Below are 55,718 nucleotides of genomic sequence, written 5' to 3' on the forward strand. Positions count from 1 at the left end.
TGCGCCCTGCTCGCCACCCTGGCGGCGGGGCTCGCCTTCCCGGCCGCGGCGAGCGCCGGCGAACCCACGGGCGGGGCCACGCCCAAGGTCGACCTCGTCCTCGACGTCAGTGGCTCCATGCGGACCCGGGACATCGACGGTGGGACCCGGATGGCGGCGGCGAAGCAGGCGTTCAACGAGGTGCTCGACGCGACACCGCAGGAGGTCCAGCTCGGCATCCGCACCCTCGGCGCCAACTACCCCGGCAACGACCGGAAGACGGGCTGCAAGGACACCGCGCAGCTCTACCCGGTCAGCACGCTCGACCGTACGGGGGCCAAGACGGCGGTGGCGACCCTCTCCCCCACCGGCTGGACGCCGATCGGCCCGGCGCTGCTGAAGGCGGCCGACGACCTCGCCGGCGGCGCGGGTTCCAAGCGGATCGTCCTGATCACCGACGGCGAGGACACCTGCGCCCCGCTCGACCCGTGCGAGGTGGCTCGCGCGATCGCCGCCAAGGGCATCGGCATGACCATCGACACGCTTGGCCTGGTCCCCGACACCAAGATGAACAAGCAGCTCAGCTGCATCGCCGAGGCGACCGGCGGGACGTACACCTCGGTCGAGCACACGGGCGAACTCACCAAGAAGGTCAACCAGTTGGTGGACCGCGCGGCCAACCCGGTGGTGACGCCGGTGGCCACCGAGGGCGCCTCGGGGTGCACGGACGCGCCGACGCTCAAGTCCGGCCTGTACAGCGACCGGGAGGAGTTCGGGCAGGAGCGCTGGTACCGGGTGGAGGTCCTGCCAGGCCAGGAACTGCGCGCCTCGGTGAGCGTGGCGGCCGACCGGGCCGTGACCCCCGCCTACGGCACGTTGCTGCGGGCCGTCACGGTGCACGGCCGCGAGATCGTGCGCGGGGAGGCCGCCGGCGACGGACGCACGGACGTCATCTCGACCGGGCTGCGTTACCCCGAGCCCCAACGGGACGGTGACGACAGCGACAAGCCGGCCGCCGAGACGGTGTGCCTGCAGGTCACCCACTCCTTCTCGGCCGCGCCGGGCGTCAAGACCACCCCCGGTCTCCCGCTGGAGCTGACGGTCGACGTCGTCGACGGCCCCTCGCCCGCGAGCGACGTGGCCTCCTTCGGGCTCGGACGCGGCTGGTGGCTGCTCGGGGTGCTGGTGCTGGTCGGGTTCCTGGCCGGTCTGATCTGGGGCTGGCTGTCGCGCTGGCGGGTCGCGGTCTGGAGGACCAACTGATGTGGATCACAAAAGCGTTGAGCGCAACACTGCTGGCCCTGGGCCTCGCGGCCGGCCCCGCGGCGGCCGACTCCTCACCGTCGCCCTCGCCCTCCTCGTCCTCGGACGGCGGCGCACCGACGACGGCGGGCACGTCCTTCCGTACGGCGACCGAGATCAAGCAGGGGCAGCGCGCCACGGCGAGCGCCTCCACCGGCGACTACCTGTACTGGTCCTTCCCCGCCGACGCCGGACAGCGCCCCACGGTCAGGACGACCGTGAAGCTGCCGCAGTCGCACGCGCCCCAGACCTGGCAGATCGATGTGTACGACGGCCTGCGCCGCCGCCAGTCCTGCCAGTACGGGGCGCAGACCCGTACGGTGGCGCAGGGCGACACGTCGGTCGATCTGGCCTGCGTCCTGCGCACGGTCCGCGCCTGGTCCGAGCCGTGGGCCAATGACCCGCTGCCCGGCACGTACTACGTCCGGCTGACGGTGCTGAACCTGACCACGGCCGACCTCGGCCAGCCGATCGGCGCCTTGCTCCAGGTCGACTCCAAGGACGTCGGCGGCGCTGCGGCGGTCGACGGCACCCTGGCGAAGCCACTGGTGCCGGGCATCTCCGTGTCCTCCAAGCCCGAGGAAAGTGCCGGGAGTTCGTCGAAGTCGGCGGTGCTGTCCAGCATCGAGCCCGAGGGCGGCTGGTCGTCCGGCTGGTGGTCCGACCGGTGGGTGTGGACCGGCGTGGGCGCGGTGCTCGCCGCCCTCGCGGGGATCGGCGGCTATGCGCTGACGCGGGGGTCGGGCCGGCCGTCGCGGGTGCCGCCGGGATCCTGACGGTACGCCAAGGGGCCCACCGGTTTCGCCTCGGTGGGCCCCTTCGTCACGCCTCCCTCAGCGCCTTCGCGAGCGTGCCGTCCCCGGTCACGGTGACCCGCCCGGCCCGTACCGCCTCGCCGAGCCCCAACTCCCCACGTGCCACGGCCGCGCAGGTCTCCGCGTCCAGTACGAGCCGTGCGTCCGGCTCGGCGGGGGCGGGCCCGTCACCGTACACCGGACCGTCCTCAGCGCCCACGTACAGGTGGAAGTCACCTTCCTCCAGGCGCACTTCGACCAGCCCCTCCCCCTCCAGCGCACGCAGCAGGGGCAGCGCGAACCAGTGGGCGCGCAGGGCGTCCGTGGGCCGCCGGTCGCCGAGCTCGGCCTGACCCCACCGGCTGAGCGCCTGCAGCACGGGCAGCAACTCCCGTCCACGGGGGGTCAGTTCATAGACGTAGGCCGCGCCGGGCGGTGGCAGCCGCCGCCTGCTGGTCAGGCCGTCACGCTCCATGTCCTTCAGCCGTGAGGCGAGTACGTCCGTGCTCACGCCCGGCAGGTCCGCGTGCAGGTCGGTGTAGCGGCGGGGACCGGCCAGCAGCTCCCGGACGATCAGCAGGGTCCAGCGGTCGCCCACCAGGTCCAGGGCGCGGGCTGCGGAACAGTACTGGTCGTAGCTTCGGCGAGGTGACATGCGACGCAGTCTAGACATGTTGTTGGACTTTCCAAGCTCGAACTTGGTAAAACCAAGCAACACACGAAACCGGAGGGGCGAGCGAGCATGGAGTTCCGGCAGTCGAACAAGCTCAGCGAGGTCTGTTACGAGATCCGCGGCCCGGTGATCGAGCACGCCAACGCGCTGGAGGAGGCGGGCCACAGCGTGCTGCGCCTGAACACCGGCAACCCCGCGGTGTTCGGCTTCGAGGCACCGGAGGAGATCCTCCAGGACATGATCCGGATGCTCCCGCAGGCCCACGGCTACACGGACTCCCGCGGCATCCTCTCCGCCCGCCGGGCCGTCGCCCAGCGCTACCAGACGCTCGGCCTCGAGGTCGGCGTCGACGACGTCTTCCTCGGCAACGGCGTCTCCGAACTGGTCTCCATGGCCGTACAGGCGCTGGTCGAGGACGGCGACGAGATCCTGATCCCCGCCCCCGACTTCCCCCTCTGGACGGCGGTGACAACGCTCGCCGGGGGCAAGGCGGTTCACTACCTCTGCGACGAACAGGCCGACTGGTACCCGGACCTGGCCGACATGGAGTCGAAGATCACGAGCCGCACCAAGGCCGTCGTGATCATCAACCCCAACAACCCGACCGGCGCGGTCTATCCGAAGGAGATCCTGGAGGGCATCCTCGACCTCGCCCGCCGCAACGGCCTGATGGTCTTCGCCGACGAGATCTACGACCAGATCCTGTACGACGACGCCGTGCACCACTCCGTCGCCGCCCTCGCCCCGGACCTGGTCGTCCTCACCTTCTGCGGTCTGTCGAAGACGTACCGGGTGGCCGGTTTCCGCTCGGGCTGGCTGGTGGTCACCGGCCCGAAGCAGCACGCGAGGGACTATCTGGAGGGCCTGACGATGCTGGCCTCCATGCGACTGTGCGCCAACGCGCCCGCCCAGTACGCCATCCAGGCCGCGCTCGGCGGCCGCCAGTCCATCCGCGAGCTGACCACCCCGGGCGGCAGGCTCTACGAACAGCGCAACGTCGCCTGGGAGAAACTCAACGAGATCCCCGGTGTGTCCTGCGTGAAGCCGAAGGGCGCGCTGTACGCCTTCCCGCGCATCGACCCCAAGGTCCACAAGATCCACGACGACGAGAAGTTCGTCCTCGACCTGCTGCTGCGGGAGAAGATCCAGGTGGTCCAGGGCACCGGCTTCAACTGGCCGGCCCCGGACCACTTCCGCATCCTCACGCTGCCCTACGCGGACGACCTGGAGGCGGCGATCGGACGGATCGGGCGGTTCCTCAGCGGGTACCGGCAGTAGCTTCTTCGGTCACCCGAGGGCGACTTCGCACCAGACCGTCTTGGTGTACGGGTCGTTGCCGGTCGTTCCCCAGTGGGTGGCCAGGGCCTCGACGAGGACGAGACCTCGGCCGGAGTCCGACTCCGGGGAGGGTGCCCGGAGGTCGCCGGGGGTCGGTGGACGGCGGTCGGGGCGGGGATCGGTGACCTCGATACGCAGGGCCGGGTCCGCCGGGTAGAGCGTGAGACGGAGGCGGAAGTCACGGCCGCGCACCCGGCCGTGCAGAGCGGCGTTCGCGGCGAGTTCGGCCACGAGGAGGGTCGCCGTGTGGTTGGCGTCGGTGTCGTAGGGCCAGCCCCAGCTGTCGAGTTGCTCGGCCGCGAGGCGGCGGGCGAGGCGGGCGCCTCTGGGCGTGGCCGAGAGGCGGATCGCGAAGTGGCGGACGGGGGCCGGGTGCGGGGCCGTCGTGGGGGCAATATCGGCGTTCATGTCACTCAGCGTGGTCACGCGACTCTACGCTGACCAGTAACGACAGCGGTACGTGGCGTCACTGTCCGGGTGCTGTCCGGCTCTGTCCGGGCGGTGTGGCGTCACGTCGTGCGTCGGCGGGGAGTTGGGTACGGGCGGCACGTGGAGGTGTCCGGGCGTGGGCGTGACGGGGCGAGAGCCGCAGGGCGGCGACGGGATGGAGCCGTACGGCGCCGATGACGAGGAGTCCGCGGCGGTCCTGCGGACGGTGGGGCGGGTCGTCAAGACGTGCCGCGAGCGGAAGGGACTGAGGCAGGCCGAGTTGGGGGCTGCCATCGGGTACAGCGAGGAGCAGGTTTCGTCGGTGGAGCGGGGGCGCAGGGCGCCGAGTCCGACGTTTCTGGAGGCGGCCGACGGGGTTCTGGACGCCGGTGGGTTGATCGCCGGGTTGAAGAAGGACGTGGAGGAGGCCCGGTATCCGAAGAAGGTGCGGGATCTGGCGAAGTTGGAGGGGGAGGCGGTCGAGATCTGCGCCTACACCAACACCGTTATTGACGGCCTGCTGCAGACCCCGGAGTACGCACGGGCTTTGTACGGGATGCGGCGGCCACTCTTCACCGAGGAGGAGATGGAACGCCTTGTCGCTGCGCGTATGGGGCGGCAAGAAGTCTTCGACAGGCAGCCGACGCCGATCTTCAGCTTCGTCCAGGAGGAGGTCACGTTGCGCCGCCCTGTCGGAGGCAGAATGGTGATGCGTAGGCAGCTCGAACGTCTGTTGGAGTTCGGCCAGCGCCGGAACGTAGAAATCCAGGTGATGCCGACGGACCGCGAGGACCATGCTGGTCTGGCAGGCTCGTTCCAACTGCTGCGGCTCAAGGAGGGAGACACGGTGGGACACAACGAAGTCCAGCTGATCAGCCGTCTGATCTCCCACCCCAAGGAGATCCAGGTCCTGGAGATCCGCTACGGCATCATCCGGGCCCAGGCGCTTACGCCCCGTGAGTCGCTGGCCTTCGTCGAGAAAGTGCTGGGAGAGACATGATGACCAACCCCTCGATGGGGAACGGTTCGGCGCTGGAGTGGTTCAAGAGCAGCTACAGCACGAACGACGGCCCGGCGTGTGTGGAGGTCGCCTTCGCCCCCGAGGCCATCCACGTACGGGACTCGAAGCGCGTGCCAGGCCCCCAGCTCGCCTTCGCTGCTCAGCAGTGGGCCGCTTTCCTCTCGTACGCCGCAGGTCACTGACGGCAGTTCTTCCGGGCGCTCGGCGCATCGGCTCGTAGCCTGGGGCTCATGGGTGACGTCTTCCTCGTCCGGCACGGTGAGACCGAGTGGTCGCGGTCCGGGCGGCACACCGGGGCGACCGATGTGCCGCTGACCGAGCGCGGGCGGGAGGAGGCGCGGCGCCTGGTGCCGCTGATCCGCTCGCACCGGATCGGCGCCGTGTTCGTCAGCCCGCTGCAGCGGGCACGCGAGACGGCGGAGCTGATCGGGCTGCACGACGTGCGGGTCGACGTGGATCTGCGGGAATGGGACTACGGCGGCTACGAGGGCGTCACGACGATCGAGATCCAGCGGGAGCGGCCCGGGTGGTTCCTGTTCAGGGACGGCGTGGCGCCGGGGCCGCCCGAGCACCCCGGGGAGACCCCGGAGCAGGTCGGTCAGCGGGCGGACCGGATGCTGGCCAAGGTGGACGCGGCGCTCGCGAACACGGAGGGGGCCGTGGTGCTGGTGGCGCACGGGCACTTCCTACGGGTGCTGACCGCCAGACGGCTCGGTCTGCCGCCGTCGGGCGGGGCGCTTTTCCAACTGGCGACCGGGACGCTGGGCCGGTTGGGGACGGAGCACGGGCGGCCGGTGATCGCGGGGTGGAACATCCGGCCGGCGGGATAGCGGCGCACCGCGCCCGGGGCGTTGTCAGACCCTCGTCGTAGTCTTCGAGTGGGCTGATCGCGCCAGGTGGGGACGGGCGCGGGGGCCTTTCGGAGACCTGCCCGCCGGGAGGGAGCACGCCGTGACACGACCGCCGACCGCCGCCCAGCGGCGTGTCATCGACGCCGCCGACCCCGTCACCGGGCGGCTGAAGGGGACGGAGGCGCAGCTTGCGGCCCTCGTGAAGCGTGGGCTCGCCTTCCGGCACCCGCGGCCGCCGCACGACCACTTCCTGACGCCGGCCGGGCATCGGATACGCGAGGCCGAGGAGCCCCGGGCACCGGTCGAGGCCGGGGCACCCGCCGGCGGGGTGTTCGCGGCGCGGGTCGGCGGTGAGGAGCCGGCGGCGGACGGGCCCGGTCGCACCCGGGAGGTGCACAGCGCTTGGCAGGGGCTGCTGGAGCTGCGCCGCATGACCAACCGGGACGGGGAGACGGACCGGCCGTGCGGCTGGGAGCGGTCGCATCTGGTGCAGGCCGCCGCGCTCGCCCTGGAGGCGGCCGGTCACCGACCCGCGCAGGGGGACGGCGGCCCGGGGTACCTGGTGCGGGCGACGCCGCAGCCGGAGGCGGTCGCCGTGCACGCGCCTGATCCGGGGTCGCTGCGAGCCTGCGCGGCGACGCTGGAGCGGGCCGGCTGGCAGGTGAGCGAGCACAACGACCCACGGGCCGGGGCGCGTTACTTGCTGGCGTCGCCTCGCCGGGCCTAGACAGGCATGCCAAGATCAGTCGGTCACATCGTCCAACTGTGCGAGCCGTACGAGGAGAGGAAGCTTGTGAGCGAACCGTTTTCCGTCCCGGTGACCGTGCGCGGGTACGAGACCGACGTACAGGGCCACCTCAACCAGGCCGTGTACCTCAACTACGCGGAGCACGCCCGCTGGTCGTTACTGCGGGCGGCCGGGATCAGCCAGGCGGAGCTGATCGGCAGGGGCGTCGGCCCGGTGGCCCTGGAGACGACGATCCGCTACCGGCGGGAGCTGATCGCCGGCGACGAGGTCCGGGTGACGTGCGCGTTCGCCTGGTCCGAGGGCAAGACGTTCCGCATCGAGCAGACCGTCCGCAAGGCGGACGGCACGGTGGCGGCCGAGATCACGGCCGTCGGCGGACTGCTGGACCTCGAGGAGCGCCGCCTGGTCGCCGAACCCCGGAAGCTGTTCGAGGAGCTGGCGACGGACCCGAGCCTGTTCGGTCTGTGACCGGGCTCAGCTCTTCCGCGTCCGTTCGTGCACATGCCCGTCGAGCGGGAAGGCGGGCGGTGCGGCGGGCAGCAGCCCGGCCAGGTCGTATCCGCACTTCTGGGCGACCCGGCAGGAGGCGGCGTTGTCGACCTGGTGCCGGAGTTCGAGGCGGACCAGTCCGTCCCCGGCGAAGGCGGTGAACGCCCAGTCGGTCAACGCCCCCAGGGCCCGGGGAGCGAGCCCGCGGCCCCGGGCATGCGCGACGGTCCAGTAGCCGACCTCGGCCGAGGGGGCGCCGGGGGCAGGGCGCTTGAGCACCATGTGTCCGAGGGGCCGCTCGCCCCGGGCGCCCGCGGTGGCCGCGGTGGCGGCTTCGACGACGGCGAAGGCGAAGCGGTCACCGGCCGCCCAGCCCTGCCGCTGGGCCTGGATCCAGCGGACGGCACCGGCCTCGTCCTCGACGTCCCACCTAGTCCAGCGCCGCAGCGCCTCGTCACCGATCAGTTCGACCAACGCCGGAACGTCGGCCGCCTGCCAAGGGCGCAGCACCAGAGCGGGGGCCGAGGACGTGGCGGGCACGGTGAGCCGGGTCGCGATCTCCTGCATACCGTGACTCTATGCGGCACACCCCGTCGGCCTGGCCTCAACCCAGCCGTACGAACGCCGACTTGTGGTCCCGTGCCCACTCGCGGTACGTCCGCGCGGGCCGGCCCAGCAGGTGGCGTACGTCGTCGGTGACGACCTCGTTGCCGCCGTTCCTGACGAACTGCCTGCTGATCTCGGAGGCGTCGACGAACGTGTCGGTGAAGCCCAGCCCCAGCAGATACGCGCGGGCCTCGGCGGCGGAGAGGTCGCGGACCTCGACGGGGTGTCCCAGCAGTTCCGCGAGGACGGCGGCCTGGTCCGGCACGCTGAGCACCTCGGGACCGGTCAGCGTGTACGTCCGCCCCGAGTGTCCCGCCTCCACCAGCGCCGCCGCCGCGACCTCGGCGACGTCCCGGGGGTCGACCACGCCCTGACCGCCCGTCCCGCTCGTGTTCGGCACCGGCGTGCCCGCGCGGACCGCCTCCGCCCAGCCCAGGGTGTTCGAGGCGAACGCCGAGGGGCGCAGGATCGTCCACTCCGCTCCGCTGTCCCGTACCGCCTGCTCACCGGCCACGTGCCAGGTGCCGACCGGGCCGACGGCCGGGTCGCCGGTGCCGATCCCGGAGAGCTTCACGATCCGGCCCACCCCTGCCGCCCGCGCCGCCTCGACGAGGCCGCGGTCGTGCTCGGCGTCGTCGGGGCCGAACACCCCGACCAGGAAGGCGGCGCTGGCACCCGCCATCGCCGCCTGAACCGAGGCTGGGTCGCGGTGGTGGCCGCGCACCGCCTCCACCTCCGAGGGCAGTCGCGCCCCCTCGGGGTCCCGGGTGAGGGCGCGCACCTTCTCCCCGCGCGCCACGAGTCGTCGTACGACCTCACTGCCGATGGTGCCGGTGGCACCCGTCACAAGAATCATGACCTCAACGGTGGGCCGGGAAGGGCCCGCACTCTAGGAAATTCCGGCACGGTCCACGGGCCTCGGCGCCCGCCCGCCGCGCTTACCGTGGAGGGGTGACGAACCCCGTGACCCGGCGCGCCCTGCCCCTGCCCGACGTGCTGCGTCCCTGGGTCGCGGGCATCGACTCGCTGGCCGTCGGATCGGTGGCGAAGGAGCCGTTCGTCCACCTCCCGGACCCCGACACCAAGGTGGTCCTCCGGCTGGAGGGGAACGGCCGCAGCTCCGCGCTGGTCGTCGGGCCGCGCGTCCGGGCCACCTATCACCAGGGCAAGCCCCTCATCTCGTGCCTAGAGGTGAGGCTGGCACCGGGAACGGCCAGGCCCCTGCTGGGAGTTCCGGCCCTCGACCTGGTCGGCCGGGCCGTTTCCCTGGACGTGCTGCCGGGTGAAGGAGCGCGCCGGCTGGCGCGGGAGCTGCGCCGGCTGGAGCCCGAGGAGGCGGTGGACCGGCTCGCGGCCATGCTTCCGGAGCGGCTGGCCGCGTCCTCGGACGACTCCCGCACCCGACTGGTGCGCGCCGGGGTCGACGCGATGTCGCTGCGCACAGGACACGTACCCGGTCCGGTACCGGATGTCGCACGAAAACTCGCGTTTTCCGAGCGGCAGTTGAGGAACCTGTTCGCCGAGGGCGTCGGCCTCTCCCCCAAGCACTACGCCCGGATCAACCGCGTCCGCGCCGTCCTGGCCCACGCCACCGACCTGTCCTGGGCCGAACTCGCCGCCGCCACCGGCTACTACGACCAGTCCCACATGACGTCCGACTTCCGCACCCTCATGGGGGTGCCACCCCGCTCGTACTTCGCGGGCCGACTTCCCAGCGCCACACCCTGCCAGTCGATCCGCCGGACCTGAATTTCGGGTGCGGGCCGGCCGCCCGCCTGCGATGCTCGGCCCTCATGTCCGTACGACGCGTCAAGCCCAGTTGCTACATCTCCGTCGACATCGAGGCCGACGGCCCCATCCCCGGCCCGTACTCCCTGCTGAGCATCGGCGCAGCGGTCGCCGGTACGCAGACCGCCGAAGGGTTCACCGCCGCGGACCCGGAGGAGCGGACCTTCTACCGCGAACTACGGCCGATCAGTGAGGAGTTCGTCCCCGAGGCGCTGGCGGTCAGCGGTCTTGACCGGGAGCGGCTGAGGAGCGAGGGCGCCGAACCGGCCGTGGCTCTCGGCGAGTTCACCGACTGGGTCCGGGAGGTGGCAGCGGGCGCCCAACCGGTGATGTGCGGCTACCCGGCGTCGTACGACTGGACGTTCCTCTACTGGTACCTGATCCGCTTCACCGGGTCGAGTCCGTTCGGGCACTCGGGCTGCCTGGACATGAAGACGCTGTACGCGACGAAGGCCGGGCTGCCGCTGAGGGCCGTCGCCAAGGGCACCATGCCGCGCCATCTCCTGTCGAGCCGGCCGCACACCCATCACGCCCTCGACGACGCCGTCGAGCAAGCCGAGCTGCTGGCCAACCTCATGGCGTGGCCGGGTCCTCACGGGTCGGGATCGGTACCTGGTTGAAGCCGTAGTACAGGGCCAGCAGGCCGTGGGCCGCGAGGGTGAGGGGGGCCGAGACGAACGCCAGGCCGACCGTGACGGGGTAGCCGAGGGTGCCGAGGGCGAAGCGGGCGCGGGTCGCCCGGGCCGCCGGGACGTCGACGCGGGCGTCGAAGAGGTGGCCGGTGCGGGTGAGGTGCCACCACAGGGCCTGGAAGGTGAGGGCCATCGCCACCATGACGAGGCTGTAGACGGCGGCGGCGACGTGCGAGGCCGCGTCCTCCCGCAGATACCTCGCGAGCATCGCCGTCGGCCAGGGCACCGCCGCCACGACCATCAGCACCAGCAGGTTAAGGAACATCAGCGTACGGTCGACACGGGCCACGTAGCTGAAGAGCTGATGGTGGTTGATCCACATGATGCCGATGACCAGGAAGCTCACCACGTACGCGGCGTACGAGGGCCACTGCGCCCCCAGCGCGTGCCAGAGGCCGCCGTGTCCGTGGATCTCCGGGACCTTGATCTCCAGGATGAGCAGGGTGATGGCGATGGCGAACACACCGTCGCTGAAGGCCTCCACACGGCCGGACTCGTTCATGGGAGACAGCGTGCACCATCGGGGGGCTCACCCCCGAGTACCGTTCCGGGGCGCGCGTGGACGTGCGCGCCCCGGAGACGGTCGCCGTGGACCCCATGAGGGCCCGCGACCACCGGGCGAGGGCCGTCCCCCTCGACCGGAGTTCCTCGACTGCTCAGCCCTGCGCGGAGATCCGTGCGAGCCGCTGGGCCTCGGCCCGGGTGGAGCGGGCGATCGCGTCCTCATCGACGTGCAACAGGCGGCCCTTCTCGACGATCTGACGGCCGTTCACGAAGGAGGCGGTGACCGGGGCCGCCGCGCCGAAGACCAGCGCGGTGACCGGGTCGGCGATGGAGGCGTGGGCCAGGGTGTCCAGCCTCCAGAGGACCAGGTCGGCGAGCTTGCCCGGCTCCAGTGAGCCGATCTCCCGTGCCCGGCCCAGGACTTGGGCGCCGCCGTAGGTGCCCAGGCGCAACGCCTGGCGGGCGTTCAGCGCGGCCTCCCGGTGCGCGCCGAGGCGGTTGACGAGCAGGGCGTTGCGCAGTTCGGTGTGCAGTTCGCCGGACTCGTTGGAGGCGGTGCCGTCGACGCCCAGGCCGACCGGGACGCCGGCCGCGAGCATGTCGGGGACGCGGGCGATACCGGCCGCGAGGCGGGCGTTGGAGGAGGGACAGTGGGCGACGCCCGTCCCTGTCCGGGCGAAGGCGGCGATGTCGGAGTCGTTCATGTGGACGCAGTGCGCCATCCACACGTCCTCGCCGAGCCAGCCGGTCGACTCGAAGTAGTCGGTCGGGCCCATCCCGAACAGTTCCTTGCAGAACTGCTCCTCCTCGACCGTCTCCGAGCCGTGGGTGTGCAGCCGCACCCCGAGTCGGCGGGCCAACTCGGCGCCCTCACGCAGGAGTTCGGTGGAGACCGAGAAGGGGGAGCACGGCGCCACGGCCACCTGGGTCATCGCGTCGAAGGACGCGTCGTGGTGCTCCTTGACCGTCTGCTCGGTCGCCGCGAGAGCGCCCTCCCGGGTCTCCACGGCGAAGTCCGGGGGCAGGCCGCCGTCCTTCTCGCTGCGGTCCATGGAGCCGCGGGCGAGGGTGAAGCGCACGCCCGTCTCGCGGGCCGCCCGGATGATGGCGCCGGACAGGTCGCCGGAGCCCTTCGGGAAGACGTAGTGGTGGTCCATGGCTGTGGTCACACCGCCGCGGGCCATCATCGCCAGGGACCCCTGGGCGGCCGCGTACACCATCGGCTCGTCGATGCGCGCCCAGGTCGGGTACAGGGCGACGAGCCAGTCGAAGAGGTTGTGGTCGGTGGCCAGGCCCCGGGTGATCCACTGGTAGAAGTGGTGGTGGGTGTTGACCAGTCCGGGGGTCACCAGATGACCGGAGGCGTCGATGCGGCGTACGACGTCCTGGAGGCCCTCGGGGGCCGGTCCCGCGCCCAGCGACTCGATGCGGTTGCCGGCGATGACGACGTGTCCGGACGCGTACTCGGTGTCCTGCGCGTCGACGGTCGCGATCGAGCAGTTCTCGATGACCACGCGCTGTGTTGCTGCCACGGTTCGTCCTTCAGAGGTTGGTGAGGTCCGCCGGGATCTTCGCCTCGCGGCCGTCCCTGAGGACGGTGGCCTCGATCAGGCCGTAGGGCCGGTCGGCGGCGAAGTAGACCTCGTTGTCGTTCTTCAGTCCGAACGGCTCCAGGTCGACCAGGAAGTGGTGCTTGTTCGGCAGGGAGAAGCGGACCTCGTCGATCTCGTCGCGGTTCTCGATGATCCGCGTGCCCATGGCGTAGAGGGTCTGCTGCAGCGAGAGGGAGTACGTCTCGGCGAAGGCCCGCAGCAGGTGCGACCTGGCCTCCTGGTAGGAGGCGTCCCAGTCGGGCGCCTGCTGCCCGTCGTCGGTCCAGTTGTACCGCCAGCGGGCGGAGACCTCGGTGGCGAGGATGCGGTCGTACGCCTCGGGCAGGGTGGTGTAGCGGTCCTTGACGTAGCCCCAGAACTCGGAGTCCGTGGAGTTCAGGACGGTCAGGTCCTTGAGCCCGGAGACGACCTCCCAGGACGAGCCGTCGTACGTGATCTGGGCGAGGCGGGTCTCCTGGCCCTTGCGGACGAAGGAGTGCGCGCCCTTCCCGGAGTGCTCCATCCGCTCCCAGGTGTACTCCTCGACGCGGATGCGGGCCCGGTGGATGGGCTCCTGGCTCGTCACGAAGTGCCGCGCGAGGTGGATGCCGAACTGCTCGGCGGACTCGATGCCGTGCTCCTTGGCGAACGCGTACACGGTGTTCTTGGTGGTGTCGGTCGGCAGCACGTTGGCGTTGGAGCCGGAGTAGTGGACCTCGTCCATGTCACCGGAGAGCGACACGCTGACGTTCAGGTCCTTGATGTGGTGGGTGGCGCCGTCCCGCGTGATCTTGACGACTCGGTTCTCGGCCTTGCCGTACTGGTTCTGTCCCAGAATGGTGGGCATGTGTAGCTAGCTCCCTCGGTATACGGAGTAGCCGAACGGGTTGAGCAGCAGCGGTACGTGGTAGTGCTCGCCGGCCTTGACGGCGAAGGTGATCGCCACCTCCGGAAAGAAGGCACCGCTGTCCCGATTCGCGGGGGCGTCCTGCTGCGCATCGGCTTGCTTCTTCTCGAAGTACGGTTCGACGGCGAAGTCGAGCCGTACATGGGTCGTCCCTTCCGGCAGCGCCGGGAGGTCCTTGCACCGGCCGTCGGCGTCGGTGGCCGCCCCGCCGAGCGCCTGCCAGTCCGCGTCCCTGCCGCCGCGGGCGGAGAGGTGGACGGCGACACCCTCGGCGGGGCGGCCGACGCTGGTGTCCAGGATGTGCGTGGACACGGAGGCGGTGGTGCTGGTGCTCATGGTTCAGGCTTCCTCTTCGACGGGTTCGACGAGCCGGGCCAGCCGGATGCGGTTGATCTTGCCCAGCTCGGTGCGGACGATCTCGCGCTCCTGCTCCGGCGCGTTGCCGATCCGTTCCTTGACCGCGTCGCGCATCTGCTCGGCGCTCAGGCCGGTGGCGCAGATGAGGAAGACATGGCCGAACCGGTCCTGGTAGGCCAGGTTCAGTTCGAGCATCTCCGCCTTGAGCTCGTCGGAGGCGCCCGCCATGCCCCGCTGCTCACGCGCCGAGGTCGGATCGCCCTCCTTGGGGCGGCCGATCGGCGGGTGCCCGGCCATGGCCTCCGCCAGGTCCGCCGTGGTCAGCTCGGCCATGGCGGCGTCGCTGGCGGCGTACAGGTCCTGGACGGAGGAGTAGGGGCGGGCGGCGAGCAGGCGCCGTACCCACGCCGTGGCGGCGCACGCCTCGTGGAGTGCGGCGTGGGCCGCGGGCTCCTCCAGGGCGTTGAACCGGGCCAGGCCCGGGGGCGTGGATGTCGACGTCACGGCAGCCTCCGTGGCCGCGAACGGCCGTCGTGCTTCTGCGGGTGCCGTCAGCTAACGCCCCGAGGCGACATCACGTCAACACTTTGTTGAAAATTCCGGGTAACGAAACCCCGCGCGGGGCGCCTGCTCAGCCCTCTTTCTCGCGATTGAGGTAGTTGTAGACCGTGAACCGGCTGACGCCGAGCGCGCTCGCGACGGTCTCCACGCCGTGCCGTACGGAGAAGGCGCCGCGCGCCTCGAGTATCCGTACGACCTCCTGCTTGGCCTTGCGGTCCAGCTCGGCGAGCGGCTTGCCCTGCTTACGCTCCATGGCGGCCAGGATATGGTCGAGGGAGTCCGCGAGCTGTGGCAGCCGTACGGCGACCGCGTCGACGCCCTCCCAGGCGAGCACGACGTCGTCGGGGCCGGCCTCGTCCGGCGGGAGCAGCTCGCCGCCCATGGCGTCGACGAGCGGTTTCACGGCCGTGATGAACGGCTCGTCCCCGGTGCCGGTCACGCGCCGCCCTCCCCGATGACGTTGACCTGCACGGAGATCCGGGTGGCGCCCGCCTCCAGGGTCTTGCGCAGCACGGCGTCCAGCGCCGTCAGAACGGCGTCGGTCGCGCCCTCCGCGGTGTTGCCGAAGGGGCCGACGTCCACCGCGTCCAGCTCGGCCGCCTCGATGACCTCCCGGGCGACCAGCGCGTGCGCGGGCGCCTCGTCGAGGTCGAACGGCTCGGTCGTGAACTCCACTCTCAATCGCACAGTACCCCCAGACACCCTTCTGACCTGCACTTTCACCCCCGATCACCCACCGAGAGGGCACACCGAGGGCACAGTGAGGGCTGCACCACGGTCGCGATCTACCGCAGGCCGGTCAAGTTCACGCGGCGGAGCTGGTTCGTCCGCCACGAGGCGACCCTAACCGACCTGGGCAACGGGAGGCGGTGCGCGCTCCCTACGGAGCCGCGCTGTCTCGCCGCGCATCTGGCCAACCTCTGCGCGGGGCGGTGGTCACCACCAAGGTCCCGCCAGGACCTTTGATCCGCTGCTGCGCCCTGCCGTCCCGCTCAGTTCCAGGTCCTTGCGCATGGCATCGCTGCATGGTCGGGTGCAGCCGGCCCAGATGCCGACCGCGTCGGAGTAGTCCGGCCGACGGTCGTCCACCTCGCCCACGGAGACACCGCCACCGGAGGTGTCGTGGATGAAGTTCCCGGTGATCGTGGAGTTCTGGGTGCCGTCGGCAAGGTCGATGCCGGTGCCGCCGGTGTGGGTGATCTCGTTGCCGGTGAAGGTGACGTTCGAGCCGCGGTGGACCTGGACAGCGGCGGAGGCCCGGAGAACATGCAGGACTTGATCAAGCTCCAGGAGCAGGTTGCCTGACCGTTGCGGCGTGATGCCGTCGGGGGCTGACGATGTGCGATCCGGCCGCTTCGATCGCCGGAGTGTCGCCCACTTGCCACTTCCCGGGTGGCTACAGCCCCAAACGCTGCCGATCGCCTTGAGTCGACAGAATCGCGGATTGATAAGTCGTATTCATTTTATCGAGATCCCACAGGCAAGCCTTGGACTTTCAAGCATATACCCCAACCTTGCCGGCTAAATCAGTGCATAAGTTGCGCCCATCGCCTCAAGTTCATCAAAGAAGTGCCCTACACACTCTTGACGGGTCCCTTGATGAGGCGGCTAATTTTCTCCCGCATTGGTATCGATGTAGCGGTCTCATCTAAGCGACGCCGACCGGGACGGCCGGCGTCGGTTCATCCAAGCTCCCCGACCTGCTCTGGCCCCTGCAAACCAAGGGAATCCCTCATGACCGGCAACGAGCCTGCGGACCAGCAGTGGCCCCCACCACCCCACTCATCGACATCCACCACCTGGGGGAGCTCGACCAACGTCCGCTACCTCGGCTCGTGAGAGCGCCGCCCCGTCCAGGGCGAGACGGACCCGGAGGAGCTGCAACGCCCCTTCGTTGAACGCGGGCTGGTCCGGCGCCGTCCTCGCGGGCGGCTGGAACCGCTGGGCCGCCACCTGCGGACGAACTGCTCACCGACTGTGCCGCGACCACCCACCCCAAGCACCGTCGATGTCCGCCTGCTGAAGTCGCCCCCCCATACGCGAGATTGTGCCGCTCACCGACGCTCCTGAGCCCTCGGGACGCTCGCCGGCCGGGGGGAGATCCGCGTCAGCCATACCGACAACACCCCGGAGCCGCCACATGAACGCTTTGCCGACCGTCCGTAGCAGAAGGAGGGGCAGACGATGAAGCCCGCCACCTCCACCCTCCGCAAGCTGTCAGCAGTGCTTGCCATGGCCTGCTCGGCTGCCCTGCTGACTTCCCTCACGACGCCGACCCCGGCCTCGGCCGTGACCCAGGCGACCTACTACGTCGCCCCCGACGGCGACGACGCCAACGCCGGGACGATCACGGCGCCGTTCAAGACCCTGCAGCACGCACGGGACGTCGTGCGCACGGTCAACAGCAACATGAGCGGAGACATCACCGTCTATCTCCGTGGCGGCAACTACCCGGTGAGCAGCACCATCGACTTCACGTCGGCCGACTCCGGAACGAACCGCCACCGTGTCGTGTACGCCGCCTACCAGCACGAGAAGCCGGTGCTGGACGGAGGCGTTCAGGTGACCGGCTGGACTCAGCACAGCGGGAACATCTGGAAGGCCACGCTGAACCGCAACATCAAGCTCCGCTCGCTCTACGTCAACGGCAAGCGCGCCAAGATGGCCTCCAAGACGATCAACTCGGCGGGATGCTACGGGTCCTACGCCGTTACGGCCGGCCAGGCTTCCTGGGCGTGGGAGTCGGGTTCGCAGTGCGACGGGGCCAAGTACAGCCTCTCCGACCTTCCCGCCGTCGCCTCCAACCAGGACGACGTGGAGATCCAGTCGGCGACCACCTGGACCACGGCCATCGTGGGCGTCCGCCAGATCACCATGAGCTCGGACGGCGCCAACCGGGTGGCCCTGTTCCAGGAGCCGGGCGCGGCCATCGCCCAGGGACCGCCGAACGGCAACTTCAAGGCCGGCAGTGGCAGCCACACCTTCATGAACGCGTACGAATTCCTGGACCAGCCCGGCGAGTTCTACTTCGACAAGACGAGCCACACCCTCTACTACTACAAGTCCGGCTCCGAGGACATGACGTCGGCGCAGGTCTTCGCTCCGAACAACGTGTCCACCCTCATCAAGATCGCCGGTACGTCCACCACCGACCACGCGCGGAACATCACGTTCTCCGGGCTCACGGTCGAGCACTCTGACTGGAACCTGGTCAACGTCGCGGGCTCCGTCTTCCGGCAGGGGCAACAGGGCAACGCCAGCTCGACCGTGTACGCGAGGCAGAACTTCCACGCGTACACCTACCGCAACGTCGACCTGCCGCCGGCTGCCGTACAGATCGAGAACGCCGACGGCATCGTCCTGTCGCGCACCACAGTGCAGCACACCGGCGCCGACGGAATCACCATGGCCAACGACGTGACGGACTCGCAGTTGACCGGCAACGTCACGAACGACATAGCCGGGTCTGCCATCACCGTGGGGCACCCGCAGCACGTGTACATCGGGGACTACACCTCGACCAACCACGAGAAGTATCCGGTGAACGTCGAGGGTCTCTGCAAGAACATCTCGATCACGGACAACTACCTCTACGACAGTGCGGTGTTGTTCCAGGGGTCCAGCCCGGTGTCGGCGTACTTCACCGACACGCTGTCCGTGCAGCACAACCGGATCGAGAAGTCCCCGTGGGCGGGCATCACCCTCGGCTGGGGATGGTGGAACTTCGACGGTTCGGCGAACTCCATCAACCCCGGGAACCCCACCACCACTGCCAAGAACAACACCATCAGCTACAACCAGATCGTCGACACGATGCAGGTGCTGGGCGACTCTGCTCCCATCTACGACCTGGGGAGCCAGCCGGGCACCGTGATCAGCAACAACTACATCCAGGGCGTGCCGGCCGGCCACAAGTACGGACTGCACCCAGATGAGGGGTCCGCCTACCTCAACTTCCACGACAACGTGCTCGACATCGACCCGGGCGTCGCCTACACCATCAACTCCGGTACATGGGGCCGCCAGCACGACCTCAGCATCACCAACACCTACGGCACGATCAACAAGATCTTCAGCAAGAGCGTCCCGAACAGCACCATCCAGGACGTACACGCGTACGCGGACGACGTGTGGCCGTCGCAGGCGTACAGCATCGCCGTGAACTCCGGTCTGGAGGACGCCTACAAGGACCTCGTCCCCCAGAGCAGCCTGGGTGATCAGGACTACGCCCTGCCCGCGAGCACGTTCACCGGCAAGGGCGTGTCGTCCATCCCCGTCCGCAGCCTCGGCGACGCGACGAAGACGCTCTGGCTGGCTCCCTCGGGTACGACGACGTTCGCCGCCGGCCCCACCATGACCAAGGCGTCCGGCACGGCGACGACCATCAGTATCCCGCCGACGGTCGACGACTACCGCCTCTACGTCGTGGACGCCCAGGGGAACGCGTCCGCAGCGTCAAAGTCCCTCGTACGGCAGCGATGGGCCTACGTCGACGACAAGGACTCGGGTCTGACCTACTCCTCCACCTGGTCGAACTGGAACGACTCCAAGGACTTCAACGGATCCGAGAGATACACCAACAAGACCGGCGACTACGTCCAGTACTCGTTCACCGGCTCGGGCGTCCGGTACCTCAGCATGAAGCAGCCGAACATGGGGAAGATCGACGTCTACATCGACGGCACCCTGGCGCAGTCGGGCATCGACGCCTACGCCCCGACGGTGACGAAACAGGTGCCGCTGTTCGAGAAGACGGATCTCCCCGCGGGCCCGCACACCATCAAGGTCGTCTGCGACGGAACGAAGGACGCGGCCTCGTCCAACACCGTCTGTGCGCTGGACGCGTTCGCCTCCATTCCCTTTCCCGCCAAGAACGCGTTCTACAAGGTCCTCAACAAGGGCAGCGGCAAGGCGGCCGACGTCTCGGGCGCATCGTCGACCGCCGGGGCGAACGTCATCCAGTGGAACGACACCGGAGCGCAGAACCAGGACTGGCGTTTCGTCGCGGTGGGTGACGGCAGCTACGAGATCGTCAACCAGAACAGCGGCCAACTGATGGACGTCACCAGCGCATCCACAGCGGACGGCGCGACCGTCATCCAGCAGGCCGACGACAACGCTGACAGCCAGCACTGGAAACTGACCGCTGCCGGAAACGGCTACTACAAGATCAAGAACGTGAACAGCGGCATGCTGCTCGCGGTGTCTGGCTCCTCGACATCAGCAGGCGCCCAGCTCGTGCAGACGACGGACACGAACGCCGACAGCCAGCTGTGGCAGGCGGTGAACGTGGACTGACCTGCCGGCCGCCGGGATCGGCACACCCCGCTCAGCCCCTCAGCCTGCTGCTGCCGGGGCGGACCGAAGGAGACGAGGGACATGGGGAAGGTATCGGCGAAACGCGCGCCGACACCATCCCCTGCCGACCTCCGCCAACCGCGTACTCGCGCACAACCCCTCCCCTACCCGTGATGACTCCTGGACAAGGACGGAAATCGTGGACATCACCAGACGACAGCTCGGCCGGCTCGCCGCGGTCGGTGCCGGGGCGCTCCTGTTGCCGGGCCCACTGCCCGCGAGCATGGCGCAGGCAGCCGCACTGTCGGCCGGGAAGTGGGGGGACCAAGGCGACGGCACCTACGTCAACCCCGTCCTCCCGGGCGACTTCAGTGACTGGGACTGCATCCGGGTCGGCTCGGACTACTACGGCATCACCAGCACGTTCGGGTACTCGCCCGGCGTGGCCGTCCTGCACTCGACGGACCTGGTCAACTGGCGGACACTCGGCGGCGCGGTCACCGATGTCATCCAGATCGGCCCGGAGCTGAACTGGGACCGGATGAACCGCTACGGCCGCGGTGTGTGGGCCGGCGCCATCCGCTACCACGCGGGGCGGTACTGGGTGTACTTCAACACTCTTCATGACGTCGGCCGCGTCGCCGGCCGGGCCCTGGGATCCGCTGACCTCGGTGTGGCGGACCTCCGGCTGGGACGACCCGTGCCCCTTCTGGGACGACGACGGCCAGGGCTACCTGGTCACCACGCACTACTCGGACAGCTACAAGACCAACCTGTTCAAGCTGTCCGCGGACGGCAAGTCGCTGGTCGGCACGCCCACGGTCATCCACCAGTCGCCGGGCAGCGAGGCCAACAAACTGTACAAGATCAACGGCCTCTACTACCACCTGTACAGCGAGGTGAAGTCCGAGGGGCGAGTGCTGATGATGAACCGCGGCTCCAGCCTCTACGGACCGTACGAGACCAAGCAGCTGCTGCACGTCAACGCCGCGGTGGACCGCGAGCCCAACCAGGGCGGGCTGGTGCAGACGCCGGACGGCGCCTGGTACTTCGTTACCCACCACGGCCACGGCGACTGGGAGGGGCGCGTGCTGTCCCTGCTGCCGGTGACCTGGGTCGACGGCTGGCCGATCATCGGCACGGGGGGCACGGACGGCATCGGCAACATGGTGTGGACCGGCCAGGTACCGGCCGGCGGCACACCCGGCCTGCCCCTCGACGTACTGCCTCCCGTGGTGACCAGCGACCTGTTCACCGACACCAGCCTCAAGCCCCAGTGGGAGTGGTACTACCAGCCCCGCGCGGACCACTGGTCGCTCACCCAACGTCCCGGCTGCCTCCGGCTGAAGGCGTTCGCACCGCTGGCAGCCGACAATCTGACCAAGGTCGGCAACACCATCACCCAACGGGTGCTGCGCACAGCGGGCGGCGCGACGGTGACCGTCCGCCTCGAACCGGCCAGCCTCGCCGACGGCCAGCACGCCGGTCTGTGCCACTACGCGGCCACCTACGCCGGACTGGGCGTGCGGCGCTCCGGCACCACCACCATGATCACGCAAAACGTCAACGGCACCCTGACCAGCGGTCCGTCGATCACCCAGAACGCCGTGTGGCTGCGCACCACCTGGGACGTCAACGGAATCAGCCAGTTCTCCTACAGCCTCGACGGAAACACCTTCACCGCGTTCGGCGGCACCTACCAGCTCACCTGGGGCGGCTACCGCGGCGACCGGATCGGCCTCTACACCTACAACCCGAACGACACCGGCTACATCGATGTGGACTCGGTGCAGTACACCATCGCTCCCACCCGGACCTACACGTGCGCCAGCGTGCGCAGCGGCAAGGTCGCCGACGTCTCCAGCGCGTCGAACGCGGACGGCGCCGCCGTGATCCAGTGGCCGGACAACGGCGCAGCGAACCAGCAGTGGGCCTTCCAGTCCACCGGGGACGGCCACCACACCATCATGTGCGTCCAGAGCGGCAAGGTCCTCGACGTGGCAGGGTCCTCCACGGCGGACGGCGCACGGGTCGTGCAGATGACCGCCGACGGCCGGACGAGCCAGCAGTGGCAGCTACGCCCCCAGACCGGTGGCGTGTTCGCCGTCGTCAACCGCAACAGTGGCAAGGTGCTCGACGTCAACTCGGGCAGTACGGCCGACGGTGCCGCGCTGATCCAGTACTCCGACAGGGGCAGCACCAACCAGCAGTGGACCTTCCACCGCGTCACCGGCCAGTAGTGCTCCGGTGCGCGCCGGGGGCGTGGTAAGCAGCACTCCACTCTCCATCGCACGCGCTCAACCTAACGCCCGGTACGGGTGTTGGGGCAGCCCTCACGAGGTCGGTGCCGGCACCGGCACCATCACCGTCGGCCCTTGCGCAGGAAGCCCCGCAGGCGGCGCTCCGGCCAGGTGTTGATCACGTCGTCGGGGGTGAGCCAGCCGCGTTGGGCGGTGCCGATGCCGTAGCGCATGTTGGCGAGGTGGGGGACGGCGTGGGCGTCGCTGTTCACGGCGAAGCGGACGCCGTGGCGGCGGGCCCGCAGGATGTCCTCGTCGCGCAGGTCGAGGCGGTCCGGGTGGGCGTTGATCTCCAGGGCGGTGCCGGTGCGGGCGCAGGCGGCGAAGACCGCGTCGAGGTCGGCGTCGATGCCGGGGCGCTTGCCGAGGATGCGGGTGGTGGGGTGCCCGATGATGTTGACGTACGGGTTCTCGCAGGCGCGGACGAGACGGCGGGTCAGGGCGTCGCGGTCCTGGTTGAAGTGCGAGTGGACGGACGCCACGCACAGGTCGAACCCGGCGAGGAAGTCGTCCGGCCAGTCCACCTCGCCGTCCGGGCCGATGTTCAGCTCGGTGCCGTGCAGCAGCCGCAGCCCGCCGCGCCGGCCCCGCGTCGGGTACGTGCCGTCCAGTTCGCGCACGCGGGCCCGCTGGGCCAGCATCCGCTCGTCGGTCATGCGCTGCATGGCCATGTCGGGCGCGTGGTCGGTGATCGCGTAGTAGGCGTAGCCGCGCTCGGCGGCCGCCTCCACCATCTCCTCCAGCGGGGCGAGTCCGTCGGTGAGGTCGGTGTGGGTGTGCAGGTCGCCGTGGAGGTCGGACTCGGTGACCAGAGCGGGCAGTTCGTCGCGCAGCCCGGCCTCGATCTCGCCGCGGTCCTCGCGCAGGGTGGGCGGGATCCAGGGCAGGCCGAGGCGGGCGTACACCTCCTCCTCGGTCCTGGAGACGATCTTCTCGCCGGTCTCGACGTCGAAGAGGCCGTACTCGGAGAGCTTCAGCTTGTGGTGGACGGCGCGCTCGCGGGTGCGGATGTTGTGCGCCTTGGAGCCGGTGAAGTACTGGAGTGCGGCGCCCCAGGAGTCGGGCGGGACGACGCGCAGGTCGACGTTCAGGCCCTTGGTGGTGCGCACGGACGTCTTCTTCTCTCCCGTGCCGATCACCTCGGTGACGTACGGCAGCCGCGTGAAGGCGCGCATGACCGGTGCCGGCTTCGTCGAGGCGGCGAGGACGTCGATGTCGCCTATGGTCTCGCGCACCCGGCGCAGTGACCCGGCGTACGCGCACCGCTCGCAGCCCGGCAGCCGGGATAGGGCGCCGACGATGTCCTCCGCCAGTTCCATGGCGACGTCGAGCTGGACGCGTCCGCCGGAGGACTGCAGTAGCTCGATGCCGTGGAGGATGTTCTCCTCGGTCTTGGGGCCGAAGCCCTTGAGGTCGCGCAGCCGCTCCTGGTGGATGGCCTCGGCGAGTTCCTCGACCGAGGAGATGCCCAGTTCCTCGTAGACCGTGAGGGCCTTCTTGGGGCCGAGGGTGGGGATGGCCGTCAGCCGGCGCACCCCGGCGGGGATCTTCGCCCGTAGCTCCTCCACCGCCGAGACGCTGCCGCTGCCGAAGTACTCCAGGACCTTCTGGGCGATCGACTTCCCGACGTTCGGGATCTCCTGGAGGCCCTTGAGGTCGAGGGTGGACACGTCGGCATGGTGGCCGCCGACCGCACGCGCGGCCTTCTCGTAGACGCGTGCCCTGAACGCGTCTCCGCCGGTGATCGAGATCAGGTCCGCGTACTCCTGGAGCAGGGCCGCGACCTCGTCGTTGGACCGGGCCACGCCTCCAGGGTAGGCGGCTCCTTCCGCCCCGGCGCGCTCGCCCTTTTCGCGCGGGCGCCCTTGACAGGTCTCCCCAGCCACAGGCACTCTTCCGTTAAGCAGAATTCAGATTCCACGATACGGAATGCAGATCATCGCCGCCGGCACGGAAGGGAGCGCCGACCCCCATGGGATTCGCGGACCAGCGCTTCAACGTCAACCTGTCGATCCTCTTCACGGAACTCCCGCTCCTGGAGCGCCCCGCGGCTGCCGCCGCGGCCGGCTTCACCGCGGTCGAGCTGTGGTGGCCCTGGGTCGACTCCCCCACCCCCGAGCGGTCCGAGCTCGACGCCCTGCGGAGGGCGATCGAGGACGCGGGCGTCCAGCTCACGGGCCTCAACTTCTACGCCGGCCGGCTGCCCGGCCCCGACCGCGGCGCCCTGTCCGTCCCGGGCGAGGAGTCGGCGAGGTTCCGCGCGAACATCGACGTCGCCGCGGACTTCGCCCACTCGCTCGGCGCCGGGGCGCTCAACGCGCTGTACGGCAACCGCGTGCCGGGCGTCGACCCGGCGGAGCAGGACGCGCTGGCGCTGGAGAACCTGGTCCTCGCGGCCCGGGCCGCCGACCGGATCGGCGCGGTCCTTCTCGTCGAGGCCCTCAACAAGCCCGAGTCTCCGCTGTACCCGCTGGTGAGCGCACCCGCCGCGGTCGGGATCGTGGACAAGGTCAACCGGGCCTCGGGGCTGGACAACGCGCGTTTCCTGATGGACCTCTACCACCTGTCCATGAACGGCGAGGACCTGCTGTCGGTGATCGACCGGTTCGCCGGGCGGACGGCCCATGTGCAGATCGCCGACAACCCCGGGCGCGGCGCCCCGGGCACGGGCTCGCTCCCGCTCGAGGACCTCCTCGACCAGCTGAAGAAGGCGGGCTACGACGGCTGGGTCGGCCTCGAGTACAAGCCGGGCGACCGCCCGAGCGCCGAGGCCTTCGACTGGCTGCGCCGCTGACCCTCGTACCGAAAGGCACCCTCTGTCATGAGCAACGCACTCCCCAAGGTCGCCTGGATCGGGCTCGGCATCATGGGCTCCCCCATGTCCGAGAACCTGATCAAGGCGGGTTACGACGTCACCGGCTTCACCCTGGAACAGGACAAGCTGTACCGGCTGACGACGGCCGGCGGCACCGCGGCCGGTTCGATCGCCGAGGCGGTGCGGGACGCCGACGTGGTCATCACGATGGTGCCCGCGTCACCGCAGGTCGAGGCTGTCTCCTACGGGCCCGACGGCATCCTGGAGAACGCCCGCTCCGGCACGCTCCTGATCGACATGTCGTCCATCACCCCGCAGACCTCCGTCGACCTCGCGAAGGCGGCCGCGGGCAACGGCATCCGGGTGCTGGACGCCCCGGTGTCCGGTGGTGAGGCCGGTGCCGTGGAGGCCGTGCTGTCCATCATGGTCGGCGGCGAACAGGCCGACTTCGACGAGGCGAAGCCGATCTTCGAGGCGCTGGGGAAGACCGTCGTGCTGTGCGGGCCGCACGGGTCGGGCCAGACCGTGAAGGCCGCCAACCAGCTGATCGTCGCCGTGAACATCCAGGCGTGCGCCGAGGCCGTGGTCTTCCTGGAGAAGTCCGGCGTGGACCTGAAGGCAGCGCTGGACGTCCTGAACGGCGGCCTGGCGGGCTCGACCGTGCTGACCCGCAAGAAGGACAACTTCCTGGCCCGCGACTTCAGGCCGGGCTTCCGCATCGACCTGCACCACAAGGACATGGGCATCGTGACGGATGCGGCGCGCAACGTCGGCGCCGCGCTGCCGGTCGGTGCCCTGGTCGCCCAACTGGTCGCCGGCCTGCGCGCGCAGGGCGACGGCGGCCTGGACCACTCGGCGCTGCTGCGGGCCGTGGAACGGCTGTCCGGCGCCCAGGTCTGACCCCCGGCCTCCGGTCCGCGGCGGCGCTGACATGTCCTGTCGCGCCCAGGCGCCGCCGCGGACCGGAAACCCCTGTTGATCGACCGGAAGCGGTCCTCGCCCTCGAGTGAGGACCGGCACGAACGGCCCGCGACCTTCGGACGGCCCGGATGAGGGGTGGCCGGCCGGCGGCGTGGGCGAGGCAAGGACCGCGGCGGCGTGCGAGCCAGTGCGGTGGTGAGGGCACCGGGCCCCCTTCTTCGACCTGAGGGAAGGGACGGCCCCGGCTCCCGTCGCACCCGCCGCGGTCCCGGCCGCACCAGCCCCGTCCGGCGGCGCGGACGATCCGTCGCGCCCAGCCTCGCGCCGTCGGACGGCCACCACAACCGGAGACCTTCCGGCGGAAGAGGCGCCGGATGCGGGAGCGTTCCGCATCCGGCGCCTCTCCCGCTGTCCGCGCGGTACGGCGCTCCGGGGTGCGGAGCGGCCGCTTCCGCAGGAGTCTGAAGGCATGGCACATCCAACGCAGCATCCACGTGTCGTGGTGCACCCGCCGGCGCTCGACGGTTCGCGGCGGGTCACGGAGGGCGAGCAGACCCTGGGGATCGCCACCCACATGGACGACGTGGCCGAGATCCTGCGGCTGGCCGACCTGTACGTCACGGACGTCGAGGCCAGCGACTTCATCGAGTGGCAGGGCGGTGGCCCGGAGGACTGGCCGGGACTGTCCGAGCACCACGAGGTGACGTGACCGCGCGCGGGCGTAGGACGTCCACGCCATGAAGGAGGGCGGCCCGACCAACCGGTCGAGCCGCCCTCCTGGTGTGTCGAGGTGTCCGTCAGACCTTCAGCGTCCTGATCGACGTCGGCGCGTGCCCCGGTTCCGTCGCGGGCTTCTCGAACTCGACGACGTTGCCGATGTCGTTGGTGGTGGACATCGAGATGTCGGTGACCCGTTCCAGGATCGCCTCGACCACCACCGGGACCCGGTACTCGGCCGCGAGTTTCTTCGCCTGCTCGAAGGCGGCGCCCAGTTCCGCCGGGTCGGTCACCCGGATCGCCCGGCAGCCCAGACCCTCGGCGACCTTGACGTGGTCGACGCCGTAGACGCCCAGCTCGGGCGAGTTGATGTTCTCGAACTCCAGCTTGACCTGGAAGTCGAGGTCGAACGCCCGCTGCGCCTGACGGATCAGGCCCAGGTAGGAGTTGTTCACCAGGACGTGCACGTACGGGATCCGGTGCTGCGCGCCGACCGCCAGTTCCTCGATCATGAACTGGAAGTCGTAGTCGCCGGACAGCGCGACGACCTGAGCCCCGGGGTCGGCCTTGGCGACGCCCAGGGCGGCCGGGATCGTCCAGCCGAGGGGGCCCGCCTGGCCGCAGTTGATCCAGTGCCGGGGCCTGAAGACGTGCAGCATCTGGGCGCCGGCGATCTGGGAGAGGCCGATGGTGGAGACGTACCGGGTCTCGGGCCCGAAGGCCTTGTTCATCTCCTCGTAGACGCGCTGCGGTTTGATCGGGACGTCGTCGAAGTGGGTACGGCGCTGGAGCGTGGCCTTCCTCTCCTGGGCCGCGGCCGCCCAGGCGCTGCGGTCCGGCAGCATGCCCGCCCCCTTCAACTCCCTGGCCACCTCGACGAACAGCTCGAGGGCGGCCCGGGCGTCCGAGGCGATGCCGTAGTCGGGTGCGAAGATCCGGCCGATCTGGGTGGGCTCGATGTCGACGTGGACGAAGGTCCGGCCGGCCGTGTAGACGTCGAGTCTGCCGGTGTGGCGGTTGGCCCAGCGGTTGCCGATACCGAGGACGAAGTCGGACTCCAGGAAGGTCGCGTTGCCGTAGCGGTGCGAGGTCTGCAGACCCACCATGCCCGCGTTCAGTTCGTGGTCGTCGGGCAGGACGCCCCAGCCCATCAGGGTCGGGACGACCGGTGTGCCGATCAACTCGGCGAACTCCACGAGGAGTTCGCAGGCGTCCGCGGTGATGACGCCGCCGCCCGCGACGATCAGCGGGCGCTCGGAGGCGTTCAGGAGGCCGATCGCCTTCTCGATCTGGGCGCGGGTCGCGGCGGGCTTGAAGGCCGGGAGCGGTTCGTACGTCTCCGGGTCGAACTCGATCTCGGTGAGCTGGACGTCGATGGGCAGGTCGATCAGGACCGGGCCGGGGCGGCCGGAGCGCATGAGGTGGAAGGCCTGCTGGAACACGCCCGGGACCTGCGCGGCCTCCAGGACGGTGACCGCCATCTTGGTGACGGGCCTGGCGATCGAGGCGATGTCGACGGCCTGGAAGTCCTCCTTGTGGATCACGGCGGTCGGCGCCTGGCCCGTGACGCACAGGATCGGGACGGAGTCGCCGATGGCGGAGTAGAGCCCGGTGATCATGTCGGTGCCGGCGGGGCCGGAGGTGCCCACGCAGACGCCGATGTTGCCCGGGTGGGTACGGGTGTATCCCTCGGCCATGTGCGAGGCGCCCTCGACATGGCGGGCGAGGGTGTGGGTGAGGCCGCCGGAGGCCTTGAGTGCCGCGTAGAAGGGGTTGATCGCCGCGCCCGGCACACCGAACGCGTCCCTGACGCCCTCGCGCTTGAGGATCTCAACTGCCGCGCGGGCGGCGGTCATACGTGCCATCGAGTACTCCTGCCTCGGCTGTCGGATGCGTACTCCCGTCGCGCCCCGCGGTGAGCACTTCCGTGATCGGCTTCCTGGACTTCTTTTCCGTAATGCGGAAATTACTTTCTACTATCTGGAAGCAATGTAGGTGGGGTGGGGAGGGCAGTCAAGGGAGGGTGGGCCCGGGCAGGCAAAAGGGACGCCACCGGGACAGGGGTCCCGGTGGCGTCCCTCGGACGGCTTCCTCAGACGCCGTACTTCTCCCGCAGCTCCACCTTCCGCACCTTCCCCGACACCGTCATCGGGAAGGACTCCAGGAGCTGGAGGCGGCTGGGCACCTTGTAGTGGGCCAGCCGGCCCTCGCAGAAGGCGCGCACCTCGGCGAGCGTCGGCGGGTCGGCCGGGTCGCGCGGGATGACACAGGCCAGGACCTCCTCGCCGTACTCCTCGTGGGGGACGCCCACGACCTGGACGTCCTGGATCTTCGGGTGGCCGTAGAGGAACTCCTCGATCTCACGCGGGTAGATGTTCTCGCCGCCCCGGATGATCATGTCCTTGATGCGGCCGACGATCTCCACGTAACCGTCGTCCCGCATCGCGGCCAGGTCCCCGGTGTGCATCCAGCGGCCGGGGTCGACGGCCTCGGCGGTCTTCTCCGGCTCCTCCCAGTAGCCGAGCATCACGCTGTAGCCGCGGGTGCACAACTCGCCCGCGCTGCCACGGGGTTGGGTCACACCGGTGGCCGGGTCGACGATCTTCACCTCGATGTGCGGCAGGACGCGGCCGACGGTTCCCGTGCGGTGCTCCAGGTCGTCCTCCATCCTCGTCTGCAACGAGACCGGGGACGTCTCCGTCATGCCGTAGCAGATCGAGACCTGTTCCATGTGCATCTCGGCGACCACCCGCTTCATCACCTCCACCGGGCAGGGCGAACCCGCCATGATGCCGGTGCGCAGGGAGGTGAGGTCGTAGCTCGCGAAGTCGGGGAGGTTCAGCTCCGCGATGAACATCGTCGGGACGCCGTAGAGGGAGGTGCAGCGCTCCCGCTGGACCGCCTCCAGGGTGGCCGCGGGGTCGAAGGACGGGGCGGGGATGACCATGCAGGCGCCGTGCGAGGTGGCCGCCAGGTTGCCCATCACCATGCCGAAACAGTGGTAAAAGGGCACCGGGATGCAGATCCGGTCCTGCTCGGTGTAGTCGATCAACTCGCCCACGAAGTAACCGTTGTTGAGGATGTTGTGGTGGGAGAGCGTGGCCCCCTTCGGGAAGCCGGTGGTGCCCGAGGTGTACTGGATGTTGATGGGGTCGTCGCAGGACAGCGCCGGGTAGGAGGCCTGCGGCTGCGCCCGGGCGAGCAGCGCGTCCCAGCCGCTGTCGCCGATGTAGACCGCCTCCCGCAGCTGCGGGCAGCTGCCGCGCACCTGCTCGACCATCGCCCGGTAGTCGCTCGTCTTGTGGCTCAGCGATGCGAACAGCAGGGAGATTCCTGCCTGGTTGAGGACGTACTCCACCTCGTGCGTGCGGTAGGCCGGGTTGATGTTCACCATGATCGCGCCGATCCGGGCGGTGGCGTACTGCACCAGCACCCACTCGGCGCAGTTGACCGCCCAGATGCCCACCCGGTCGCCCTTGGCGACCCCGCTCGCCACCAGGGCACGCGCCAACTCGTCGACGTCGGCGGCGAATTCGGCATAGGTCCAGCGCCGCCCGGACGGCACGTCGACCAGGGCCTCTCGCTCCGGCCAGCGGCGCACGGCCCGGTCCAGGTTGGCGCCGATGGTGTCGCCGAGCAGGACCGTGCCGCTCGTCCCGTGCGTGTACGACAGTTCCGAGGTCACCGGAAGTCCTTCTCGCGGTACTCGGCGTCCGACCCGGCGGCCGTCGCCTCGCGCAGTTCGATCCGGCGGATCTTGCCTGAGACGGTCTTGGGCAGCGGCGCGAACTCCAGGCGGCGGATGCGCTTGTAGGGGGCGAGGACCTCACGGGAGTGCTCGAAGAGCACCTTCGCGGTGTCGGGGCCCGGCTGCCAGCCCTCGGCGAGCACTACGTACGCCTTGGGCACGGCGAGGCGCAGCTCGTCCGGGGCGGGGACGACGGCCGCCTCGGCCACCGCCTCGTGCTCCAGCAGCGCGCTCTCCAGCTCGAAGGGGCTGATCTTGTAGTCGGAGGCCTTGAAGACGTCGTCGCTGCGGCCGACGTAGGTCAGGTAGCCGTCCGCGTCCCGGGAGGCGACGTCGCCCGTCCGGTAGTAGCCGCCGGCCATCGCCTCGGCGGTGCGTTCCGGGTCGCCGTGGTACCCGGTCATCAGGCCGACCGGCCGGGCCGACAGGTCGAGCGCGATCTCGCCCTCGGCGGCGCCGGGCGCGCCCGTGACCGGGTCCAGCAGCTCGACCCGGTAGCCGGGACTGGGCCGGCCCATCGAGCCCGTCTTGAGCCGCTGGCCGGGGCTGTTGGCGACCTGCACGGCGGTCTCGGTCTGTCCGAAGCCGTCCCGGATGGTGACGCCCCAGGCCCGCCTGACCTGCTCGATGACCTCGGGGTTCAGCGGCTCACCGGCCGCCACGACCTCGCGGGGCCTGGTCCGCAGTTGGCTGAGGTCGGCCTGGATGAGCATGCGCCACACGGTCGGCGGGGCGCAGAAGGTGGTGACGCCGGCGCGGTCCATCTCGGCCATCAGCCGGGCCGGGTCGAAGCGCGTGTAGTTGTGGATGAAGACGGTCGCCTCCGCGTTCCACGGCGCGAACAGGTTGGACCAGGCGTGCTTGGCCCAGCCGGGCGAGGAGATGTTCAGGTGCACGTCGCCGGGGCGGAGGCCGATCCAGTACATGGTGGCCAGATGGCCGATCGGGTACGAGGTGTGGGTGTGCTCGACCAGCTTGGGGCGGGCGGTGGTGCCCGAGGTGAAGTACAGCATCAGCGGGTCGTCGGCGAGGGTGGGCCCGTCGGGCAGGAACTCGGCGGGGGCTGCGTAGGCGTCCTCATAGGGCTCCCAGCCCTCCTCGGGCAGGCCGCCGACGGAGATGCGGGTGTAGGTGCCGGGCACGTCGTCGAACTTGGCGGTGTCCTCGGCCCGTACGATCACGTGCCTGACCCGGCCCCGATCCACGCGGTCGCGCAGGTCGGCCGGGCCGAGCAGGGGGGTGGCGGGGATGACCACGGCCCGCAGCTTCATCGCGGCCAGGGCCGTCTCCCACAGCTCGACCTGGTTGCCGAGCATGACGAGGATGCGGTCCTCGGGGGCGACGCCCCGGTCGCGCAGCCAGTTCGCCACCCGGTCCGAGCGCTCGGACATCTCGGCGAAGGTGACCCGGACCTCGGTGCCGTCCTCCTCGACGATGTGCAAGGCGGGCCGGTCGTTGCCCTCCGCGACGACGTCGAACCAGCCGAGCGCCCAGTTGAAGCGCTCGGGGCGGGGCCAGTCGAACCCCTCGTACGCCGTCGCGTAGTCCTCGCGATGCGCGAGCAGGAAGTCCCGCGCCCTACGGAAGTCCTCCGTCGCCGTCGTCATCGTGCGTCCTCGCTTTCTCAGGTCGCTCCCCATCGGGGCGCCCCTACGGCTCACTCCCACGGACCGGACCATTGCCGGGCGGCTCTCATCCATCGTGTAATCCGTGATGCTGGTCTCACTACCCCCGTACGGGGGTGGGCGCCGCACGGAAAGGGCGAGCAGGTGAACGCGGACGCTGGCGGGGCGGTCGAGATACGGAACGCGCTGGTGCGGCTGCGGCGCGCGACCGGGCTGCCGGTCGCCTTCGGCGGGCTGGTGGAGCCGGGCCGGCAGCACGTGCGCATCAGCGAACTCAGCGGCGCCGCGACGACCGCGCTGAGCGGACTCCCGGTGACCTCCGGCAACGGCCTCGGCGGCCGGGCCGTCGCCCTGGCCCGCCCGTGTGCCGTGCCGGACTACTCCTCGTCCCGGCAGATCAGCCACGAGTACGACGTCCCGGTCGCCGCCGAGGGCCTGCGCTCGGTGCTGGCGGTCCCGGTGGTGGTACGGCGCCGGGTGCGCGGTGTGCTGTACGGCGCCCTGCGCACGGCCGAGCCGCTGGGCGACCGCACGCTGGACGCGGCGATGCAGGCGGCGCGGGACGTGGAGCAGACGCTGGTCGTGCGTGACGAGGTCGGCGATCTCGTAGCGTCGGCCACCGCGTCGGTCCGGGAGCCCGAGTCCGGCGCGGCCCGGGAACAGGTGCGGGAGGCGCACGCGGCGCTGCGGGCCCTGGCGTCGCGGATCGCGGACCCGGCCCTGCGGGCCGAACTGCTCGAGGCGTGCGCGCTGCTGGCCCCGCGGGCCCCGCGCGCGGCGGTCCGGCTGACCCCTCGTGAACTGGACGTCCTCGCCTGCACGGCGGCCGGGGCGACGAACGCGGCGGCCTCCGAGCGGCTGGGGCTGCGGCCGGAGACGGTGAAGAGCTATCTGCGCTCCGCCATGCGCAAGCTGGGCGCGCACACCCGGGGAGAGGCGGTCGCGGCGGCCCGCCGGGCGGGTCTGCTGCCCTAGGGTCCTGGGACCGCCCCGACAGGGGGCTATTCATTCAGTGATGCTTTGAATTTCCGTATCCCGTAAGCTTTGTCATGCCCCTGCGCACGAGGTCCGTCCGAATTTCAAGGAGACGTTGCCTAGAATTTGGTCCGGACACGACATGGGAGGGAGCGGTAACCGTGCGACGGGACTTCAAGGAGCCTGCCAGACACCGCCCCGACCTGGTCATCGGCCGGGACGAGCCGTTCGGCGCGGCACGCGAGCAGCTCGCCCGCGGCGGCAGTGTGCTGCTCCACGGACCCGCCGGAATAGGAAAGTCGACCGTCCTGCGGGCATTGGCATCCGAATATGGGACACCGGCCCACACCGTGTTGCGCTGCTCGGCGACCGAGTCCGAATCCCATCTCCCCTTCCTGGCCCTCGCGGACCTCCTCGGCCTGGCCGTCGACCGGATCTCCGGCAAGCTCCCCGCCGCCCAGCGCACGGCCCTGGAGTCGGCCCTCACCGGCCGCGGCGAGTCCACGCTCCAGCACGACGGTCTCGCCCTGCGCCTGGCCGTGCTGTCCGCCCTGCGCGCCCTGGCCGCCGAGGGCCCCGTCCTCGTCGTCGCCGACGACCTCCAGTGGCTCGACTCGGCCAGCGCCGAACTCCTCGGCTTCGCCGCCCGCCGCCTCGGCGACACCCCGGTGCAGATGCTGTGCGCCGTGCGCACGGAGGGCCAGGAGTACGACCGTCACCTGCGCGCCTCACCCCCGGACACCCTCGCCGTCCGGCTCGGCGCCCTCTCCCGGGCCCAGGTCTCCGCCCTGCTCGACCACCGCGGCTACACCGGCCTGCCCCGCTCCACGGTCCGCGACATCCACCGCACCAGCGGCGGCAACCCGCTCTTCGCCCTCGAACTGGGCCGCGCCCTGGCCGAGAACCCGACCCCGCCCCGGCCGGGCGAACCGCTGCCGGTGCCGACCTCGCTGCGCGCCCTGGTCCTCAGCCGCCTGGAGATGCTCTCCGACGACGCCCGCCGCACCCTCCTCGTGGCCAGTGCCGGCGCCCGCCCCACGCTGGCCCTGCTGCACGCGGCCGGCCGGGTCAACGCCGAGGCCGAGACCGCCCAGGCGGCCGAACTCGGGCTGCTGGCCACGGAACCCGAGGGTCCCGCCGTACGGTTCGCGCACCCGCTGATCTCCGCCGCGCTGTACGCGGAGGCGCCCGCGCAGGAGCGGCGGGCCGCGCACGCCGCCCTGTCCACGGCGGCCTCCGACCCGATCGAGCGGGCCCGGCACCTGGCGCTCGCGACCACCGGCACCGACCCGGAGGCCGCGGCCCGTCTCGCCGAGGCCGCCGCCCTGGCCCGGGACCGCGGCGCCCCGTCGGCGGCCGCCTCGCTGGGACTGCTGGCGGCCCGGCACACCCCGGCCGACGGCGACCCCGGCCCGGACGAGCGCCGGCTGCAGGCCGCCGAGGACGCGATCATCGCCGGCGAGGTGGATCTCGCCCGGGACATCGCCCGGGACGTGCTGACCCGGGCCACCGCGCCGGCCGACCGGGTGCGGGCCTGGATGGTGGTGATCGAGTCGGCCGGGCAGGCGCTCGGCGACGTCGACACCGTCTACCCGCAGGCCCTCGCCGACGCCGGCGACGACCCGCGGCTGCTCGCCCTGGTCCACTACCAGCTGGCCTGGCGGGGACTGGTCGTGGAGGGCGACTTCGCCACCGGCCGCCAGGAGGCGGCGCACGCGGCGGAGCTGGCCGCACGGGCCGGTGACCGGCGCACCGAACTGCTCGCGCTCGCCTTCCAGGGCGAGACCGAGACCCTGATGGGCCACCCGGACGCCCCCGCCACCATCAAGCGCGCCATGAAGGAACCCCAGGACCCGCAGGTGGCCAGCCACCACAACGGCGCCGGGTCCGCCCGGTTCCGCTGGCTGGTCATGAGCGACCAGGTGCCCGAGGCGCGCGCCACCGTGACCGCGCTGCTGCGCCGGGCCCGGCAGCGCGGCATGGTCGAGAGCGAGGTGCACTTCGTGCGGATGCTCGCCGAGACCGAGCTGCGCTCCGGACACTGCGGGCGCGCGCTGGACCTGGCCCGGGAGAGCATGCGGCTGGCCCGCGACTCCGGCATCGGCGAGATCCCCTCCGCCGTGCTCAACTCCCTCGCCGAGGCCTCCGGCGGCGACGCCGACCGGGCGCTCGCACTGGCCCGCGAGGCACTGGAACAGGCCGAGCTGGCGGGCGACCAGATGTACGTCTCCCGGGGCCTGACCGCCCTCGGGCACGCCCAGCTGGTCGCCCAGGACACCGAGGGCGCGGTGCGTTCGCTGCGCCGGGTGCGGGAGCTGGAGCACGGACTCGGCATCACCGACCCGGCCCGTGGCCGCTGGCACGGCGACCTCGCCGAGGCCCTGGTGCGGATCGGCGAGGTCGACGAGGCGTACGAACTCGTCGCCGGGGCGCGGGAACACGCGCTGCGGCTGGGCCGCGAGAGCGTGCTGGCGGTCCTCGACCGGGCCGAGGCCCTGGTGCGGGCCGCGCGCGGCGAACGCGAGGCCGCGCTCGCCCAGCTGACGCACGCTCAGGACCGGCTCGCCAAGCTGGGCTACGGCCTGGAGGAGGCCCGCGCGGCCTTCGCGCTGGCCGCCCTGCGCACCCGGCGCACCGGCCCCGCCCCCGCCCCCGGCGCACCGGAGGCGAATTACGACGAAGCGGCCCGGCTCTTCCGCCGGTGCCGGGCGCTGCCGTGGCTGCGGCAGGTGGAGGAGGCGGCCGCGGCGACCCCGGTGGAACCGGATCCGCCCCTCGCCGCGTCAGAGGGCCTGGAGGGCCTCGCCTCGATGGAGCGTCAGGTCGCCGCGCTCGTCATGGAGGGCGCGACCAACCGCGAGATCGCCGCGCGCCTGTTCATCAGCGTCAAGACGGTCGAGGCGACCCTCACCCGGGTCTACCGCAAGCTCGGCATCCGCTCTCGGGTGGATATCGTCCGACTGGCGGCGGGGCGCCGCACAAAGTGAGGTTTGTCCGGGTTTACTGGTCGCCGACCGAGGGTTTTCCCTGTCCAACTCCCCTAGGGGGTTCCCTCATTGGGTGAAGGGCGCGCCGGGTTCTAGCGTGAGGGCGTGCCGCTCGCCCGGGCATACGGGGGTCGGTCCCGCGACCCCCGTGCAAACCCCCCACACCCGTGCGATCCCCCACCGGCAAGTCCACCGAGGAGACTCATGTTCGGGCTCACCCGCGCAAGACAGACCGCCGCGGTGGTGGTGGCGACCGCAGCGGCGGCCGCCACCGCACTGCTCGGCGCGCCTGTCGCGGCAGCCGCACCCCAGCCGGTCGTCGGCGGCACCACGACGACGACCACGGCGTACCCGTTCGTCATGCAGATCACGGACGCCTCGCAGAACCAGTTCTGCGGCGGCACCCTCGTCTCGCCCACCAAGGTGGTCACCGCCGCCCACTGCATGGCCGGCGAGACAACCGACAGCGTCCGCGTCGTCGGCGGCCGCACCTACCTGAACGACACCGACGGCACCGTCAGCACGGTCAGCAGGATCTGGATCGACCCGTCCTACACCGACGCCTCCAACGGCTCCGACGTGGCGGTCCTGACCCTGTCGACCTCGATGCCGTACACCACGGCGAAGTACGTCTCCGCCTCGGACACGGGCCTGTACGCGGCCGGCACCACCGCGCGCATCCTCGGCTGGGGCACCACCTCGGAGAACGGCAGCCCCTCCAACCAGCTGCGGACCGCGACCGTCCCGATCGTGTCCGACGCCGGCTGCCAGAGCTCCTACGGCTCACAATACGTACCGTCCGACATGGTTTGCGCCGGATACACCACCGGCGGCACAGACACCTGCCAGGGCGACAGCGGCGGTCCCCTGCTCATCGGGGGCGTCCTGGCAGGGATCACTTCTTGGGGCGAGGGCTGCGCGGAGGCGGGCTACCCGGGTGTCTACACCCGGCTGACCACCTTCTCCGATCTGGTGACCGCGCAGGTCACCTCCTAGCCCCGAGGGACTCCTGAGCACCCCTCAGGTGAGAGACCGGGGGGCGTTGCGAGCTACCACGAGCAGCTCGCAGCGCCCCCTATCCACGTTCCGCGAGGACGGTCCCGAAGCGGACGTCGTACGGCTCCCCCGCGTGCATGACGCCCAGCATCCGCTCCCCTTCCTTGGTGAGGTCCGCCCGCTGGGCCCTGGTGAGCGTGCCGAAGGGCTCGATGACGAGCGCGTCCTGCTCCAGCTTCCACACGCCCGCCAGGAAACCGTCGACCAGGAAGGTCCGGTGGACCAGGTTGCCCACCCAGTAGCGGCCCCAGTACTCCTTCGGCACCACACGGGTGCGGTCGGCGTGGGAGAGGAGCAGGTTGTCGAACTCGGGGAGGAAGCGGGGCGGGGCCGGGGTGTCCGCGTCGGGGCGGGGTGCGTCCGGCAGGTCGAAGAGCTCGACGCCGTTCTCGTCGCGGAAGGTGACGAGGCGGGGGCGCAGGCCCTCGAAGGCCTCGCGCAGACGGGTCAGGCCGGCCCAGGACTGCATGTCCTTGACGGAGGCGGGGCCGAAGGCTGCGAGGTAGCGCAGCACGACGTCCTGCGGGGCCGGGGCGGGTTCGGCGGGGCGGCCGAGCCAGTGCTCGGCGGTGGTGAGGGCGACCTGGCCGCTGCGTCCCCACAGCCCACGCGGGGTGACCTGGACCAGCGGGAGCCGGCAGCGGGCGGCGATGCCGAGGGCCTGCGGATCGGCGTCCGGCCACTCGGCCGTCAGGGCCTCGCGCAACTGCGCCATGGTGCGCGGGTCGGCCTCGACGAGTTCGCGGGCGAGGGCGGCGAGGCGGTCGAGGTCCACGCCCACGAGTCCCTTGCGGAAGATGGTCAGTTCGCGGTCCCGGGCGGGCTGGACCAGCGGGCGCAGGGTGAGGCAGTCGTCCGCGGTGTGGGTGTGGATGGTCGAGCGCAGGGTGACGATGCGGACGACCTCGCGGTCGGCCATCAGCCGCGACAGCTCCTCGGGCGCGAAACCCTCGAGGCGCGCGGCGAGCGCGTAGTACGGCGGTTTGACGTTCTGCGCCTGCAGGCCGACGACGTGCTCGACCGCCTGCGGGACGGACAGCGGCGAGCGGCGCAGCAGAAGCTGCCTCGCGAGGGTCGCGCGGTTGAGGGCGCGGGCGCCGAGCACGGGCGCGGCGGCTGTCGTCTTCGTCATGCAGGGCACGCTATAGGGGCTTGCGGACACCTTCGGTCCGCAACTCCCACCGGTTACTTCTGCGGTGGCCCGGGGCACTCGAAGTCCAGGCCCCGCCGCCGAGGAGGCACCGTGTCCACCAGCCGACTCCCCGATCACGAACAGCGCGCCCTCGACGAGATGGAACGCGCCCTGCGCCGCGACCGCCGTCTGGAGCGACGGCTGCGCACCTTCCGCCCGAGCCGCCGCCCCGACCTCGCGCGACTCGCCGCGTACCGCCCGCGCGTGTGGACGGTCGCGTTCCTCCTACTCCTCTCGGCCGGCCTGATGACCGCCGGGATCGTCACCTCCGAGCCGGCCGCGATCTGGGCCTTCGCCGGCGTCTGGCCGGCGGCCCTGTTCGCCTCGTTCCGGCTGCTGTGCCGGCTGACGGAAGGCTGAGCGGGGGGCCGGGACCAACTCCCCTGGACAGACGTCCTGTTCGGCGAGGGCTTGCAGGACGTCGGCCGGGTGGATGCGCAGCAAGGAGGGGTCGGGGTGGTGGCCGTGCGGGTCGCCGTCCGGGCCGGGGTGCCACAGGGCGCGGTGGCGTGGGTGGGGCGGTGGGCCCCAGCGGCTCGGCGGTACGGGGCCGAAGAGGGTGACGGAGGGGGTACCCAGGGCGACGGCGAGATGGGCGATGCCGGTGTCGCCGCTGACGACGGCCCGGGCGCCGGCGACCAGGGCGCACAGGTCGTCGAAGGGGAGGCCGCCGGCGAAGAGGTCGGCGACGGGAAGGCCCGCGCGGGCGGCGAGCCGGGCGACCAGCTCGTCCTCGTCCGCTCCCCCGGTGACGACGACCCGCACGCCCTGGCGGCGCAGGGCGTGCGCGACCGTCGCGTACCGCTCCACGGGCCAGCAGCGGGAGGGCGCTCCGGCACCGGGGTGGAGGACGACGGCGCCGGGTGCCGATCCGGCGCCGGGCGGGCGGGACAGGCGCAGGTCGGTGGGGTCGGCGTCGATGCCGTAGAACGCGAGCAGTCGGCACCAGCGGGCCCGTTCGTGCTCCTCGGCACGCCATGTCGGGCCGTCGATCTCGGGGGTCTCGGGGTGTGCGAAGGCCAGCAGGGTGCGCGGCCGCAGCCGTTGCAGGAGGCGGTGGCTGGGCGGGCCGTTGCCGTGCAGGTCGACGGCGATGTCGGGGGGCGGGCCGGTCCAGTCGAGGGCGCGGGGCACGGCCCGGCCGGGGGCGGCGGCGGGCAGCAGCCGGTCCACGGCGCCGGTCGCCGCCGCGAGGGGCGCCAGTTCGGCGGGCGCGGCCAGCACCAGCTCGTGCCCGGGGAACGCGCGGCGCAGCGCCCGCAGCGCTGGGACGCCGGCGAGCAGGTCGCCGAGGCCCAGGGCACGCAGGACGAGGACGCGGGGCTGCGGCGTCACCGTCACAGCGCGCCCGCCGCGCGGGTCATCAGGGTCGTCGAGGAGCGGCCGTCCAGGTACGGCAGGAGGACCGCCTGGCCGCCCCACTCCTCCAGGAGCGCGGCCTCGGGGAGTTCGGCCCCGCTGTAGTCGCCGCCCTTGACCCAGATGTCGGGGCGAAGGTCGGCGAGCAGGCGCTCGGGGGTGTCCTCGCCGAACACGGCGACGGCGTCCACGCAGCCGAGGGCGCGCAACACCCGTACCCGGTCGGCGAGCGGGGTGACCGGCCGTCCGGAGCCCTTGCGCCGGCGTACCGAGGCGTCCGAGTTCACGCACACCACGAGACAGTCGCCGAGCCGCCGGGCGGCCTCCAGGAGTCCCACGTGCCCGGCGTGCAGCAGGTCGAAGCAGCCCCCTGCGGCGACCACGGTGCCGTGCGCGGCGCGGACCCGGGCGAGGACCTCCGGTACGTCTTCGGTGTCGGCGGCCACCTCGGAGGTCCCCGGGAGGGCACTCGCCCCTCCCTCGCCGACGAAGGCGGTCGCCGCCGTGACGGCGCCCTCCACGGCCTCGCCGACCAGCGCGCCGTCGGCGAACAGTCCCGCGGCCGTCGCGGCGAAGCGGTCGCCCGCCCCGCACGGGTCGGCGCCGTGGACCGCGGGGGCGGGGCACAGCAGCGGCTGGTCGCCGTACGACAGGAGGGCGCCGCGCGCACCGAGGGTGACCGCGACGGCACCGGCCCGCCAGTCCCGTACCAGCGTGGCCGCGGCACGGGCGGCGCCGCGCAGCTCTCCTGCGGGGGCGAGGTCCTGTCCGGCGAAACGGTGGGCCTCCTTCTCCGCCGGGGTCACCAGGCGTACGCCGGGTACCGGCGGGCCGCCGCGCGGGTGCGGGTCCCAGACCTGGGGCGGGTGGGCGGTGAGCACGTCGCGGAGGGCGTCCGCGGTGCCGCGGCCGTAGTCGGAGACCAGGACGGCCGGCGCGGAGCGTATCGCCGCGCGGGCGGCGTCGGTCGCCTCACGGGTCGTGCCGCTGCCCCGGTCCAGGCGGGCCACCGGCCGTCCCTGGGCCAGTACCCGGGTCTTCTCGGAGAGGGGGCCGGTCAGCGGGAGCGGGATCAGCTTCAGCCAGGGTTCGAGGAGTCGGCGCAGGTCGCGGCTCGCGGGGTCGTCGCCGACGCCCGCCACCAGCGTCACCTCGCGGCCGTCCAGCGCCGCGAGGTAGGCGGCGAGGGCCGCGCCGCCCGGCCGGAGCCGTTCCGCGCAGTCGGCGACCACGGGGACGGGCGCGTCGGGTGCGAGCCGGTCGGCGTGGCCGTCGAGGTCCCGGTCGAGCAGGGCGTCGCCGACGACGAGCAGCGGGGCCCGGTCCGTCATGCGGCCCTCCTCTCCACTTCCGCGTCGAAGGCCGCGCACACCATGTGCACCGCCACCAGGTGCAGTTCCTGGACGGTGGCGGCGGAGGTCGCCTCGACGCAGAGGGCCTCGTCACTGCCGGCGGTGAGGGGGTTGGGGGCCGGGCCGGTCAGCGTCCACACGCTCAGCCCGCTCGCACGGGCCGCCGACGCGGCGGACAGCAGGTTGGCGCTGGCGCCGCTGGTGGACAGCAGCATCAGGACGTCGCCGGGCCGGCCGTGCGCGCGGACCTGGCGGGCGAAGACCGCGTCGACGCCGTAGTCGTTGGCGATGGCGGTGGTGGAGGAGGTGTCGGCGTGCAGGGCGATCGCGGAGAACGGCGGCCGGTCGTCCCGGTAGCGGCCGACGAGTTCGGCGGTCAGGTGCTGGGCCTGGGCTGCGCTGCCGCCGTTGCCGGCGGCGAGCAGCCGTCCGCCGCCGCCGAGCACGGCGGCCAGCCGGCGGCCCCACCGTTCGGTGATGTGGGCGGAGGTCCGGAACTGGCCGAGCGCGTCGAGGAGTTCGTCGCAGTGCCCGACGGCGGGCGGGTGAACGGTCATCACGCCACCTCCTCGGAGATCCGGTGTCCGGTCAGGACCCGCTGGTAGACCTGTTCGACGCCGTCCGCGACGCGCTGCCAGGTGTAGCGGGTGAGGGCACGCTCGCGGCCCGCCGCGCCCATGCGGCGGCGCAGCGCCGCGTCGCCGAGCAGTTCGCGGACGGCGGCGGCGATCGCCCAGGTGTCGCCGGACGGCACCCGGCGTCCGGTGTGCCCGTCGGCGACGGTGTCGCGGTGTCCGCCGACGTCGGTGGCGACGACGGGCACACCGCAGGCCATCGCCTCCAGCGGCACGATGCCGAACGGCTCGTAGACGGGGGTGCACAGGACGAGGTCGCTCGCGCACATCAGCCCCGGCATGTGGTCGGGGTCGACGGCGCCGAGCAGCCGTACCCGATCGCCGAGCCCGGCGCGGTCGGCGAGCCTGCGCAGCCGTACCGCCTCGGGGTCGCCGTCCAGCTGCCCGGGTTCGGGGCCGCCGGCGATGAGGAGTTCGGCGCCGGGGATCCGGGTCAGGGCGCGGATCGCCTTGTCGTAGCCCTTGCGCGGGACGAGCCGGCCGCAGGCGAGCAGCCGGTGGCGCTCGCGGCGTTCGGGGACGCCGGTGCTGTGCGCGCCGGGGTGGAAGTGTTCGGCGTCCACGCCGCACGGCACCACCGACACCCGCGGGGGTGGCACGCCCATCTCGGTGAGTTCGTGGACCTCGTCGCCGCAGGTGGCGAGGACCCGGGCGCAGTTGCGGCCGATCTGCCGTTCGACGCCGACGCGTTCACAGGGGCTGGTGTCGCGGCGGCCCTGGTGGCGGCGCTTGACGGTGCCGAGCGCGTGGAAGGTCTGCACCAACGGGACGCCGTGTTCGTGGGCGCCGATCTGGGAGGCCATCCCGGACATCCAGAAGTGGGCGTGCACGACGTCGGGCCGCTCCCGCTGCCAGGCGCGGGCCAGGGCCGCGCCGAAGCCCGGCATGTAGGGGAAGAGTTCGTCCTTGGGCACGGGTTTCGCCGGTCCGGCCGGCACGTGCTCGACCACACCGCCGCCGGGCAGCGGCACCCGGTCGGGCAGCCGGTCGGAGTCCCGCCGGGTGTAGACGGTGATGTCGTGGCCGCTGCGCGCCAGTTCCTCGGTGAGGCGGGCCACGTACACGTTCTGGCCTCCGGCGTCCGGCCCCCCGAGAGCGGCGAGCGGGCTCGCGTGTTCGGACACCATGGCGATCCTCATCGGGTGACCTCCTTCAGCAGCCGCTCCCAGTCGTCCAGGAAACGGGACAGCCCGTAGCGGGCCAGGGCCGCCGCGCGGGCTCCCTCTCCGACCAGCCGCGCGTGCAGCGGGTCGGCGACGAAGTCCCGTACGGCGTCGGTCAGTACGTCGATCCGGTTGGAGACCACTCCCGCGCCGGGCGGTACGGCCTCGGTGACCTCGGTGGTGGCGAGGGCGACCACGGGCATGCCCAGGTGCATCGCCTCGAGCAGGGACAGCCCGAGGGAGGTCCAGCGGACCGGGTGGACGTAGACGCGCCGCCTGGCCATCGCCGCGTGCAGGTCGCGCTGGGCGAGGTCGAAGGTGTGCGTGTTCGGTACCCGGAGCCGGTCGGTGGCCATGCCGAAGACGTCCAGCGGTGCGGCCTCGGCGAAGACGGGCAGCAGGTCGGTGCCGGTGGTACGGCCGCGCCGTACGGGCTCGTTGACGACGACGGCCGCCCGCTCCAGCTCGCCGGTCCACCGCTGGCCGGGGTCGACGATGCCGTGTTCGATCACGGTGGTGGGGGCGCGTCCGCAGTCCCACATCAGGCGGTTGAAGTGGGTGACGTGGACGAGCGTGATGTCCGGCTGGTCGGCGACGGGGTGCCGGGTGTCGGGCACGTCGCCGTCCGGGGCGTTGTGCTCGACGTACACCAGCGGGGGGCGGCGGCCCAGGCAGGCGTCGACCAGGGCGAGTTCGTGCGGGCGCTGCAACACGACGACGTCGATCTCCTCGTCGCGCAGCCGCTCCAGCGGCACCTCGACGACGGAGCGGGGCCAGTCCCAGGTCCGGGCGCGGCCGCGGCCGTCGGGGCCCCGGTCGGGGGTGACGGGGACGACGTAGGTGTGCGGGCCCTGCACGAAGGCCGTGGTCCACGACCCGTGCACGTGCCAGAGCAGGATCCTCATGTCTCCCCCAGGAGTTTCTCCACGGCGGCGGCCACGTCGTGGGCGGTGACGGTGTCCAGGCAGGGGTGGCCGGGGACGGGGCACTGCCGGGCCCGGGTGCCGGCGCAGGGCGCCTGCTGGTCGCCGAGCAGGACGTAGGGGACGCCGTAGGGCCGCCACCGCTCGGCGGGCACGACCGGTGCGAACAGGGAGACGACCGGGGTGGCGACGGCGGCGGCGAGATGCGCGGGGCCGGTGTTGCCGGTGACGACGGCGTCGGCGCGGGCCAGGACGCCGGCGAGTTGGGGGGCGCCGGTGCGGCCGGCGAGGTCGAGGGCGTGGTCTCCGGCGACGTACGCGGTCAGCTCGCGCTCGCCGCCGGCGCCGGTGACGATCACCCGGTGCCCGGCCTCGTCCAGTTCGCGCACGGCCTCGGCGGCCCGCTCGGGGCCCCAGGTGCGTGCCGGGACGGCGGCGCCCGGGTGCATGACGACGTACGGGCCCGGGCCGGTGAGGGCGGTCGTGGCGGGTGGCGGCAGCACCCGCAGCCGTCCGTCGTCGGCGCGCGGGAACCCGGCCGCCTCGGCGAGGTCCAGCATGGCCTCGGTCTCGTGGGCGCAGGGGGCGCGCCGGTGGCGTACGTCGAGCAGGGAGCCGGGGTAGTCCTCGCTGTCGGCGGCGATGTGTCCGACGCCGGCCAGGCGCAGCAGCAGGGCGGCGGGGAGCGGGGACTGGTGGAAGGAGGTCAGGACCAGCGCCGTGTCGGCGTCGAGGGTGTCGATGAGCTGGTCGACCTCGCCGCGGCCCACCGGCGGCGGCTCGAAGCCCACCCAGGGCGCGTCCCACACCAGCACGTCGTCCACGCCGGGCAGCAGCGCCGCGGCGGGCGCGCCACGCGGACCGCACAGCAGCGTGACGTGGTCGGCGCGGGCGGCGACGGCCCGGATCGCGGGCCCGGCGAGCAGGACGTCACCGAAGCTGTCGAGCCGCACGACGAGGGCCTTCATCGCGGCCTCCAACCGGTGTCGTAGGCCGCCTCGATGGGCCGTTCGTCGACCAGCACCGTCCCCCGCGGCGGCCCGTTGAGCACCGCGCGTGCCGCTGTCAGCAGGTCGGGGGCCACGTGGTCGGCGCGGGCGGTCTCCTCCGGGAGGGTCTGTTCGTTCGGTACGAGGATGCCGTGGGCGCCGGCCCGGCGGGCGGCCTCGACGTCCGCGCCGATGTCGCCGACGACCACGCAGCGGTCGGGGGCGGCGCACAGGCGTCCGGCGGCCCACAGGACCAGGCCGGGTTCGGGCTTGCGGCAGTGGCAGCCGTCGCCCGGGCCGTGCGGGCAGATGCCGAACACGTCGAAGGGGCCGAGGAGTTCGTCGACCCGGTGGTTGACCCGGCGGACGTCGGCGTCGGTGAGCAGGCCGCGGGCGATGCCGGACTGGTTGGTGACGACGCCGGTGCGCACCCCGTGGGCGCGCAGCAGGGCGACGGCCTCGCGGGCGCCGTCGACGGGGCGCACCCGGTCCGGGTCGCCGTTGTAGGGGACGTCGTGGACGAGGGTGCCGTCGCGGTCGAACAGCACGGCCTGGACGCGGGTCATGACGTCACCTCCCGCCAGGCGGGGGCGTTGCGGTACCGCCACAGCCCGGTCAGCCAGTACCAGGTGGCGGCGGGCGGGATGAGCACGCTGGTGACGAGCATGGTGGTCACCTCGTAGCGGGTGCGCGGCCCGGGCGCGATCCGCGCCCAGGCCAGCTCGCCGGTGCCCAGCGCCCAGCCGGCGCCGGCGGCCGCGGCGGCCCGGGGCCGGCCGGTGGCCGCGAGGGCGAGCGCGGCGGCGCCGGACGCGGTGATCGCGAGGTGGGAGCGCCTCCTGCCGCGCGGGGCGACCGCCTTCTCCCACCAGTCGGGTCCGTGCAGCCGCCGCATCAGCGCGTCGTCGGCGTTGCCGCGCTGGGCGCGCAGCGACACCCAGCGGGAGGCGGGGCGCACGGGGTGGCGGGTGGTGCGACGGCCCTGGTGGATGCGCCAGCCCGCGTCGAGGACGCGCAGCGCGAGGTCGGCGTCCTCCCGGAAGGCGCGCCGGAAGCGTTCGTCGAAGCCTCCGACCTGCTTGAGCACGTCGGTGCGGTAGGCCATGTCGGCGGTGATCCACCGGGCCCGGGCCAGCCCCGCCGTCCCGCGCTCCCAGTCCGTCGGCCGCCGCTCGCCGGGCAGCGGTACGGCGATCACACCCTGCACGCCCGCCGTGTCCGGGGACGCGTCGGCGAGGTCCTCGGCCAGTTGCTCGCACCAGTACGGGCCGACCTGCACGTCGTCGTCGAGGAAGGCGATCCAGGGGGAGGTGACGGCGCGCAGCGCGGTGTTGCGGGCGGCGGCGGGGCCCCGGCCGCGGGAGCGCAGCACGGTCGTCCGGCCGCGCAGGTCGCCCAGGACGCTGAGCGGGTGTTCCAGCGGCTCGGAGGCGGCGTCGGGGCGGTCGTCGACCAGGACGATCTCGGTGGGCCGGGGGCCGTTGGCGGCGGCGAGGGCCGCGAGGCAGTCGGCAAGGGTGTCCCGCACCAGGGTGGGGATCACGACGGCGTAGGAGGTCGTCATGCGAACGCCCTCCCCCGGCGGACCGCGAACGGTCCGAGCGCCAGCAGGTCGACCGGTGCGGAGCCGAAGCACTCCAGGGCGTCGCGCGGGTCGTCGACCATGGGCCGGCCGGCCGTGTTGAGGCTGGTGTTGACGACGACGGGCAGGCCGGTACGGCGCTCGAAGGCGGCCAGCATCCGCGCCACCAGCGGTTCGTCGCGCTCGTCGACGGTCTGGACGCGGGCGGTGCCGTCGACGTGCACGACGGCTGGGATGCGCTCGCGCCACTCGTCGGCGACCTCGTGGACGAAGAGCATGTGGGGGCTGGGCAGCGGCCCGGCGAACAGTTCGTGGGCGCGGTCGGCGGCGACCATGGGGGCGACCGGGCGGAACTCCTCTCGGCCCTTGACGTGGTTGAGGCGCTCCAGGTTCTCGGCGCGCCCCGGGTGGGCGAGCAGGGAGCGGTGTCCGAGGGCGCGCGGGCCGTACTCGCTGCGGCCCTGGAACCAGGCGACGATGCCGTCCCGGGCGAGTTCCTCGGCGACCGTCTCGGCGATGTCGCCGGGCCGCTCGTAGGGTACGGCGGCCCGCTCCAGCCAGGCGCGCAGTTCCTCCTCGCTCCAGCCGCGGCCGAGGTCGGGGCCGGGCATGGGCTGCGGGGTGCCGTCGTTGCCCGCGAGGTGCAGGGCGCCGCCGAGGGCGGTCCCGGCGTCGCCGGCGGCGGGCTGCACCCAGACGTTGTCGTACGGGCCGCGCGCGGCGATCTTCGAGTTGGCGACGCAGTTCAGGGCGACCCCGCCGGCCATGGTGAGCGTGTCGCCGCCCGCCTCGCCATGCAGCCAGTGGACGAGTTCGAGCAGGACCTCCTCCAGCACGGCCTGGGCGCCGGCGGCGAGGTCGGCGTGGTCCCGGGACCACCGCTCGTCCTTGGCGCGGGGCGGGGCGAGGGCGGCCCAGTCGACGCCGTGGGCGCGGAAACCGCCGTGGCCGGTGGCGTGGACGTGCTGCCTGAGCTGCGGCAGGAAGCGGGGGGTGCCGTAGGAGGCGAGGGCCATCACCTTGTACTCGTCGCTGCTGCGCAGGAACCCGAGGTGGGCCGTCAGCTCCTCGTAGACCAGGCCGAGCGAGTCGGGCAGGGCCTGCGTCGCGAGGGTGTCGAGCTTGCCGTCGCGGTAGCGGCCGGCCAGGTGGGAGGCACTCTCGCCGCGGCCGTCGAGGACCAGCACGTCGTTGTCGGGGTGCGGGGAGGCGGGCCCGGCGGAGGCGGCGTGCGCGACGTGGTGCGGGACGAAGACGACCCGGTCGGGGTCGAGGCCGGGCAGGGCCTCGGCGAGGAAGCCGGGGGCGCGGGCGGCGTACTCGAGGCGGAGCGGGTCCCAGGGGTCGTCCAGGCCCATCTCGGCGGCCGGGCGGGCCAGCTTCGGGTCGAAGGAGTAGGCGACGGCGTCGAGCTCCCGCGGCTGGATGCCCGCCTGCCGCAAGCACCAGCGGGCCGACTGCTCGGGCAGTTCCCAGGCGGAGAAGGGCAGCGGCCGCTTGCCGTGCTTGCGGCGGCTGAAACGCTCCTCCTCGGCGGCGGCGACCGTGTGTCCGTCGATCACGAGAGCCGCGGCCGGATCGTGGAACAAAGCGTTGATGCCGAGGATGCGCATGGGGGGTGCTCCGTCACGGGCGGCGTGTTCGGACTCTGGTCTTCGCGGGTGCCGCACCCCAGTTGGCTCAAACACTTGGAACCAACTTGTCCGCCAATAAGGTGACTTTTCACTTTCTGCGCTACGGCGGTCCACACTCGGTGCCGGGAAGCCGGCACCCCATGGGGCGGCTCAGGCGGCGACGGCCCGCGTGAACCAGCCGATGGTGCGCTCCAGCCCCTCCGCCCAGCCGACCCTGGGCTCCCAGCCGAGCCGTTCCCGGGCCAGCCGGGTGTCGGGACGGCGACGGGCGGGGTCGTCGGCTGGGCGTTCGACGAACCGGATACGGGAGGCGGAGCCGGTGAGGTCGACGATGCGGCGCGCGAGGTCGAGCATGGCGATCTCCTCGCCGCCGCCGATGTTGACGGGCCCGCTCTCCCCGGAGGCGGCGAGGGCGAGCACGCCGTCGACCGTGTCGTCGACGTAGCACAGGGAGCGGGTCTGCCGGCCGTCGCCGGCGACCGTGAGCGGCGCGCCGTCCAGGGCCTGGGAGACGAAGGCGGGGACGGCGCGGCCGTCGCCGGTGCGCATCCGGGGGCCGTAGGTGTTGAAGATCCGCACGATGGCGGCGTCGGTGCCGTGCACGCTGCGGTGGGCGGTGACCAGGGCCTCCGCGAACCGCTTGGACTCGTCGTAGACGCTGCGCGGGCCGATGGGGTTGACGTTGCCCCAGTACCCCTCGTGCTGCGGGTGCTCCAGCGGATCGCCGTACACCTCAGAGGTGGAGGCGAGGACGAACCGTGCACCGTCGGCGCGGGCGCGCTCGAGCGCGTTGCGGGTGCCGGTGCTGCCCACGTCGAGCGTCTCCAGCGGCAGTCGCAGGTAGTCGGCCGGCGAGGCGGGGCAGGCGAAGTGCAGGACGAGGTCGAAGCGGCCCGGCAGGTCGCGCAGTGCCGCCGGGTCGGTGGCGTCGACGCGCACGAACCGGAAGCCGGGCCGCCGCTCGTACTCGGCGACGTTGGACCGCGTTCCGGTGCAGAGGTTGTCCAGGCAGACGACGTCGCTGCCGGCCGCGAGCAGGTGTCCGCACAGATGGGAGCCGACGAACCCGGCTCCGCCGGTGACCAGGGCCCGGCGCCACAGGTGTCCGCTCACGGGTCGCTCCTCACTCTCGCCGTTCACTTGCGTGTCGGCGCGAGTAACCCGGTGAGGGCGATCGCATACGTGGTTCCGGCTGCCGATCGCACAACTGTGCACTCCGTCGCTACCCGGTATGCGGAGTCCCGGCATGCCTTCACGCATAGTGGCCGAGGGGCACGAGGTGGCGAGCCGCACCTGGGACCACCAGCGCCTCCCCTCACCAGGTCAGGTGCAGGGCCTGCGGCGACCGGTGGATCATCGTGGGCCGCATGACGACCGGACGGTACTCGGCGAGCCGCAGATCCGGCAGTCGACGGGTCAACTCCGCGAGGGTGAGCCGGAGTTGTTCACGGGCCAGCTGGGCGCCGGGGCAGCCGTGCGCGCCCAGGCCGAAGGCGAGATGACGGACCGGCTCACGGGTGATGTCGAACTCGTCGGGGCGGGGGTGGCGGGCGGCATCCCGGTTGGCGCTGCCGAAGGCCACGAACAGCGTCGCCCCGGCCGGAAGTTCGGTGCCGGCGAGGGTGACCGGGCGGGTGGTGATCCGGCGGAAGCCCTGGAGGGCGCTGTCGTAGCGGGCGGCCTCCTCGACGGCGGCGGGGATGCGCTCGGGCTCGGCGCACAGCAGCTCCCACTGGCGGGGATGGCGGAGCAGGTGCAGCACGGTCGTGCCGATCAGCGCCGTGGTGGTCAAGTGCCCGGCGAGCAGCAGGTTCTGGAGATGGGCGACGAGTTCGTTCCGGTGCTCGAGGCCCAACTCGCCGTCGGGCACGACCGACCTCACGAGCTCCGTGCAGAGGTCGTCGCGGGGCTCGGCGTGCCGCTCCCGGACGTACCGCTCCAGGGTGCGCTGCATCGCGACCACGTCCTCGGCGGCGGCGAGCTGCTCGTCCTCCTCCAGCGGGCGGAACAGCAACTCCTCGGCGCGGTACCCGCCGTGCACGACACCGGGGACGTCGGCGAGGTCGAGGCCGACGACACGGCCGATCACCTCGCCGGGGAGCCGGCCGGCGTACGCCGACATCAGCTCGACGTGCCCGTCCGCCACGAAGGCGTCGACCAGGGCGGCGGCGCGTTCGGCGGCGTACGGCAGGACGGCCGCCACCCGGGCCGGTGACAGCCCGCGGACGATCGGCGCGCGCAGTTCCTGGTGGCGCGTGCCGTCGGTGCCGACGACCACCGGCCGCCGCCCGCCGAACCCGCCGGCCAGGACCGCGAACGCGGCGGGCGAGGGCAGCACGTCCGGGGTGAGGGCGTTGGCGGAGGAGAAGTCCTCGGGCCTGCGCAGGACCTCGCGCACGTCGGCGTCCCGGGCGACCAGCCAGGCGTCGAGTTCGGCGACCCGTGTCAGGCCCTCGGCCCGCCGGGCGTGGTCGTAGCGGGGGTACGGATCGCGCTGCAACTCGTCCAGTCCGGTGGGTGGTTGACGGTCCATGGGGCGCCTTTCCGGGCGGCGGGGACACGGGTTCCCAGGGTGCCGCAGGGGCGTGCGGGTGCGGTAGGGGTCGGCAGGCCGGTGCCTTCCGCGGCGCTTCCGTTGCGCCATGTGTGTGACGCGCCACCGAAAGGCGCGCTGAGCAGCCCGGATTCCCTACGATGCGGCCTGTGGTCTCCTTCCTCATCGAACGCACGGCACCGCTCCCCCTCTCCGAGGCCTGGCGCCGCCTCACGGAGTGGCCCCGGCACGGGAAGGTGGTCCCGCTGACCCGCGTCACCGTGCTCACCGCGCCGCCGACCGGCGAGGGCACGGTGTTCGTCGCGCGTACCGGCTTCGGCCCGCTCGCCTTCGACGACCGTATGGAGGTCACGGTGTGGCGCCCGCCGACCGACGACGAGCCCGGTCTGGTCCGCCTGGAGAAACGCGGCCGGGTGGTCAGGGGCTGGGCGGAGATCGAGGTACGGCCGGGACCGGGCGGCCGGAGCCGGGTGGTCTGGCGTGAGGAACTGGCCGTCCGTCTGCTCCCCGGCCTGTTCGATCCGCTCCTGCTGGGGGCGTCCCGCCGGATGTTCGGCCGCGCGGTGAACCGCCTGCTCAGGATGGAGTGACGCGCTCGCCGGGGACGCTCAGGCCACCGACCCGATCCGGCGCGCCGGCACCGACGTCACGTCGTGGTGGATGGGCCGGTGCGCGCCGGTGAGCGGGACACCGCTGCCGCCGCGCCGGGCGGCGACGATCTCCGAGGCGATGGACAGCGCCGTCTCCTCGGGCGTACGGGCGCCGAGGTCGAGGCCGATCGGTGACCGCAGCCGCGCCAGCTCCAGTTCGCTGACGCCTACTTCGCGCAGGCGCTCGTTGCGGTCCAGGTGGGTGCGGCGCGAGCCCATCGCGCCGACGTAGGCCACCGGCAGCCGTAGCGCGCGGCGGAGCAGCGGTACGTCGAACTTCGCGTCGTGGGTGAGGACGCACAGGACGCTGCGGCCGTCCACCGATGTCCGCTCCAGGTACCGGTGGGGCCACTCGACGACGATCTCGTCGGCCTCGGGGAAGCGGGCGCGGGTCGCGAACACCGGGCGGGCGTCGCACACCGTCACGTGGAAGCCGAGGAACTTGCCGATCCGCACCAGCGCCGACGCGAAGTCGATCGCGCCGAAGACGATCATCCGGGGGGCGGGGACGGAGGACTCGACCAGGACCGTGAGCGGTGCTCCGCAGCGAGAGCCCTGCTCTCCGATCTCCAGGGTGCCGGTGCGGCCCGCGTCCAGGAAGGCCGAGGCCTCGCCAAGGACCGTGCGGTCCAGCTCCGGGTGGGCGCCGAAACCGCCCTCGTACGAGCCGTCGGGCCTTACCAGCAGCGCCCGCCCCAGCAACTCTTCCGGCCCCCGCACGATCCGCGCCACCGCCGCCGCCTCCCCGCGAGCGGCGGCGGCCAGCGCGGACGCCAGCACCGGACGGGCCAGATCGCCGACCCGTACCGGGGTGACGAGGATGTCGATGACGCCGCCGCAGGTCAGGCCGACGGCGAAGGCGTCCTCGTCGCTGTACCCGAAGCGCTCCAGGAGGGTTTCGCCGTCCCGCAGCGCCTGCCGGCACAGCTCGTACACGGCGCCCTCCACACAGCCGCCGGAGACCGACCCGATCGCCGTGCCGTCGGCGTCCACCGCGAGGGCGGCGCCCGGCAGGCGGGGCGCGCTGCCGCCGACGGCCACCACGGTGGCCACGGCGAAGTCGCGTCCCTGCCCGACCCACCGGTCCAGCTCCTCGGCGATGTCCAGCATCTGTCGGTCTCCTCACGGGGTTGGTGTGGCGGACGGCTAGTGGACGCCCAGCCGGCTCTCGATCGGGTGGAGGGCGAAGTAGACCAGGAAGATCGCCGTCAGGACCCACATGAAGGCGCCGATCTCCCGGGCCTTGCCCTGGGCCGTCTTGACGGCGACGTACGAGATGACGCCGGCCGAGACACCGGCGGTGATGCTGTACGTGAACGGCATCACGACGACCGTCAGGAAGACCGGGATCGCCGTGGCGCGGTCGCCCCAGTCCACGTGCCGGGCGTTCATCAGCATCATCGAACCGATGACGACCAGCGCGGCCGAGGCCACCTCCTGCGGCACGATCGCGGTGAGCGGGGTGAAGAAGAGGCAGGCCGCGAAGAACAGGCCGGTGACGACCGAGGCGAGTCCGGTGCGGGCGCCCTCGCCGACGCCGGTCGCCGACTCGATGAACACGGTCTGGCCGCTGCCGCCCGCGACCCCGCCGATCGCGCCGCCCGCGCCGTCGATGAACAGCGCCTTGGACAGGCCGGGCATCCGGCCCTTGCCGTCGGCGAGCCCGGCCTCGGTGCCGACGCCGATGATGGTGGCCATCGCGTCGAAGAACCCGGCGAGCACCAGCGTGAAGACGATCATGCCGACCGTCATCGCGCCGACCTTGCCCCAGCCGCCGAACTCGACGTGCCCGAAGAGCGAGAAGTCCGGCATGGAGACCGCGCCGCCGTGCAGTTCGGGGGCGCCGCCCGCCCACTGCCCGGGGGCGATCACGCCGGCGGCGTTGAGGATCGCGGCGACGACCGTGCCGCTGACGATGCCGATGAGGATGGCGCCGGGGACGTCGCGGGCCTGCAGCATGAAGATCAGCAGGAGGGTCCCGGCGAACAACAGGACCGGCCAGCCCGCGAGTTGGCCCGCCGGGCCGAGGGTGACGGGGGTGGCCCTGCCCTGGTGCACGAAGCCGGACTTGTAGAAGCCGATGAGGGCGATGAACAGGCCGATGCCCATGGTGATGCCGTGCTTGAGGGCGAGCGGGATCGCGTTCATGATCATCTCGCGCAGGCCGGTGACGACCAGCACCATGATGACCACGCCGTACACCACGCACATGCCCATCGCCTGCGGCCAGGTCATCTGCGGGGCGACCTGCGAGGACAGCACGCCGGAGACGGACAGGCCGGCGGCAAGCGCGAGGGGGACCTTGCCCACGAGACCCATCAGCAGCGTGGTGAGGGCCGCCGCGAACGCGGTCGCGGTGATCAGCGCCTTCTGGTGCAGGGTGTCCCCCGCCGCGTCCTTGCCGGACAGGATCAGGGGGTTGAGCAGCAGGATGTACGCCATCGCCATGAAGGTGGTGACGCCACCGCGCACCTCACGGGCGACGCTGGATCCCCGCTGGGACAGGTGAAAGTACCGGTCGAGCCACGACCGTCCGGCCGGGACGCGGGTGCCTTCTCCCGCGTCGTCGGCGACGGTCTGCGGCTCCAGTGACTGCTGGGTCATGTGGGCCTACTCCCAAGGTTCAAAGGGGCACCCGCGAAATGCGCTGAGCGGTGCGGGATTTGGGAAGGTGCTTCGGCCGCACGACCCGGGGGACGGCCCGAGACGAACGAACTGGCCGCTCCGGGCGGCACGTCGACGTGTGACGTTCCCCGTACCGCCCGGAGGGACTGTGCTACGCCATGCCGGTGAGGTGTTCCGGGCGTACCGGCGTCCTGTTCAGCTCCAGGCCGGTCGCGTTGCGGATCGCCGCGAGGACGGCCGGGGTGGAGGACAGGGTGGGTGCCTCGCCGATGCCGCGCAGCCCGTACGGGGCGTGGTCGTCGGCGAGTTCGAGCACGTCGACCGGGATGATCGGCGTGTCGAGGATGGTGGGCAGGAGGTAGTCCGTGAAGGACGGGTTGCGCACCTTCGCGGTCTTCGGGTCGACGATGATCTCCTCCATCACCGCGATGCCCATGCCCTGGAGGGTGCCGCCCTGGATCTGGCCGAGGACGGACAGCGGGTTGAGGGCCTTGCCGACGTCCTGGGCGCAGGCCAGCTCGACGACCTTGACCAGGCCGAGCTCGGTGTCGACCTCGACGACGGCCCGGTGTGCGGCGAAGGAGTACTGGACGTGGCCGTTGCCCTGGCCGGTGCGCAGGTCGAAGGGGACGGTGGGGCGGTGCCGCCACTCGGCCTCGACCTCCACGGCCTCGTCCTCCAGCACGTCCACCAGGTCGGCCAGCACCTCGCCGCCGTCGGTGACGACCTTGCCACCCTCAAGGAGCAGCTCCGCCGTCGCCCACGCCGGGTGGTACGTGCCGAACTTGCGGCGGCCGATGTCCAGGACCTTCTCCCGGACCAGCTCGCAGGAGTTCTTGACGGCGCCTCCGGTGACGTACGTCTGCCGGGAGGCGGAGGTCGAACCGGCGCTGCCCACCTCGGTGTTGGCCGGGTGGATCGTCACCTGTGCGACGCCCAGCTCGGTGCGGGCGATCTGCGCGTGGACGGTGACACCGCCCTGGCCGACCTCCGCCATCGCCGTGTGCACGGTGGCGACGGGCTCGCCGCCGACCACCTCCATGCGCACCTTGGCGGTGGAGTAGTCGTCGAACCCCTCGGAGAAGCCGACGTTCTTGATGCCGACCGCGTACCCGACGCCGCGTACGACACCCTCGCCGTGCGTGGTGTTGGACAGGCCGCCCGGCAGCTGCCGTACGTCCGCGCCCTCGCTGGACTCCCACTGGCGCTCCGGCGGCATGGGCATCGCCTTGACGCGGCGCAGGAGTTCGGCGACCGGTGCCGGCGAGTCGACGGGCTGGCCGGTCGGCATCAGCGTGCCCTGCTCCATGGCGTTGAGCTGCCGGAACTCCACCGGGTCCATGCCGAGTTCCTTCGCCACCTTGTCCATCTGCGCCTCGTAGGCGAAACACGCCTGGACCGCGCCGAAGCCGCGCATGGCGCCGCACGGCGGGTTGTTGGTGTAGAGGGCGATGGCCTCGATCTCCACGTCGTCGACCTTGTACGGGCCGATGCCGAGCGAGGAGGCGTTGCCGACGACCGCGGGGGACGCGGAGGCGTACGCGCCGCCGTCGAGGACGATGCGGCACTTGACGTGCGTCAACTTGCCCTCACGGGTCGCCCCGTGCTCGTAGTGCAGGCGGGCCGGGTGGCGGTGGACGTGCCCGAAGAAGGACTCGAAGCGGTTGTAGACGATCTTGACGGGCTTGCCCGTACGCAGGGCGAGCAGACAGGCGTGGATCTGCATCGACAGGTCCTCGCGACCGCCGAACGCACCGCCGACGCCGGCCAGCGTCATCCGCACCTTCTCCTCGGGCAGGCCGAGGACGGGCGCGATCTGGCGCAGGTCGCTGTGCAGCCACTGGGTGGCGATGTAGAGGTGGACGCCGCCGTCCTCCTCCGGCACCGCGAGGCCCGACTCGGGGCCGAGGAAGGCCTGGTCCTGCATGCCGAAGTAGTACTCGCCCCGGACGATGACGTCGGCCTTCTTCGCGGCCTCGGTGGCGTC

51 protein-coding genes and 2 pseudogenes (2 of these 53 cut by a window edge) are annotated in these 55,718 nt (G+C 71.8%); 22 read left to right on the plus strand and 31 right to left on the minus strand.

Annotated features, from left to right (window positions below; all coding sequences use genetic code 11):
- Both ACIRVK_RS26065 and ACIRVK_RS26070 read left to right on the plus strand, forming a co-directional pair.
- Window positions 1–1,242, plus strand: partial view of a VWA domain-containing protein gene (locus ACIRVK_RS26065; protein WP_404251009.1) — the 3' portion only. The gene continues 33 nt to the left of window position 1, outside the view; 1,242 of the gene's 1,275 nt are visible here — the last part of the coding sequence; its start codon lies beyond the left edge, outside the window; its stop codon occupies window positions 1,240–1,242.
- Entirely contained in the window at window positions 1,242–2,057 is an 816-nt protein-coding gene (locus ACIRVK_RS26070) for a hypothetical protein (RefSeq protein WP_404251011.1), read from the plus strand. The genes ACIRVK_RS26065 and ACIRVK_RS26070 overlap by 1 nt, the downstream gene beginning before the upstream one ends.
- Before the next feature lie 46 nt (window positions 2,058–2,103).
- On the opposite strand, the gene ACIRVK_RS26075 is transcribed toward ACIRVK_RS26070, so the two are convergent.
- On the minus strand, window positions 2,104–2,730 hold the full coding sequence (locus ACIRVK_RS26075; RefSeq protein WP_404251013.1) for a winged helix-turn-helix transcriptional regulator: 627 nt from the start codon (window positions 2,728–2,730) through the stop codon (window positions 2,104–2,106).
- An 87-nt stretch (window positions 2,731–2,817) separates the two neighbouring features.
- On the opposite strand from ACIRVK_RS26075, the gene ACIRVK_RS26080 reads away from it, so the two are divergent.
- Window positions 2,818–4,026 carry a pyridoxal phosphate-dependent aminotransferase gene (locus ACIRVK_RS26080; RefSeq protein ID WP_404251015.1) on the plus strand — a complete coding sequence of 403 codons (1,209 nt, stop codon included), beginning with the start codon at window positions 2,818–2,820 and terminating at the stop codon, window positions 4,024–4,026.
- A gap of 9 nt (window positions 4,027–4,035) precedes the next feature.
- Here the strand turns inward: ACIRVK_RS26080 and ACIRVK_RS26085 are convergent, their stop codons facing one another.
- Window positions 4,036–4,494, minus strand: a complete 459-nt coding sequence (locus tag ACIRVK_RS26085) for an ATP-binding protein (protein WP_404251017.1) — start codon at window positions 4,492–4,494, stop codon at window positions 4,036–4,038.
- 196 nt (window positions 4,495–4,690) lie between these two features.
- On the opposite strand from ACIRVK_RS26085, the gene ACIRVK_RS26090 reads away from it, so the two are divergent.
- The 5 genes from ACIRVK_RS26090 (at window position 4,691) to ACIRVK_RS26110 (ending at window position 7,603) form a co-directional block, all read left to right on the plus strand.
- The gene (locus tag ACIRVK_RS26090; protein WP_404251140.1) at window positions 4,691–5,515 is read left to right on the plus strand and encodes a helix-turn-helix domain-containing protein; all 825 of its coding nucleotides are present in this window, start codon (window positions 4,691–4,693) and stop codon (window positions 5,513–5,515) included.
- Window positions 5,515–5,718 (plus strand): DUF397 domain-containing protein, encoded by a 204-nt coding sequence (locus tag ACIRVK_RS26095; protein WP_404251142.1) that lies wholly within the window; start codon window positions 5,515–5,517, stop codon window positions 5,716–5,718. Before ACIRVK_RS26090 ends, ACIRVK_RS26095 begins: the two co-directional genes overlap by 1 nt.
- A gap of 48 nt (window positions 5,719–5,766) precedes the next feature.
- Window positions 5,767–6,366, plus strand: coding sequence for a histidine phosphatase family protein (locus ACIRVK_RS26100; protein ID WP_404251019.1), 600 nt, complete (start codon window positions 5,767–5,769; stop codon window positions 6,364–6,366).
- Between the two features lie 121 nt (window positions 6,367–6,487).
- On the plus strand, window positions 6,488–7,114 hold the full coding sequence (locus tag ACIRVK_RS26105; protein WP_404251021.1) for a hypothetical protein: 627 nt from the start codon (window positions 6,488–6,490) through the stop codon (window positions 7,112–7,114).
- A 66-nt stretch (window positions 7,115–7,180) separates the two neighbouring features.
- Window positions 7,181–7,603, plus strand: coding sequence for an acyl-CoA thioesterase (locus ACIRVK_RS26110; RefSeq protein WP_404251023.1), 423 nt, complete (start codon window positions 7,181–7,183; stop codon window positions 7,601–7,603).
- Between the two features lie 6 nt (window positions 7,604–7,609).
- Here the strand turns inward: ACIRVK_RS26110 and ACIRVK_RS26115 are convergent, their stop codons facing one another.
- Together ACIRVK_RS26115 and ACIRVK_RS26120 are read right to left on the minus strand one after the other, a co-directional pair.
- Window positions 7,610–8,191, minus strand: coding sequence for a GNAT family N-acetyltransferase (locus tag ACIRVK_RS26115; protein ID WP_404251025.1), 582 nt, complete (start codon window positions 8,189–8,191; stop codon window positions 7,610–7,612).
- A gap of 37 nt (window positions 8,192–8,228) precedes the next feature.
- Window positions 8,229–9,086, minus strand: a complete 858-nt coding sequence (locus ACIRVK_RS26120) for an NAD(P)H-binding protein (protein WP_404251027.1) — start codon at window positions 9,084–9,086, stop codon at window positions 8,229–8,231.
- A 95-nt stretch (window positions 9,087–9,181) separates the two neighbouring features.
- Here ACIRVK_RS26120 and ACIRVK_RS26125 point away from each other — a divergent pair, with 95 nt between their 5' ends.
- Together ACIRVK_RS26125 and ACIRVK_RS26130 are read left to right on the plus strand one after the other, a co-directional pair.
- Window positions 9,182–9,979 (plus strand): helix-turn-helix domain-containing protein, encoded by a 798-nt coding sequence (locus ACIRVK_RS26125; RefSeq protein ID WP_404251029.1) that lies wholly within the window; start codon window positions 9,182–9,184, stop codon window positions 9,977–9,979.
- 44 nt (window positions 9,980–10,023) lie between these two features.
- Window positions 10,024–10,638, plus strand: a complete 615-nt coding sequence (locus tag ACIRVK_RS26130; RefSeq protein ID WP_404251030.1) for an exonuclease — start codon at window positions 10,024–10,026, stop codon at window positions 10,636–10,638.
- Here ACIRVK_RS26130 and ACIRVK_RS26135 read toward each other — a convergent pair.
- From ACIRVK_RS26135 to ACIRVK_RS26170, 8 genes are all read right to left on the minus strand, one after another.
- Window positions 10,592–11,212 (minus strand): TMEM175 family protein, encoded by a 621-nt coding sequence (locus tag ACIRVK_RS26135; protein ID WP_404251032.1) that lies wholly within the window; start codon window positions 11,210–11,212, stop codon window positions 10,592–10,594. The two genes, ACIRVK_RS26130 and ACIRVK_RS26135, sit on opposite strands and share 47 nt — an antisense overlap.
- A 154-nt stretch (window positions 11,213–11,366) precedes the next feature.
- Window positions 11,367–12,746 carry an 8-oxoguanine deaminase gene (locus ACIRVK_RS26140; RefSeq protein ID WP_404251034.1) on the minus strand — a complete coding sequence of 460 codons (1,380 nt, stop codon included), beginning with the start codon at window positions 12,744–12,746 and terminating at the stop codon, window positions 11,367–11,369.
- Window positions 12,747–12,756: 10 nt separating this feature from the next.
- Entirely contained in the window at window positions 12,757–13,653 is an 897-nt protein-coding gene (gene pucL / locus ACIRVK_RS26145) for a factor-independent urate hydroxylase (RefSeq protein WP_404251036.1), read from the minus strand.
- Window positions 13,654–13,659: 6 nt separating this feature from the next.
- Window positions 13,660–14,049: a hydroxyisourate hydrolase gene (gene uraH, locus ACIRVK_RS26150; protein ID WP_404251038.1), complete on the minus strand. Its 390-nt coding sequence runs from the start codon at window positions 14,047–14,049 to the stop codon at window positions 13,660–13,662.
- A gap of 3 nt (window positions 14,050–14,052) precedes the next feature.
- Window positions 14,053–14,574, minus strand: a complete 522-nt coding sequence (uraD, locus tag ACIRVK_RS26155) for a 2-oxo-4-hydroxy-4-carboxy-5-ureidoimidazoline decarboxylase (RefSeq protein WP_404251040.1) — start codon at window positions 14,572–14,574, stop codon at window positions 14,053–14,055.
- 127 nt (window positions 14,575–14,701) lie between these two features.
- Window positions 14,702–15,070, minus strand: a complete 369-nt coding sequence (locus ACIRVK_RS26160) for a helix-turn-helix domain-containing protein (RefSeq protein ID WP_404251042.1) — start codon at window positions 15,068–15,070, stop codon at window positions 14,702–14,704.
- Window positions 15,067–15,318, minus strand: coding sequence for a hypothetical protein (locus ACIRVK_RS26165; RefSeq protein ID WP_404251044.1), 252 nt, complete (start codon window positions 15,316–15,318; stop codon window positions 15,067–15,069). Before ACIRVK_RS26165 ends, ACIRVK_RS26160 begins: the two co-directional genes overlap by 4 nt.
- Before the next feature lie 249 nt (window positions 15,319–15,567).
- The gene (locus tag ACIRVK_RS26170; protein WP_404251144.1) at window positions 15,568–15,831 is read right to left on the minus strand and encodes a hypothetical protein; all 264 of its coding nucleotides are present in this window, start codon (window positions 15,829–15,831) and stop codon (window positions 15,568–15,570) included.
- Between ACIRVK_RS26170 and ACIRVK_RS26175 the strand changes: the two genes are divergently transcribed.
- The 4 genes and pseudogenes from ACIRVK_RS26175 (at window position 15,754) to ACIRVK_RS26190 (ending at window position 22,169) form a co-directional block, all read left to right on the plus strand.
- On the plus strand, window positions 15,754–15,936 hold the full coding sequence (locus tag ACIRVK_RS26175; protein ID WP_404251046.1) for a hypothetical protein: 183 nt from the start codon (window positions 15,754–15,756) through the stop codon (window positions 15,934–15,936). The genes ACIRVK_RS26170 and ACIRVK_RS26175 overlap by 78 nt on opposite strands.
- Window positions 15,937–16,815: 879 nt before the next feature.
- Window positions 16,816–19,929, plus strand: coding sequence for an RICIN domain-containing protein (locus ACIRVK_RS26180; RefSeq protein WP_404251048.1), 3,114 nt, complete (start codon window positions 16,816–16,818; stop codon window positions 19,927–19,929).
- Between the two features lie 283 nt (window positions 19,930–20,212).
- Window positions 20,213–20,999 (plus strand): annotated as a pseudogene (locus tag ACIRVK_RS26185) (glycoside hydrolase 43 family protein); the annotation flags it as partial.
- Between the two features lie 96 nt (window positions 21,000–21,095).
- Complete coding sequence (locus ACIRVK_RS26190; protein ID WP_404251146.1) at window positions 21,096–22,169, plus strand: RICIN domain-containing protein; 1,074 nt, start codon at window positions 21,096–21,098, stop codon at window positions 22,167–22,169.
- 122 nt (window positions 22,170–22,291) lie between these two features.
- On the opposite strand, the gene polX is transcribed toward ACIRVK_RS26190, so the two are convergent.
- Window positions 22,292–24,034: a DNA polymerase/3'-5' exonuclease PolX gene (polX, locus tag ACIRVK_RS26195; RefSeq protein WP_404251050.1), complete on the minus strand. Its 1,743-nt coding sequence runs from the start codon at window positions 24,032–24,034 to the stop codon at window positions 22,292–22,294.
- A 167-nt stretch (window positions 24,035–24,201) separates the two neighbouring features.
- On the opposite strand from polX, the gene ACIRVK_RS26200 reads away from it, so the two are divergent.
- The 3 genes from ACIRVK_RS26200 to ACIRVK_RS26210 all read left to right on the plus strand — a co-directional run bounded on the left by ACIRVK_RS26200 (window position 24,202) and on the right by ACIRVK_RS26210 (window position 26,674).
- Complete coding sequence (locus ACIRVK_RS26200) at window positions 24,202–25,023, plus strand: TIM barrel protein (protein ID WP_404251052.1); 822 nt, start codon at window positions 24,202–24,204, stop codon at window positions 25,021–25,023.
- Window positions 25,024–25,050: 27 nt separating this feature from the next.
- Window positions 25,051–25,944, plus strand: coding sequence for a 2-hydroxy-3-oxopropionate reductase (locus ACIRVK_RS26205; RefSeq protein WP_404251054.1), 894 nt, complete (start codon window positions 25,051–25,053; stop codon window positions 25,942–25,944).
- 490 nt (window positions 25,945–26,434) lie between these two features.
- Window positions 26,435–26,674 (plus strand): hypothetical protein, encoded by a 240-nt coding sequence (locus tag ACIRVK_RS26210; RefSeq protein WP_404251056.1) that lies wholly within the window; start codon window positions 26,435–26,437, stop codon window positions 26,672–26,674.
- 88 nt (window positions 26,675–26,762) lie between these two features.
- On the opposite strand, the gene gcl is transcribed toward ACIRVK_RS26210, so the two are convergent.
- From gcl to ACIRVK_RS26225, 3 genes are all read right to left on the minus strand, one after another.
- Window positions 26,763–28,547: a glyoxylate carboligase gene (gene gcl, locus ACIRVK_RS26215; protein WP_404251058.1), complete on the minus strand. Its 1,785-nt coding sequence runs from the start codon at window positions 28,545–28,547 to the stop codon at window positions 26,763–26,765.
- Between the two features lie 227 nt (window positions 28,548–28,774).
- Window positions 28,775–30,367 carry an AMP-binding protein gene (locus tag ACIRVK_RS26220; RefSeq protein ID WP_404251060.1) on the minus strand — a complete coding sequence of 531 codons (1,593 nt, stop codon included), beginning with the start codon at window positions 30,365–30,367 and terminating at the stop codon, window positions 28,775–28,777.
- Window positions 30,364–32,037 carry an AMP-binding protein gene (locus tag ACIRVK_RS26225; RefSeq protein ID WP_404251062.1) on the minus strand — a complete coding sequence of 558 codons (1,674 nt, stop codon included), beginning with the start codon at window positions 32,035–32,037 and terminating at the stop codon, window positions 30,364–30,366. The genes ACIRVK_RS26220 and ACIRVK_RS26225 overlap by 4 nt, the downstream gene beginning before the upstream one ends.
- 162 nt (window positions 32,038–32,199) lie before the next feature.
- On the opposite strand from ACIRVK_RS26225, the gene ACIRVK_RS26230 reads away from it, so the two are divergent.
- The 3 genes from ACIRVK_RS26230 (at window position 32,200) to ACIRVK_RS26240 (ending at window position 37,013) form a co-directional block, all read left to right on the plus strand.
- Window positions 32,200–33,030, plus strand: coding sequence for a response regulator transcription factor (locus ACIRVK_RS26230; protein WP_404251064.1), 831 nt, complete (start codon window positions 32,200–32,202; stop codon window positions 33,028–33,030).
- A 161-nt stretch (window positions 33,031–33,191) separates the two neighbouring features.
- On the plus strand, window positions 33,192–36,017 hold the full coding sequence (locus tag ACIRVK_RS26235; RefSeq protein WP_404251066.1) for a helix-turn-helix transcriptional regulator: 2,826 nt from the start codon (window positions 33,192–33,194) through the stop codon (window positions 36,015–36,017).
- A gap of 204 nt (window positions 36,018–36,221) precedes the next feature.
- On the plus strand, window positions 36,222–37,013 hold the full coding sequence (locus tag ACIRVK_RS26240) for a S1 family peptidase (protein ID WP_404251068.1): 792 nt from the start codon (window positions 36,222–36,224) through the stop codon (window positions 37,011–37,013).
- A 79-nt stretch (window positions 37,014–37,092) separates the two neighbouring features.
- Here ACIRVK_RS26240 and ACIRVK_RS26245 read toward each other — a convergent pair whose 3' ends face one another.
- Window positions 37,093–38,205 carry a winged helix DNA-binding domain-containing protein gene (locus tag ACIRVK_RS26245; protein WP_404251070.1) on the minus strand — a complete coding sequence of 371 codons (1,113 nt, stop codon included), beginning with the start codon at window positions 38,203–38,205 and terminating at the stop codon, window positions 37,093–37,095.
- 159 nt (window positions 38,206–38,364) lie between these two features.
- On the opposite strand from ACIRVK_RS26245, the pseudogene ACIRVK_RS26250 reads away from it, so the two are divergent.
- Window positions 38,365–38,502, plus strand: a pseudogene (locus ACIRVK_RS26250) (hypothetical protein); the annotation flags it as partial.
- Here ACIRVK_RS26250 and ACIRVK_RS26255 read toward each other — a convergent pair.
- The 11 genes from ACIRVK_RS26255 to ACIRVK_RS26305 form a co-directional block, all read right to left on the minus strand.
- A complete protein-coding gene (locus tag ACIRVK_RS26255) occupies window positions 38,491–39,606 on the minus strand; it encodes a glycosyltransferase family 9 protein (RefSeq protein ID WP_404251072.1) in 1,116 nt (371 codons plus the stop codon). The pseudogene ACIRVK_RS26250 and the gene ACIRVK_RS26255 overlap by 12 nt on opposite strands.
- On the minus strand, window positions 39,603–40,955 hold the full coding sequence (gene rfaE2 / locus ACIRVK_RS26260; RefSeq protein ID WP_404251074.1) for a D-glycero-beta-D-manno-heptose 1-phosphate adenylyltransferase: 1,353 nt from the start codon (window positions 40,953–40,955) through the stop codon (window positions 39,603–39,605). The genes ACIRVK_RS26255 and rfaE2 overlap by 4 nt, the downstream gene beginning before the upstream one ends.
- Window positions 40,952–41,533, minus strand: coding sequence for an SIS domain-containing protein (locus ACIRVK_RS26265; protein WP_404251076.1), 582 nt, complete (start codon window positions 41,531–41,533; stop codon window positions 40,952–40,954). Before ACIRVK_RS26265 ends, rfaE2 begins: the two co-directional genes overlap by 4 nt.
- Window positions 41,533–42,750 (minus strand): glycosyltransferase, encoded by a 1,218-nt coding sequence (locus tag ACIRVK_RS26270; RefSeq protein WP_404251078.1) that lies wholly within the window; start codon window positions 42,748–42,750, stop codon window positions 41,533–41,535. The genes ACIRVK_RS26265 and ACIRVK_RS26270 overlap by 1 nt, the downstream gene beginning before the upstream one ends.
- Entirely contained in the window at window positions 42,747–43,679 is a 933-nt protein-coding gene (locus ACIRVK_RS26275; protein WP_404251080.1) for a glycosyltransferase, read from the minus strand. Before ACIRVK_RS26275 ends, ACIRVK_RS26270 begins: the two co-directional genes overlap by 4 nt.
- Window positions 43,676–44,665 carry a glycosyltransferase family 9 protein gene (locus tag ACIRVK_RS26280; protein ID WP_404251082.1) on the minus strand — a complete coding sequence of 330 codons (990 nt, stop codon included), beginning with the start codon at window positions 44,663–44,665 and terminating at the stop codon, window positions 43,676–43,678. Before ACIRVK_RS26280 ends, ACIRVK_RS26275 begins: the two co-directional genes overlap by 4 nt.
- Window positions 44,662–45,252: a D-glycero-alpha-D-manno-heptose-1,7-bisphosphate 7-phosphatase gene (locus ACIRVK_RS26285; RefSeq protein WP_404251083.1), complete on the minus strand. Its 591-nt coding sequence runs from the start codon at window positions 45,250–45,252 to the stop codon at window positions 44,662–44,664. Before ACIRVK_RS26285 ends, ACIRVK_RS26280 begins: the two co-directional genes overlap by 4 nt.
- Window positions 45,249–46,250 carry a glycosyltransferase family 2 protein gene (locus tag ACIRVK_RS26290; protein WP_404251085.1) on the minus strand — a complete coding sequence of 334 codons (1,002 nt, stop codon included), beginning with the start codon at window positions 46,248–46,250 and terminating at the stop codon, window positions 45,249–45,251. Before ACIRVK_RS26290 ends, ACIRVK_RS26285 begins: the two co-directional genes overlap by 4 nt.
- On the minus strand, window positions 46,247–47,881 hold the full coding sequence (locus ACIRVK_RS26295) for a carbamoyltransferase (RefSeq protein WP_404251087.1): 1,635 nt from the start codon (window positions 47,879–47,881) through the stop codon (window positions 46,247–46,249). Before ACIRVK_RS26295 ends, ACIRVK_RS26290 begins: the two co-directional genes overlap by 4 nt.
- 171 nt (window positions 47,882–48,052) lie before the next feature.
- Window positions 48,053–49,015 carry an NAD-dependent epimerase/dehydratase family protein gene (locus tag ACIRVK_RS26300; RefSeq protein ID WP_404251089.1) on the minus strand — a complete coding sequence of 321 codons (963 nt, stop codon included), beginning with the start codon at window positions 49,013–49,015 and terminating at the stop codon, window positions 48,053–48,055.
- A gap of 202 nt (window positions 49,016–49,217) precedes the next feature.
- Complete coding sequence (locus ACIRVK_RS26305; RefSeq protein WP_404251091.1) at window positions 49,218–50,435, minus strand: cytochrome P450; 1,218 nt, start codon at window positions 50,433–50,435, stop codon at window positions 49,218–49,220.
- 170 nt (window positions 50,436–50,605) lie between these two features.
- Here ACIRVK_RS26305 and ACIRVK_RS26310 point away from each other — a divergent pair, with 170 nt between their 5' ends.
- Window positions 50,606–51,046, plus strand: coding sequence for an SRPBCC family protein (locus tag ACIRVK_RS26310; RefSeq protein ID WP_404251093.1), 441 nt, complete (start codon window positions 50,606–50,608; stop codon window positions 51,044–51,046).
- Between the two features lie 18 nt (window positions 51,047–51,064).
- Here ACIRVK_RS26310 and ACIRVK_RS26315 read toward each other — a convergent pair whose 3' ends face one another.
- The 3 genes from ACIRVK_RS26315 to ACIRVK_RS26325 form a co-directional block, all read right to left on the minus strand.
- A complete protein-coding gene (locus tag ACIRVK_RS26315; RefSeq protein ID WP_404251095.1) occupies window positions 51,065–52,216 on the minus strand; it encodes an XdhC family protein in 1,152 nt (383 codons plus the stop codon).
- Between the two features lie 36 nt (window positions 52,217–52,252).
- A complete protein-coding gene (locus ACIRVK_RS26320; protein ID WP_404251097.1) occupies window positions 52,253–53,710 on the minus strand; it encodes an NCS2 family permease in 1,458 nt (485 codons plus the stop codon).
- Between the two features lie 172 nt (window positions 53,711–53,882).
- Window positions 53,883–55,718: the 3' portion of a xanthine dehydrogenase family protein molybdopterin-binding subunit gene (locus tag ACIRVK_RS26325; protein WP_404251099.1), read on the minus strand. The gene runs 549 nt beyond the window's last position; only the last 1,836 of its 2,385 coding nucleotides appear in the window; its start codon lies beyond the right edge, outside the window; it ends in the stop codon at window positions 53,883–53,885.

This window comes from Streptomyces sp. NPDC101152, assembly GCF_044768275.1.
In the GTDB taxonomy this organism is placed as follows: domain Bacteria; phylum Actinomycetota; class Actinomycetes; order Streptomycetales; family Streptomycetaceae; genus Streptomyces.

What these genes read in the sequence shown, in the direction of transcription:
- ACIRVK_RS26245 (WP_404251070.1), bottom strand. Translation starts at nt 38,205, where the DNA reads ATGACGAAGACGACAGCCGCCGCGCCCGTGCTCGGCGCCCGCGCCCTC.
- ACIRVK_RS26265 (WP_404251076.1), bottom strand. Translation starts at nt 41,533, where the DNA reads ATGACCGTTCACCCGCCCGCCGTCGGGCACTGCGACGAACTCCTCGAC.
- rfaE2 (WP_404251074.1), bottom strand. Translation starts at nt 40,955, where the DNA reads ATGACGGACCGGGCCCCGCTGCTCGTCGTCGGCGACGCCCTGCTCGAC.
- ACIRVK_RS26240 (WP_404251068.1), top strand. Translation starts at nt 36,222, where the DNA reads ATGTTCGGGCTCACCCGCGCAAGACAGACCGCCGCGGTGGTGGTGGCG.
- ACIRVK_RS26315 (WP_404251095.1), bottom strand. Translation starts at nt 52,216, where the DNA reads ATGCTGGACATCGCCGAGGAGCTGGACCGGTGGGTCGGGCAGGGACGC.
- uraH (WP_404251038.1), bottom strand. Translation starts at nt 14,049, where the DNA reads ATGAGCACCAGCACCACCGCCTCCGTGTCCACGCACATCCTGGACACC.
- ACIRVK_RS26100 (WP_404251019.1), top strand. Translation starts at nt 5,767, where the DNA reads ATGGGTGACGTCTTCCTCGTCCGGCACGGTGAGACCGAGTGGTCGCGG.
- ACIRVK_RS26320 (WP_404251097.1), bottom strand. Translation starts at nt 53,710, where the DNA reads ATGACCCAGCAGTCACTGGAGCCGCAGACCGTCGCCGACGACGCGGGA.
- ACIRVK_RS26115 (WP_404251025.1), bottom strand. Translation starts at nt 8,191, where the DNA reads ATGCAGGAGATCGCGACCCGGCTCACCGTGCCCGCCACGTCCTCGGCC.
- ACIRVK_RS26295 (WP_404251087.1), bottom strand. Translation starts at nt 47,881, where the DNA reads ATGCGCATCCTCGGCATCAACGCTTTGTTCCACGATCCGGCCGCGGCT.
- ACIRVK_RS26070 (WP_404251011.1), top strand. Translation starts at nt 1,242, where the DNA reads ATGTGGATCACAAAAGCGTTGAGCGCAACACTGCTGGCCCTGGGCCTC.
- ACIRVK_RS26270 (WP_404251078.1), bottom strand. Translation starts at nt 42,750, where the DNA reads ATGAGGATCGCCATGGTGTCCGAACACGCGAGCCCGCTCGCCGCTCTC.
- ACIRVK_RS26180 (WP_404251048.1), top strand. Translation starts at nt 16,816, where the DNA reads ATGAAGCCCGCCACCTCCACCCTCCGCAAGCTGTCAGCAGTGCTTGCC.
- ACIRVK_RS26075 (WP_404251013.1), bottom strand. Translation starts at nt 2,730, where the DNA reads ATGTCACCTCGCCGAAGCTACGACCAGTACTGTTCCGCAGCCCGCGCC.
- ACIRVK_RS26135 (WP_404251032.1), bottom strand. Translation starts at nt 11,212, where the DNA reads ATGAACGAGTCCGGCCGTGTGGAGGCCTTCAGCGACGGTGTGTTCGCC.
- ACIRVK_RS26280 (WP_404251082.1), bottom strand. Translation starts at nt 44,665, where the DNA reads ATGAAGGCCCTCGTCGTGCGGCTCGACAGCTTCGGTGACGTCCTGCTC.
- ACIRVK_RS26275 (WP_404251080.1), bottom strand. Translation starts at nt 43,679, where the DNA reads ATGAGGATCCTGCTCTGGCACGTGCACGGGTCGTGGACCACGGCCTTC.
- ACIRVK_RS26200 (WP_404251052.1), top strand. Translation starts at nt 24,202, where the DNA reads ATGGGATTCGCGGACCAGCGCTTCAACGTCAACCTGTCGATCCTCTTC.
- pucL (WP_404251036.1), bottom strand. Translation starts at nt 13,653, where the DNA reads ATGCCCACCATTCTGGGACAGAACCAGTACGGCAAGGCCGAGAACCGA.
- ACIRVK_RS26190 (WP_404251146.1), top strand. Translation starts at nt 21,096, where the DNA reads ATGGTGTGGACCGGCCAGGTACCGGCCGGCGGCACACCCGGCCTGCCC.
- ACIRVK_RS26130 (WP_404251030.1), top strand. Translation starts at nt 10,024, where the DNA reads ATGTCCGTACGACGCGTCAAGCCCAGTTGCTACATCTCCGTCGACATC.
- gcl (WP_404251058.1), bottom strand. Translation starts at nt 28,547, where the DNA reads ATGGCACGTATGACCGCCGCCCGCGCGGCAGTTGAGATCCTCAAGCGC.
- ACIRVK_RS26090 (WP_404251140.1), top strand. Translation starts at nt 4,691, where the DNA reads ATGGAGCCGTACGGCGCCGATGACGAGGAGTCCGCGGCGGTCCTGCGG.
- ACIRVK_RS26290 (WP_404251085.1), bottom strand. Translation starts at nt 46,250, where the DNA reads ATGACGACCTCCTACGCCGTCGTGATCCCCACCCTGGTGCGGGACACC.
- ACIRVK_RS26120 (WP_404251027.1), bottom strand. Translation starts at nt 9,086, where the DNA reads ATGATTCTTGTGACGGGTGCCACCGGCACCATCGGCAGTGAGGTCGTA.
- ACIRVK_RS26085 (WP_404251017.1), bottom strand. Translation starts at nt 4,494, where the DNA reads ATGAACGCCGATATTGCCCCCACGACGGCCCCGCACCCGGCCCCCGTC.
- ACIRVK_RS26225 (WP_404251062.1), bottom strand. Translation starts at nt 32,037, where the DNA reads ATGACGACGGCGACGGAGGACTTCCGTAGGGCGCGGGACTTCCTGCTC.
- ACIRVK_RS26210 (WP_404251056.1), top strand. Translation starts at nt 26,435, where the DNA reads ATGGCACATCCAACGCAGCATCCACGTGTCGTGGTGCACCCGCCGGCG.
- ACIRVK_RS26285 (WP_404251083.1), bottom strand. Translation starts at nt 45,252, where the DNA reads ATGACCCGCGTCCAGGCCGTGCTGTTCGACCGCGACGGCACCCTCGTC.
- ACIRVK_RS26095 (WP_404251142.1), top strand. Translation starts at nt 5,515, where the DNA reads ATGACCAACCCCTCGATGGGGAACGGTTCGGCGCTGGAGTGGTTCAAG.
- ACIRVK_RS26080 (WP_404251015.1), top strand. Translation starts at nt 2,818, where the DNA reads ATGGAGTTCCGGCAGTCGAACAAGCTCAGCGAGGTCTGTTACGAGATC.
- ACIRVK_RS26305 (WP_404251091.1), bottom strand. Translation starts at nt 50,435, where the DNA reads ATGGACCGTCAACCACCCACCGGACTGGACGAGTTGCAGCGCGATCCG.
- ACIRVK_RS26205 (WP_404251054.1), top strand. Translation starts at nt 25,051, where the DNA reads ATGAGCAACGCACTCCCCAAGGTCGCCTGGATCGGGCTCGGCATCATG.